At 57.5% G+C, this 56,830-nt stretch carries 56 protein-coding genes (2 of these 56 only partly in view); 30 read left to right on the top strand and 26 right to left on the bottom strand.

Features of this window, described 5'->3' with window-relative positions; genetic code table 11:
• Positions 1-1,217, top strand: partial view of a bifunctional phosphoribosylaminoimidazolecarboxamide formyltransferase/IMP cyclohydrolase gene (gene purH, locus FHS21_RS10210; RefSeq protein ID WP_112532156.1) — the 3' portion only. The gene continues 400 nt to the left of window position 1, outside the view; the window shows 1,217 of its 1,617 coding nt (coding positions 401-1,617); its start codon lies beyond the left edge, outside the window; the stop codon is at positions 1,215-1,217.
• Here the strand turns inward: purH and FHS21_RS10205 are convergent.
• The 5 genes from FHS21_RS10205 to FHS21_RS10185 all read right to left on the bottom strand — a co-directional run bounded on the left by FHS21_RS10205 (position 1,207) and on the right by FHS21_RS10185 (position 9,612).
• Positions 1,207-2,565: an MFS transporter gene (locus FHS21_RS10205; RefSeq protein ID WP_183661836.1), complete on the bottom strand. Its 1,359-nt coding sequence runs from the start codon at positions 2,563-2,565 to the stop codon at positions 1,207-1,209. The two genes, purH and FHS21_RS10205, sit on opposite strands and share 11 nt — an antisense overlap.
• A 32-nt stretch (positions 2,566-2,597) precedes the next feature.
• The gene (locus FHS21_RS10200; protein WP_183661834.1) at positions 2,598-7,385 is read right to left on the bottom strand and encodes an NAD-glutamate dehydrogenase; all 4,788 of its coding nucleotides are present in this window, start codon (positions 7,383-7,385) and stop codon (positions 2,598-2,600) included.
• Positions 7,386-7,494: 109 nt separating this feature from the next.
• The gene (locus tag FHS21_RS10195) at positions 7,495-8,133 is read right to left on the bottom strand and encodes a TPM domain-containing protein (RefSeq protein WP_183661832.1); all 639 of its coding nucleotides are present in this window, start codon (positions 8,131-8,133) and stop codon (positions 7,495-7,497) included.
• 3 nt (positions 8,134-8,136) lie between these two features.
• Positions 8,137-8,988 carry a TPM domain-containing protein gene (locus tag FHS21_RS10190; protein ID WP_183661830.1) on the bottom strand — a complete coding sequence of 284 codons (852 nt, stop codon included), beginning with the start codon at positions 8,986-8,988 and terminating at the stop codon, positions 8,137-8,139.
• 9 nt (positions 8,989-8,997) lie between these two features.
• Positions 8,998-9,612 carry a LemA family protein gene (locus tag FHS21_RS10185; protein ID WP_183661828.1) on the bottom strand — a complete coding sequence of 205 codons (615 nt, stop codon included), beginning with the start codon at positions 9,610-9,612 and terminating at the stop codon, positions 8,998-9,000.
• Positions 9,613-9,739: 127 nt separating this feature from the next.
• On the opposite strand from FHS21_RS10185, the gene FHS21_RS10180 reads away from it, so the two are divergent.
• Genes FHS21_RS10180 through FHS21_RS10165 form a run of 4 tightly spaced genes read left to right on the top strand, consistent with a single transcriptional unit; the run spans position 9,740 to position 12,058 of the window.
• Positions 9,740-9,988: a hypothetical protein gene (locus FHS21_RS10180; protein WP_183661826.1), complete on the top strand. Its 249-nt coding sequence runs from the start codon at positions 9,740-9,742 to the stop codon at positions 9,986-9,988.
• 40 nt (positions 9,989-10,028) lie between these two features.
• The gene (pdxY, locus tag FHS21_RS10175; RefSeq protein WP_183661824.1) at positions 10,029-10,913 is read left to right on the top strand and encodes a pyridoxal kinase PdxY; all 885 of its coding nucleotides are present in this window, start codon (positions 10,029-10,031) and stop codon (positions 10,911-10,913) included.
• Between the two features lie 48 nt (positions 10,914-10,961).
• On the top strand, positions 10,962-11,633 hold the full coding sequence (locus tag FHS21_RS10170) for a carbonic anhydrase (protein ID WP_112525178.1): 672 nt from the start codon (positions 10,962-10,964) through the stop codon (positions 11,631-11,633).
• A gap of 14 nt (positions 11,634-11,647) precedes the next feature.
• A complete protein-coding gene (locus FHS21_RS10165; protein WP_112525176.1) occupies positions 11,648-12,058 on the top strand; it encodes a DUF4440 domain-containing protein in 411 nt (136 codons plus the stop codon).
• A 54-nt stretch (positions 12,059-12,112) separates the two neighbouring features.
• Here the strand turns inward: FHS21_RS10165 and FHS21_RS10160 are convergent, their stop codons facing one another.
• The gene (locus FHS21_RS10160) at positions 12,113-12,934 is read right to left on the bottom strand and encodes a lytic murein transglycosylase (RefSeq protein WP_112525174.1); all 822 of its coding nucleotides are present in this window, start codon (positions 12,932-12,934) and stop codon (positions 12,113-12,115) included.
• Between the two features lie 343 nt (positions 12,935-13,277).
• Here FHS21_RS10160 and FHS21_RS10155 point away from each other — a divergent pair, with 343 nt between their 5' ends.
• From FHS21_RS10155 to FHS21_RS10130, 6 genes are all read left to right on the top strand, one after another.
• A complete protein-coding gene (locus FHS21_RS10155) occupies positions 13,278-13,553 on the top strand; it encodes a BrnT family toxin (RefSeq protein WP_112525172.1) in 276 nt (91 codons plus the stop codon).
• On the top strand, positions 13,546-13,881 hold the full coding sequence (locus FHS21_RS10150) for a BrnA antitoxin family protein (protein WP_112525170.1): 336 nt from the start codon (positions 13,546-13,548) through the stop codon (positions 13,879-13,881). Before FHS21_RS10155 ends, FHS21_RS10150 begins: the two co-directional genes overlap by 8 nt.
• Before the next feature lie 237 nt (positions 13,882-14,118).
• Positions 14,119-15,699: a signal recognition particle protein gene (gene ffh, locus FHS21_RS10145; RefSeq protein ID WP_183661822.1), complete on the top strand. Its 1,581-nt coding sequence runs from the start codon at positions 14,119-14,121 to the stop codon at positions 15,697-15,699.
• A gap of 2 nt (positions 15,700-15,701) precedes the next feature.
• Positions 15,702-16,007: a chorismate mutase gene (locus FHS21_RS10140; RefSeq protein WP_112525166.1), complete on the top strand. Its 306-nt coding sequence runs from the start codon at positions 15,702-15,704 to the stop codon at positions 16,005-16,007.
• 23 nt (positions 16,008-16,030) lie between these two features.
• Positions 16,031-16,492, top strand: a complete 462-nt coding sequence (rpsP, locus tag FHS21_RS10135; RefSeq protein ID WP_112525164.1) for a 30S ribosomal protein S16 — start codon at positions 16,031-16,033, stop codon at positions 16,490-16,492.
• Positions 16,493-16,692: 200 nt separating this feature from the next.
• Positions 16,693-18,270 carry an alkaline phosphatase D family protein gene (locus FHS21_RS10130; protein ID WP_183661820.1) on the top strand — a complete coding sequence of 526 codons (1,578 nt, stop codon included), beginning with the start codon at positions 16,693-16,695 and terminating at the stop codon, positions 18,268-18,270.
• A gap of 54 nt (positions 18,271-18,324) precedes the next feature.
• Here FHS21_RS10130 and FHS21_RS10125 read toward each other — a convergent pair whose 3' ends face one another.
• A complete protein-coding gene (locus FHS21_RS10125; protein WP_183661818.1) occupies positions 18,325-18,930 on the bottom strand; it encodes a TetR/AcrR family transcriptional regulator in 606 nt (201 codons plus the stop codon).
• Between the two features lie 100 nt (positions 18,931-19,030).
• On the opposite strand from FHS21_RS10125, the gene FHS21_RS10120 reads away from it, so the two are divergent.
• The gene (locus FHS21_RS10120) at positions 19,031-19,771 is read left to right on the top strand and encodes an SDR family oxidoreductase (RefSeq protein WP_183661881.1); all 741 of its coding nucleotides are present in this window, start codon (positions 19,031-19,033) and stop codon (positions 19,769-19,771) included.
• Between the two features lie 24 nt (positions 19,772-19,795).
• Here the strand turns inward: FHS21_RS10120 and FHS21_RS10115 are convergent, their stop codons facing one another.
• A complete protein-coding gene (locus tag FHS21_RS10115) occupies positions 19,796-20,185 on the bottom strand; it encodes a DUF983 domain-containing protein (RefSeq protein ID WP_183661816.1) in 390 nt (129 codons plus the stop codon).
• Positions 20,186-20,382: 197 nt separating this feature from the next.
• Between FHS21_RS10115 and FHS21_RS10110 the strand changes: the two genes are divergently transcribed.
• Positions 20,383-21,759: an aminotransferase-like domain-containing protein gene (locus tag FHS21_RS10110; protein ID WP_183661813.1), complete on the top strand. Its 1,377-nt coding sequence runs from the start codon at positions 20,383-20,385 to the stop codon at positions 21,757-21,759.
• A gap of 59 nt (positions 21,760-21,818) precedes the next feature.
• Here FHS21_RS10110 and FHS21_RS31170 read toward each other — a convergent pair whose 3' ends face one another.
• Positions 21,819-22,385: a methylated-DNA--[protein]-cysteine S-methyltransferase gene (locus tag FHS21_RS31170; protein WP_112525152.1), complete on the bottom strand. Its 567-nt coding sequence runs from the start codon at positions 22,383-22,385 to the stop codon at positions 21,819-21,821.
• A gap of 59 nt (positions 22,386-22,444) precedes the next feature.
• Entirely contained in the window at positions 22,445-23,212 is a 768-nt protein-coding gene (locus FHS21_RS10100; RefSeq protein WP_112525150.1) for a DeoR/GlpR family DNA-binding transcription regulator, read from the bottom strand.
• Positions 23,213-23,534: 322 nt separating this feature from the next.
• Here FHS21_RS10100 and FHS21_RS10095 point away from each other — a divergent pair, with 322 nt between their 5' ends.
• The 6 genes from FHS21_RS10095 (at position 23,535) to ppa (ending at position 32,224) form a co-directional block, all read left to right on the top strand.
• Entirely contained in the window at positions 23,535-24,437 is a 903-nt protein-coding gene (locus FHS21_RS10095; RefSeq protein WP_112525148.1) for a choline/ethanolamine kinase family protein, read from the top strand.
• Positions 24,438-24,689: 252 nt separating this feature from the next.
• The gene (locus tag FHS21_RS10090) at positions 24,690-27,134 is read left to right on the top strand and encodes a GcvT family protein (protein WP_183661811.1); all 2,445 of its coding nucleotides are present in this window, start codon (positions 24,690-24,692) and stop codon (positions 27,132-27,134) included.
• Between the two features lie 403 nt (positions 27,135-27,537).
• On the top strand, positions 27,538-28,923 hold the full coding sequence (gene mgtE, locus FHS21_RS10085) for a magnesium transporter (RefSeq protein ID WP_183661809.1): 1,386 nt from the start codon (positions 27,538-27,540) through the stop codon (positions 28,921-28,923).
• Positions 28,924-29,061: 138 nt separating this feature from the next.
• Positions 29,062-30,891, top strand: coding sequence for a translational GTPase TypA (gene typA / locus FHS21_RS10080; RefSeq protein WP_112525232.1), 1,830 nt, complete (start codon positions 29,062-29,064; stop codon positions 30,889-30,891).
• 120 nt (positions 30,892-31,011) lie between these two features.
• On the top strand, positions 31,012-31,518 hold the full coding sequence (locus tag FHS21_RS10075) for a GNAT family N-acetyltransferase (protein ID WP_112525140.1): 507 nt from the start codon (positions 31,012-31,014) through the stop codon (positions 31,516-31,518).
• A 169-nt stretch (positions 31,519-31,687) separates the two neighbouring features.
• On the top strand, positions 31,688-32,224 hold the full coding sequence (ppa, locus tag FHS21_RS10070) for an inorganic diphosphatase (RefSeq protein WP_112525138.1): 537 nt from the start codon (positions 31,688-31,690) through the stop codon (positions 32,222-32,224).
• A 4-nt stretch (positions 32,225-32,228) separates the two neighbouring features.
• On the opposite strand, the gene FHS21_RS10065 is transcribed toward ppa, so the two are convergent.
• Together FHS21_RS10065 and FHS21_RS10060 are read right to left on the bottom strand one after the other, a co-directional pair.
• Positions 32,229-32,558, bottom strand: coding sequence for a DUF167 family protein (locus tag FHS21_RS10065; protein ID WP_112525136.1), 330 nt, complete (start codon positions 32,556-32,558; stop codon positions 32,229-32,231).
• Positions 32,555-32,845, bottom strand: coding sequence for a YggT family protein (locus FHS21_RS10060; RefSeq protein ID WP_112525134.1), 291 nt, complete (start codon positions 32,843-32,845; stop codon positions 32,555-32,557). The genes FHS21_RS10065 and FHS21_RS10060 overlap by 4 nt, the downstream gene beginning before the upstream one ends.
• Before the next feature lie 258 nt (positions 32,846-33,103).
• On the opposite strand from FHS21_RS10060, the gene aqpZ reads away from it, so the two are divergent.
• Both aqpZ and FHS21_RS10050 read left to right on the top strand, forming a co-directional pair.
• Positions 33,104-33,826 (top strand): aquaporin Z, encoded by a 723-nt coding sequence (gene aqpZ, locus FHS21_RS10055; RefSeq protein WP_112525230.1) that lies wholly within the window; start codon positions 33,104-33,106, stop codon positions 33,824-33,826.
• Positions 33,827-33,954: 128 nt separating this feature from the next.
• Positions 33,955-35,196, top strand: a complete 1,242-nt coding sequence (locus FHS21_RS10050; RefSeq protein ID WP_112525132.1) for an MFS transporter — start codon at positions 33,955-33,957, stop codon at positions 35,194-35,196.
• Positions 35,197-35,201: 5 nt separating this feature from the next.
• Here FHS21_RS10050 and FHS21_RS10045 read toward each other — a convergent pair whose 3' ends face one another.
• The 6 genes from FHS21_RS10045 to hemC form a co-directional block, all read right to left on the bottom strand.
• Positions 35,202-35,936 carry a glutamine amidotransferase gene (locus FHS21_RS10045; RefSeq protein ID WP_183661807.1) on the bottom strand — a complete coding sequence of 245 codons (735 nt, stop codon included), beginning with the start codon at positions 35,934-35,936 and terminating at the stop codon, positions 35,202-35,204.
• A gap of 9 nt (positions 35,937-35,945) precedes the next feature.
• Complete coding sequence (locus FHS21_RS10040) at positions 35,946-36,422, bottom strand: tellurite resistance TerB family protein (RefSeq protein WP_112525128.1); 477 nt, start codon at positions 36,420-36,422, stop codon at positions 35,946-35,948.
• A 117-nt stretch (positions 36,423-36,539) separates the two neighbouring features.
• Positions 36,540-38,219: a heme biosynthesis protein HemY gene (locus FHS21_RS10035; protein WP_183661805.1), complete on the bottom strand. Its 1,680-nt coding sequence runs from the start codon at positions 38,217-38,219 to the stop codon at positions 36,540-36,542.
• Between the two features lie 10 nt (positions 38,220-38,229).
• On the bottom strand, positions 38,230-39,534 hold the full coding sequence (locus tag FHS21_RS10030) for a COG4223 family protein (RefSeq protein ID WP_183661803.1): 1,305 nt from the start codon (positions 39,532-39,534) through the stop codon (positions 38,230-38,232).
• A gap of 110 nt (positions 39,535-39,644) precedes the next feature.
• Positions 39,645-40,382, bottom strand: coding sequence for a uroporphyrinogen-III synthase (locus FHS21_RS10025; protein WP_183661801.1), 738 nt, complete (start codon positions 40,380-40,382; stop codon positions 39,645-39,647).
• Entirely contained in the window at positions 40,382-41,311 is a 930-nt protein-coding gene (gene hemC / locus FHS21_RS10020) for a hydroxymethylbilane synthase (protein WP_183661799.1), read from the bottom strand. Before hemC ends, FHS21_RS10025 begins: the two co-directional genes overlap by 1 nt.
• Before the next feature lie 94 nt (positions 41,312-41,405).
• Here hemC and tsaD point away from each other — a divergent pair, with 94 nt between their 5' ends.
• Genes tsaD through FHS21_RS09995 form a run of 5 tightly spaced genes read left to right on the top strand, consistent with a single transcriptional unit; the run spans position 41,406 to position 44,889 of the window.
• Complete coding sequence (tsaD, locus tag FHS21_RS10015) at positions 41,406-42,485, top strand: tRNA (adenosine(37)-N6)-threonylcarbamoyltransferase complex transferase subunit TsaD (protein WP_112525118.1); 1,080 nt, start codon at positions 41,406-41,408, stop codon at positions 42,483-42,485.
• Positions 42,482-43,465, top strand: a complete 984-nt coding sequence (locus FHS21_RS10010) for an NAD(P)H-dependent glycerol-3-phosphate dehydrogenase (RefSeq protein WP_183661797.1) — start codon at positions 42,482-42,484, stop codon at positions 43,463-43,465. Before tsaD ends, FHS21_RS10010 begins: the two co-directional genes overlap by 4 nt.
• Before the next feature lie 15 nt (positions 43,466-43,480).
• Positions 43,481-43,771, top strand: coding sequence for a YciI-like protein (locus FHS21_RS10005; protein ID WP_112525114.1), 291 nt, complete (start codon positions 43,481-43,483; stop codon positions 43,769-43,771).
• A gap of 8 nt (positions 43,772-43,779) precedes the next feature.
• Positions 43,780-44,208, top strand: coding sequence for an EVE domain-containing protein (locus FHS21_RS10000; protein WP_112525112.1), 429 nt, complete (start codon positions 43,780-43,782; stop codon positions 44,206-44,208).
• Positions 44,209-44,217: 9 nt separating this feature from the next.
• Positions 44,218-44,889, top strand: coding sequence for a class I SAM-dependent methyltransferase (locus tag FHS21_RS09995; RefSeq protein ID WP_112525110.1), 672 nt, complete (start codon positions 44,218-44,220; stop codon positions 44,887-44,889).
• On the opposite strand, the gene FHS21_RS09990 is transcribed toward FHS21_RS09995, so the two are convergent.
• Positions 44,886-45,419 (bottom strand): L,D-transpeptidase family protein, encoded by a 534-nt coding sequence (locus FHS21_RS09990; protein ID WP_112525108.1) that lies wholly within the window; start codon positions 45,417-45,419, stop codon positions 44,886-44,888. The genes FHS21_RS09995 and FHS21_RS09990 overlap by 4 nt on opposite strands.
• 129 nt (positions 45,420-45,548) lie before the next feature.
• Here FHS21_RS09990 and FHS21_RS09985 point away from each other — a divergent pair, with 129 nt between their 5' ends.
• Positions 45,549-46,232, top strand: coding sequence for a response regulator transcription factor (locus FHS21_RS09985; RefSeq protein ID WP_112525106.1), 684 nt, complete (start codon positions 45,549-45,551; stop codon positions 46,230-46,232).
• A gap of 130 nt (positions 46,233-46,362) precedes the next feature.
• Complete coding sequence (locus FHS21_RS09980; RefSeq protein ID WP_112525104.1) at positions 46,363-46,821, top strand: cyclic nucleotide-binding domain-containing protein; 459 nt, start codon at positions 46,363-46,365, stop codon at positions 46,819-46,821.
• Positions 46,822-46,953: 132 nt separating this feature from the next.
• On the opposite strand, the gene FHS21_RS09975 is transcribed toward FHS21_RS09980, so the two are convergent.
• The 4 genes from FHS21_RS09975 to FHS21_RS09960 form a co-directional block, all read right to left on the bottom strand.
• Complete coding sequence (locus FHS21_RS09975) at positions 46,954-47,760, bottom strand: exodeoxyribonuclease III (RefSeq protein WP_112525102.1); 807 nt, start codon at positions 47,758-47,760, stop codon at positions 46,954-46,956.
• Between the two features lie 100 nt (positions 47,761-47,860).
• Complete coding sequence (locus tag FHS21_RS09970) at positions 47,861-48,535, bottom strand: outer membrane lipoprotein carrier protein LolA (RefSeq protein WP_183661795.1); 675 nt, start codon at positions 48,533-48,535, stop codon at positions 47,861-47,863.
• Between the two features lie 359 nt (positions 48,536-48,894).
• A complete protein-coding gene (locus FHS21_RS09965) occupies positions 48,895-51,516 on the bottom strand; it encodes a DNA translocase FtsK (RefSeq protein ID WP_112525098.1) in 2,622 nt (873 codons plus the stop codon).
• A gap of 758 nt (positions 51,517-52,274) precedes the next feature.
• Positions 52,275-52,817 carry a TetR/AcrR family transcriptional regulator gene (locus FHS21_RS09960; RefSeq protein ID WP_112525094.1) on the bottom strand — a complete coding sequence of 181 codons (543 nt, stop codon included), beginning with the start codon at positions 52,815-52,817 and terminating at the stop codon, positions 52,275-52,277.
• Positions 52,818-52,922: 105 nt separating this feature from the next.
• On the opposite strand from FHS21_RS09960, the gene FHS21_RS09955 reads away from it, so the two are divergent.
• Positions 52,923-53,723: an SDR family NAD(P)-dependent oxidoreductase gene (locus FHS21_RS09955; protein ID WP_112525092.1), complete on the top strand. Its 801-nt coding sequence runs from the start codon at positions 52,923-52,925 to the stop codon at positions 53,721-53,723.
• Positions 53,724-53,802: 79 nt separating this feature from the next.
• On the opposite strand, the gene FHS21_RS09950 is transcribed toward FHS21_RS09955, so the two are convergent.
• The 3 genes from FHS21_RS09950 to tesB form a co-directional block, all read right to left on the bottom strand.
• Positions 53,803-55,227 (bottom strand): ammonium transporter, encoded by a 1,425-nt coding sequence (locus tag FHS21_RS09950; RefSeq protein WP_112525090.1) that lies wholly within the window; start codon positions 55,225-55,227, stop codon positions 53,803-53,805.
• 26 nt (positions 55,228-55,253) lie between these two features.
• Positions 55,254-55,592, bottom strand: a complete 339-nt coding sequence (locus tag FHS21_RS09945) for a P-II family nitrogen regulator (protein WP_100000921.1) — start codon at positions 55,590-55,592, stop codon at positions 55,254-55,256.
• Between the two features lie 256 nt (positions 55,593-55,848).
• Positions 55,849-56,718 (bottom strand): acyl-CoA thioesterase II, encoded by an 870-nt coding sequence (gene tesB / locus FHS21_RS09940; protein ID WP_112525088.1) that lies wholly within the window; start codon positions 56,716-56,718, stop codon positions 55,849-55,851.
• A gap of 90 nt (positions 56,719-56,808) precedes the next feature.
• Between tesB and FHS21_RS09935 the strand changes: the two genes are divergently transcribed.
• On the top strand, positions 56,809-56,830 hold the start of the coding sequence (locus FHS21_RS09935; protein WP_112525086.1) for a ubiquinone biosynthesis hydroxylase. It continues 1,208 nt past the right edge of the window; 22 of the gene's 1,230 nt are visible here — the first part of the coding sequence; the start codon lies at positions 56,809-56,811; its stop codon lies off the right edge, out of view.

Here is a 56,830-nt window from a genome sequence, read left to right as displayed (position 1 = left end):
AGAATATCGACATTGGCGGTCCGGCCATGATCCGCGCAGCAGCCAAGAACCACGCATATGTCGGTGTTGTTACCGAGACGGGCGACTACGACATGGTCATTGCCATGCTCGACAAACATGAAGGCTCATTGCCCTATTCGTTCCGCCAGAGCCTTGCCGCAAAGGCCTATGCCCGCACGGCCACCTATGACGCGGCGATTTCCGGCTGGTTCGCCGAAGCCTTGATGACCGAGACGCCATCGCGCCGCGCTATCGGCGGTCATCTGCATTCGGTCATGCGCTATGGGGAAAATCCGCACCAGTCGGCCGGGTTCTACCTTACCGGTGAGAAGCGTCCAGGCGTCGCCACGGCTACGCAGCTGCAGGGCAAGCAGCTCTCCTACAACAACATCAACGACACGGACGCCGCCTTCGAGCTCGTTGCCGAATTCGACCCGGCGCGTACATCCGCTGTCGCCATCATCAAGCACGCCAATCCTTGCGGCGTCGCCGAAGGCACTACCTTGAAGGAAGCCTATCTGAAGGCGCTCGCCTGCGACCCGGTTTCGGCTTTTGGCGGCATCGTCGCACTCAACAAGACGCTCGACGCCGAAGCCGCGGCGGAAATCGTCAAGACCTTTACAGAAGTCATCATTGCGCCCGACGCGACACCGGAAGCGCAGGCAATCGTTGCCGCAAAGAAGAACCTGCGGCTGCTGGTCACCGGCGGCCTACCCGATCCGCGCGCCGGCGGCATCAGCGCCAAGACCGTTGCCGGGGGAATCCTCGTCCAGTCGCGCGACAGCGGCGTTGTCGACGATCTCGAATTGGAGGTCGTCACAAAGCGCGCTCCAACCGAAGCGGAAATGTCCGATCTCAAGCTGGCTTTCCGCATCGCCAAGCACGTGAAGTCCAATGCCATCGTCTACGTCAAGGACGGCGCAGCTGTTGGCATCGGTGCCGGGCAGATGAGCCGGGTCGACAGCGCTCGCATTGCGGCGCGCAAGGCCGAGGATGCCGCCGAAGCAGCAGGAAGTGCGACACCGTTGACCAAGGGCTCCGTCGTCGCCTCCGACGCATTCTTCCCCTTCGCCGATGGCCTGCTGTCAGCTGTCGCCGCTGGCGCCACCGCCGTGATCCAGCCGGGCGGGTCGATGCGCGATGACGAAGTGATTGCCGCCGCCGACGAGCATGGCATCGCCATGGTCTTTACCGGCATGCGCCATTTCAGGCACTGATTTTTGCAGCCGGATAGGGCGTCCTCATGAGGATAGCCAGTCCGGCCAGCAAGAAGAATATGATCATCGCCATGCCGAGGCGCGGCGATCCGCTCAACGCTGTCACCGTTGCCACCAGGAAAGGCGCAAGGAAGCTCGTCGCGCGTCCGGACAGCGCATAGATGCCGAAATAGCGCCCGGCCTCATCGGCCGAAATGCTACGCGCCATGTAGGAACGCGACGAAGCCTGCACCGGTCCAAACGCAATGCCGATGAGCAGTCCGAAGCCGATGTAGGCTTTTTCCGCGGGCGTTCCGAACAGGCCGCCGCTGTCGGCACCCGGCAATTGCACGACACCGAACAAGGTGAAACCTGGACCGGTCGAGACGATGCCAATCGTCGCGATGGTCAGCAAGACCAGCGAGATCACCACCACGACCTTTGACCCGAGCATCGTGTCGAGCTTGCTGGCAGCAAGACAGCCAAAGATGGCGACCACGTTCAGTATGATGCCGAAAATCCCGATCTCCGCCGTGGCCCAGCCGAACATCGTTGCCGCGAAGGCTCCACCCAGCGCAATCAACGCATTCACGCCGTCCTGATAAATCATACGGCCGACGAGAAAGCGGAAAAGCCCCGGCCGCTGCCGCACCTCGCTCAAGGTAGACTTGAGTTCCGCAAGCCCGACCCGCACTGCCTTGCCGGCGGCGAGGCCCCTCGCGCCATCCGGCGTGAAAAAGAACATCGGCAGGATGAAGACGAGATACCACAGCGCCGACAATGGCGCCGTTGCGCGATCACCCTCGCCCGTCGCCGGATCGAGCCCGAAGATCGGCGCAAGGCCGAGCATGGTCTTGCCGGTCTGCGGCGACGCGGCCATAAATGCCACGACGAAGATCAACACGATCATGCCGCCAAGGTAACCGAGGCCCCAGGCCATGTTGGATATGCGGCCGATATCCTTTGGTGCCACCAGCCGCGGCATCATCGAATCGTTGAAGACGATGGAAAACTCCGCCGCTATCGACGCCAGCGAAAAGAACATCAACGGGACAATCAGGCCTGAGCCAGGCGCCGCAAACCACAGCATGATCAGCGAGAATATCTTGATGATGGCAAAGAAACCGATCCACGGTTTGCGCCGTCCCGTCTGGTCGGCGATCGATCCGAGCACCGGTGAAAGCACGGCGATGAAGAGCCCCGAAACGGCAATGCCATAACCCCACGCCGCCTGGCCGATGGCCGGATCGCTCGCCATGCGCGAAACGAAATACGGTCCGAAGATAAACGTCGTGACAACCGTGAAGAATGGCTGCGCCGCCCAGTCGAAGAGCATCCACCCCCAGATGCCCCTTCTCGATGCAGCCATTACGCTATCCCTTGCCCATCAAGCCCAACTGTCTATGACAGATCGGAAAGCAATCCGGCGGCCACCGCAAGCCGGGAGACGGTCAAATCGCCCGTTTCCACAATATTCGCCATGCGCTGGCGCACCTCGTCGACGCGTGCACCCCGGCTTACCAGCCAGTCCTTTGCCGGATCGGCCTGCTTGCCATATTTGCTCAGTGCCGCCACGGCGATACCGCGCCGCGCCTGACTGATCAGGTCGGTAGCACGGGCAAGCGCCAGTCCGTCATAATAATCGGCGATGGAAACACCGCGCGCCGCATCCTCGATACGCCCGATGCGGAAGGCTTCGGATATGTCGAAATAGGCTCGTGCTGCGCTGGCAATGTCGATATTGGCCTGCTGGGCCACGGCGGCGATATCCGGAATGATCGGCGCTATCTCCAGCCGCGCCAACTGCGCGGCAAGTGCCGGAGGCGCACCGAGAGCAGCATTGCTGGCGGTATCTTCGCGGATCAGCCCGATCATCGATGCAGGCAGCAGCTTGTCGAGGCGTGGCTGCAGCGCATCGCGCGCCGTTTTGATCTCCGCGATTGCAGCGCCGAGGCCAACGGCGCCGGTGTGGTTACGCAGCACCCAGGCTGTCGTCCAGTTCAGCATCTGGGCGACGTTGGCATAGAAACCGTTTTGGGTTCCACCTGGTACTGCATTGTCCAGCGCGTCGATCCCCGCGAACACCTCGTCCAGTTCAAAGCCGTCTCGCACGATCACATAGGCGCGAACGATCTCCGGGCCGGATTGGCCGGTAAGGTCCGCCAGCCGGCTCACGAAAGTCGGCCCGCCACGATTGATGACATCGTTGGCAAGCTGCGTCGCGATGATTTCCCGGCGCAGGCGATGCGTGCGGATCTCGTCGCCGAAGCCCTCCTTCATCTGACTCGGGAAATAGTCCATCAATTCGCGTTCAAGATAGGGATCGTCAGGCAAATCGCTGGCCAGAAGCTGGTCCAAAAGGACAATCTTGGAATAGGCAAGGAGCACGCCGAGCTCGGCCCGCGTCAATGGAATGCCTTCGACTTGCCGCTCTGCCATCGCCTTGTCATCAGGCAGCGTCTCCACCTTGCGGTTAAGGAGTTTCCTTGTCTCGAGATCATTGATGAAGCGTGCCTGATAGGCGAGGTCGGCAAGGCCGCGCCGCTGTGCCAGCGATAACGCCAGTGTCTGCAGATAATTGTTGCGCAGCACCAGATCACCGACTTCCTCGGTCATCGATTCAAGCAGCGTGTTGCGCTTGTCACGCTGCAATTTGCCAGCGCGCATGGCCTGTGCCAGGGCGATCTTGATATTGACCTCGACGTCGGACGTGTTGACGCCGGCCGAATTGTCGATCGCATCGGAATTGCAGCGTCCGCCGAGCAGGCCGAACTCTATGCGCGCCTTCTGTGTGACGCCAAGATTGGCGCCTTCGCCGATGACTTTCGCCCGCACATCGCTGCCGGTGATGCGGATGGCATCATTGGCGCGGTCACCCGCCTCCGCGTCGCTCTCCAGCGACGAACGGACGTAGGTGCCGATGCCGCCGAACCACAGGAGGTCGACCGGCGCTTTCAGGATCGCTGTCATGATCTCGTACGGTGTTGCCGTAGTCTTGGCGAGGCCGATAGCTCTTGCAGCTTCCTTCGACAGGGTGATCGACTTCTGCGAGCGCGAGAACACGCCGCCACCTGCCGAAATCTTGCTCTTGTCGAAATCCTGCCAGCTGGAGCGCGGCAGGTTGAACAGCCGCTGGCGTTCCTTCAACGTCGCTTTCACATCCGGTTCAGGATCGATGAAAATATCGCGGTGGTCGAAGGCTGCGATCAGCTTCGTTTGCGGCGACAGCAACATGCCATTACCGAAGACGTCGCCCGACATATCGCCGACGCCGACGACGGTGAATGGCATTTTCTGGATATCTGTGCCGATTTCGCGGAAATGGCGCTTCACCGCTTCCCATGCGCCGCGCGCGGTAATACCCATTTTCTTGTGATCGTAGCCCGCCGAACCGCCCGAAGCGAAGGCATCGTCCAGCCAGAAATCATGTGCCTGGCTGATCGCATTGGCTGTGTCGGAAAACGTCGCCGTGCCCTTGTCCGCGGCGACAACGAAATAAGGATCGTCGCCATCGAGGCGGATCACATTTTGAGGTGGAACAACCGTCTCGCCTTCCAGATTGTCGGTCACCGAAAGCAGCGTCGCGATGAAGGTGATATAGGCTGCGCGGCCCGCCTCGAAGATGGCGTTGCGATCCGTGCCGGTCGGAAGGTGTTTCGGGAAGAAACCGCCCTTGGCGCCAACGGGAACGATGACCGCGTTCTTCACCTGCTGCGCTTTCACCAGACCCAGCACTTCCGTACGGTAGTCCTGCGCACGGTCCGACCAGCGCAAGCCGCCACGGGCGACTGGACCAAAGCGCAGATGCACACCCTCGACCTCCGGCCCATAGACGAAAATTTCGCGGTAAGGCCGTGGCTCCGGCAGCTCATCCAGCGATCGTGGATCGAGCTTGAAGGCCAGCGTCACGCGTTCGCCGACGCCTTCTTCCGGCGCAAAGGCGTTGGTGCGCAGGGTCGACTCGATGAGATTGAGAAAACGGCGCAGGATGCGGTCATCGTCGAGGCTCGGAACGTCCTGCAGCGCTTCCTCGATTTGGGAGCGCAGCGTCGACTGCTTGCGTTCCGATTGCGCACCGGTTTTCGCAGGATTGAGCCGCTGATCGAACAGATCGAATATCTGTCTGGCGATCGCCGGATAACGATTCAGCGTCGCCGCGATGAAATCCTGCGAATAGGGAATGCCTGCCTGCTGAAGATAACGGCCGTAAGCGCGCAGGATAATGATTTGCCGTGCGGTCAGCTGCCCGGTAAGGGCAAGCGCATTGTAGCCATCATTGTCCGACGCACCATTCCAGATGGAGCGGAAGACGTGTTCGAAAAGAGCGCCATCATCGGCGAGGTCGATCCCCGAATCCGAGGCGCTTGTAAGCTCCATGTCATGCACAAAAAGCGGGCTGCCGTCGGCGGCAGGCAGCTGGAATGTCTGTTCGCTTATGACACGAAAGCCCATGTTCTCCAGCAAGGGAACACGCTGTGAAAGGGCCACCGCCGAGCCGTAGTGATAGATCTTCAACGAAGCGGCATTGGGACCGTCGGTGCGATGCCGATAGAAATCGACATAGAGCGGATTGTTGCGTGAAAGACCGGCAATGCGACTGGCATCGACCAGCGCCTCGTCGGGAGAAAAGTTTTCGCGATAGGAATCCGGAAAGACAGCAGCAAGAGCAGTGAATTCGGCGGTTCCACGACGATCTCCGACCTCGGCAACAGCATCTTCCCAGGTCCGGACGATGGAACGGACGGTTTCTTCCAGCGCCTCACGTTTGACCTTGGGAAATTGGTCCTCGGCATGGCCGATGATAAAATGCACGCGGGCAAGCCCGCCCTCGGGAAATGCCGGATAGTAAGCCGACACATGCCCCTCATACACTTTGGCAAGGTGCGAGCCGATTTTCTCGCGCACGATTGAGTCATAGCGCTCGCGCGGCACGAAGACGATAATCGAAGCGAAACGGCCGAAGGGATCGATCCGCGGCAGGACACGCACACGCGGCCGCTCGCCGAGCGCCAATATGATCTCGGCATACCGGGTCAGCGTCTTGACGTCGATCTGGAAAAGATCATCGCGCGGGTAACCCTCGAGTACCTTGATGAGTTGCTTTCCGGAATGATCTTCGAGATTGAATCCAAGCCGGTGGATCACAGCCTCGGTTTTCGAGCGCAGATAGGGGATTTTAAGCACAGAACGCGTATAGGCACCGGACGTGAACAACCCGACGAAACGCAACTCGCCCGTAACCCTGCCCTCTGGATCGAACGTCTTCACACCGATGTAATCCATATAGCCGCGACGGTGCACCAGCGATTTTGTATTGGCCTTGGTGACGATCAGAGGCTCGGGACCAGTGAGAAAGGCGATGATCTGGGGGGTTGTCGTCACACCCTGGTTGCCGCGTTTCAACACGCGCACATCGGGATCGCTCAATATGCCAAGACCGCGCTTGCCGGAGCGCTCCAGCTCACCTTGACTGTTGTCGCCCTGATAGTCGTACTCACGAACGCCGAGAAAGGTGAAATTATTGTCGCGCAACCATTCGAGAAACTCTGCAGCTTCTTCTGCCGCAGCTTTTTTCATCGGCGTTTTGCCGGTCTTGTAGGCTTCGATCGCCTCGCCCAGACGTGCGACCATGGCTCCGCGATCACTAACGGCTTCGCGTACCTGCTTCAGCACAAGCTCTAGTGCCGCGGTCATGATCTCACGCGATGGCTCATCGAGTGCGGGTACATGAATTTGCATAACACTGACCCGCGCCACGTCTTTGCCCGGCTTGTCCGGACCCGCTGTACCGAGAACGCTGTTCGTGTTTCTGTCGATATCCATGACCGGATGCAACACGAGATAAACCGACGTAACGCGCTCACTGATTTCGCCAAGCACCGAGTCGAGCAGGAAGGGCATGTTGTCGTTGATCAGTGTAATCACCGTCACCGGACGGCCATCGCGGGAGACGATGTGGCCTTCGCTGACATCGATGACGGGCCGTCCCGACTTGAATTGCGCCAGCGCATTTTCCGCAAGCTTCGCCGAGGCGGTCAGCGCACCCGCATCGTAGTCGGCAAGGTCTTCTTCCGGTGCCCGCGCAAACAAAAGATCTTCAAACAGCCCTGCTTGTGGCTTCTCTTTCGGGGCTTTCGGTGGTTTTGACTTCGTGGCGACTTTTACGTCCGCTTTATTTTTGGAAGCCATCAAATATTTCCCCCTGGATTATGTATTTGGCGCGATCATAGCCTTTCAAAAGGCTTTTTCGAGCCTAAACTGCACGGTCGCGGTGAAAATCGTGTGACACGCAAGAATGTTACAATTCGACCAAATGATCGTCGAGCTCATTGACGTCATCGACCCCTCTGGGGAAATGTTCTTCCAGCAATTGGCCCGCTTTTCCAATGGCTTTTAGAAAACCGTCGGCCAATTCATCTCTGTCCGCATGTTCGGTCAGAATCGCGACGATTCCGTTCCACTCGTCCTGATGGACCTTTGCATTGATGCCCGCATCCGCAACCACCTCTGCGTATCGCTCCGCTAGCGATACGAAAAGGAGGACACCGGTACGTTGCGTCGTGAGATGGACATTTCGTGCCAGAAACTGCTGGATCGCATTGAGATGCGCACGCTTGTAGCGGATGCGTCGTGGCACAAGCCACATGGTCATGCCGGGCAAGAGCCACAGGACTAGCACTGCGGCAAGAAAAGCGGCAAGGATAGCGAGACCGAAGACCGGCAGGGGCAAGGTGAACCAGTACCAGTGCGCCGCCACCGCAACCACGACGGCAGCGAAAAGTATGCCGCAAGCCGCGGTAAATCCTGCCACGGAGAAATAGCTGTCGCTGCGCCGCGCGAGCACCGCATAGATTTCGCCGCTTGTGCGGCTTTCGGCTGCACGTATCGCCTCGGCAATGCGTGCGTGATCGGTTTCATTCATGGACCCTGAACTCATGGCCTACCAACTCCCCGATGCGCCGCCGCCGCCAGACGAACCACCACCGCCGGAAAAGCCCCCGCCCCCGCCACCCGAAGACCAGCCACCCCCACCGGAGGACCAACCGCCACCGCCCGAGGACCATCCGCCACCGCCGCCACCGCCTCTCGAGCCAATGTCAAAGATCATGCCCAGCCACTCATAGCGGCCAGGAGCGATCTTGCGCCCGAAGGAGGTAACGACGGCTGGAAGTATGATCCCGCTGAAGAACATGAACAGAAAGATCATGACGAAGATGAGCATTACCCAATCGACGTCGGAGGTCGGCTCCTGAACATTGCGTTTGGCGCGCGCCTCGAGTTCGGCGGCATCACCGGAAAGGACAGCAAGAATGCCATCGACACCTTTCGAGATTCCACCCGAATAATCCCCCGAGCGAAACCCTGGTATGACGGCATTTTCGATTATGAGCTTGGACAGAAGGTCGGTCAGCGTGCCTTCGAGGCCATAGCCGACCTCGATGCGCACCTTGCGGTCGTTTGGTGCGACGACGAGAAGAACGCCATTATTTTCCTGTTTTTGTCCGAGCGCCCAGGAGCGGTAGAGCCGGTTGGAATAGGGCTCGATCTCCTCGCCATCGAGGCTCGGCACCGTCACCACAACCACCTGATCGGAGGATTTTGCTTCGAACGCCGCCAATTTCTGGGTTATCTGCTCGCGCGTTGCCGCATCGATGACGTTTGCGTCATCGACCACACGACCTGTCAGAGCAGGGAGTTCTGCGGCAAATGCGCTGACTGACAGCAATGCCAGCAGCGCAATAGCCAATAGTAGGCGATTCAACCCAACCGCATTCTGGCGCAATGCGCTCATGTCTGGAGCCTAGAACTTGACCTGAGGCGTTTGCTTGGCTGAGTCTTCAATGTTGAAGGTTTGGTAGGGTTCATTTCCCGTGTACCAGATCCACTTCCAGATCATGGTCGGCATCGTTCTCAGCGAGGTGTTATAGACCCGCACCGACTCGATATAATCCCGGCGTGACACGGCGATACGGTTTTCCGTGCCTTCGAGCTGCGATTGCAGTGCGAGGAAGTTCTGGTTGGATTTCAGGTCAGGGTAGTTTTCGACGACAGCCATCAGCCGCGACAGTGCCCCGGTCAACTGTGCCTGGTTCTCCTGGAACACCTTCATTGCATTGGGATCGGTAAGGGTTTCCGGCGTCACCTGAATGGAGGTCGCCTTGGCCCGCGCCTCAACCACCGATGTCAGCACATCCTTTTCCTGTGCGGCATAACCTTTGACGGTCTCGACGAGGTTGGGAATGAGATCCGCCCGTCGCTGATACTGGTTCAACACCTCGCTCCATGCGGCCTTGGCCTTTTCCTCATTGGTCGGAATCGTGTTGAAGCCGCAGGCTGAAAGCAGCGGTACGAGAAGAAACAGGGCAATGATAGAAAGGGCGCGGCGCGGCGCCGGCAAGCAAGTCGCATGTTGCATTGGAATCCTCTCCCCGGGTACAGATTCACCGCTCCAGACCGAAGCAGCACAAACCTAGCCATTTTTTTCTGCAAAAGGAACAGCCAAAGCGCTATGCTAAACCATTGAACCCAAACAAGGTGTCTTCATGCCTGAACACGATGGAAAGCATCAGCCCGATGCGGAATCTAGGCGGATAATCGAACGGATCGATCGCGAATCCGCTTCGGGAGGCATATCTATCGTCGAACGGACCAAGGGCCACTTTTCGGCCGGCGATACGGATCCCACCGACCCCATAGAAGTCTGGGGCACACGCATCGGCAGGTTTCTGGGATTGCTTGTCTTGATCGCCATGATTATCTGGGTGATCAGTTCTATAGTCGGCAAGGGTTGAGTCGCGCTCGCTCGCCCGAACTCTCGCATGAGTATTTCCAATGACCAGTTCCGTTGCTCCTTCATCCAATGCTGTCATCGTCATTTCCAGCCATGTCGTGCGTGGTTCGGTCGGCAATCGTGCCGCCGTATTCGCGCTTGAAACGCTCGGCCATCCGGTCTGGGCCGTGCCAACCGTCATCTTGCCCTGGCATCCCGGTCATGGACCGGCCAAGCGCATCGTGCCGGAACCGCAGCAATTCGACGACCTGATCGCCGATCTGGAGCGCGCTCCCTGGCTTGGCGAGGTCCGCGGCATTATGAGTGGTTACCTCGGCAATGCTGCGCAGGCCGCCAGCGTCGCCCGTCTGGTAGAAACCGCAAAAACCCGCAACAAGGGCGTGCTTTATCTCTGCGATCCTGTCATCGGCGATGAAAAAGGGCTTTACGTTCCGGAGGCGACTGCAAATGCCATACGCGACGAATTGATGCCGCTCGCCGACGTTTCAACGCCCAATCGCTTCGAGCTTGCATGGCTGACCGGCGCAGAATTGCCGGACAACAAGGCGGTCATGCAGGCCGCGTTGCACGCAGGGCCGGGTACGATGCTTGTGACCTCCGCGCACCCGATGATTGCTGGCGGCACCGGCAATCTGCTGGTGACGCACTCTCTGGCGCTGCTCGCCGAACACCGGCTCGTCGTCGGCCCGACCAATGGCCTTGGTGACCTTACGTCCGCATTGTTCCTTGCACGCATGCTTGCCGGTCTTGATCTCGAACAGGCGCTGCAACGCACCACAGCCTCGGTTTTCGAGATCATGGCCCGCTCTGCCAAGCGCGGCGCCGATGAACTGATGCTCGAAGCCGACGCATCCAGCCTTTCCACCCCTATGGCGATGACTCAGATGCGGCGGCTGGTTCATCCAAGCAAGGGCATCAGAGCATAGCACATTAGACCAATTGATCTTGTCCCGGTTCAGGATTAGAGGAAAAGAATGACCTTGCTTCCCGAGAAACTTCTCACCGGCTATCGCAACTTCATGGCGCATCGTTATGCCAACGAAACGATGCGCTACAAGCAGCTTGCGGACCAGGGGCAGACGCCCGAAACACTGGTCATCGCCTGCTGCGACTCCCGTTCCGCGCCCGAGATCATCTTCGATACGGCACCCGGCGAGATCTTTGTTCTGCGCAACGTCGCCAACCTCGTACCGCCCTACGCGCCGGACGGCGAATATCATTCCACCTCCGCAGCCCTCGAATTTGCGGTGCAGAGCCTGAAAGTCAAGAATATCGTCGTCCTCGGTCACGGCCGCTGCGGCGGCATAAAGGCGGCGCTCGACACTACGAGTGAGCCGTTGTCCCCTGGCGACTTCATCGGCAAGTGGATGAGCCTCGTCGGCCCCGCAGCGGAAGCGGTTTCCGCCAACGAACTGATGACCCCATTTGAGCGCCAGACTGCGCTGGAGCGCATATCCATTCGCTATTCGCTGAAAAACCTGCGCAGCTTTCCCTGTGTCGATATCCTTGAAAAGAAAGGCCGCCTCACCCTGCATGGCGCCTGGTTCGACATTTCGACCGGTGAACTATGGATCATGAATCCGGAAACTGGTGACTTCCTTCGCCCCGACCCCGAAGAGGTCGGCGAAGCCACCGCGCTGGAATAGAGGGATACAAGAGAATGGCGCGATTGATATCCATGATCGCCGTCATTCTCCTAGCGATGTGTCCTGCCACGGCGGACGATGCGCACAACGCCACCATCGAAAGCTGGTATTCCGCGCTCGGTACCGCCGACCGCGCGGTTTTCGACAAAATCCTCGCCGACGACGCAACGGTCATTCTCGAAGACATCGATACGATCCAGACCAAGGATGAATTTCTGGCCAGCCTCGATGAATGGAAGAGCGCTGTGCGTGGCGCCAAAGTGCGCCATCGTATCGGTGGCGTCGAAGGCGATACAACGACCGTTTTCGTCTGCTATCAATTCCCGGCGAACACTACCTATACGCGCGAAATCTTCAATTTTCGCAGCGGCAGGATCATAGAGAGCGCCCAGAGTTCACTGGGTGAGGCCTGCGAGGGTTTTTGAAATGGAAAGGCCGGCGCGAGCGCCGGCCAGGAAACATCGTCATCGACGAACCGATTATTCGCCGTCAATCTTCGCGCCGATAATGGCAATCGCCTGCTGATAGACGGTGGCAGCGTTCCAGCCGGCAATGGCGCCGTAGTTGGCTTGTCCCGGTTGATAGCCTCCACCTGCGCGCCAGCCATGTCCGACCAGAAAATTCGCTGTCGATGCCAGCGCGTCGGCCTTGGAGCGGACCATGTCGATGCGGCCATTGCCATCGCCGTCCGCGCCATAGCGAAGGACATTGAGCGGAAGGAACTGCGTCTGACCGATCTCACCGTGCATGGCGCCCACAGCATTGGGAGCAAGCGTGCCGTTGTCGACAAGCTTCAATGCAGCATTGAGTTGTTCGCGGAAATACTCCGTACGACGGCAGTCATAGGCAAGGGTCGCGACCGCCGAAAGCGTATGCTGATTGCCCATATAACTGCCGAAACCGGTCTCCATGCCCCAGATGGCGATCAATGGCCCAGCGGGAACGCCGTAACGCTGCTCGATCCGGTTAAAGAGTGCTGCATTCTGCGCTTTTTGCGCGCGTCCCCGCGCAATGATCGTCTGGGCGCCGCGAACCTGCATGAACTTGTCGAGTGAATATTTGAAACTCTTCTGGTTGCGGTCGGCATTGATCGTCTTGGTAGCATATTTGACGTTGCCCAGTGCGTTGATGCCTCTGCTGCCAATACCTTGCGCGCCGGCTTGCTGCTGGTAGGCCTGAACCCATGACTCGAATCCGGCGGAATTATTGCCGCATTGAGTGGCAGCCTGCGCCATGCCTGCTGTCATAAGAAGCGCTGTCGCTACAGCCGCAAAAAATCTGCCTTTGGCAACGAATGCCATGAAAATCTCCTCAAAGGTTGAATCGTCGTGCTCCTATCTGCCATTTTTCTGTCGTGCTGTCATCTGCAAGAATCGGGCTATATGGGGTGAAACAGCACCCATTCTCGGCCTTTCACGCTTGCTACGAGCCTGACCAGGCGGCAAATCGTATGTGTGACCAGCCAATTTCACGACCGGCACCAATACAATCTAGGGTTGTTACTCACCAATTGCGCCACCACACTTGCCCTTGAACTAATTGATGAGACGTTTTGATAGGATTCCGCTGGAGGCCTTTCACAGTTTCAGCTACGCTCGCATATATTTTTTGTATATACAATAATTATTGACCAAAGCAGTTTTCATGAGTAGATTTGAGTGGGACCTGGAAAGCGCAAAAGCGAATTTGCGCAAGCATGGCGTCGATTTTGGCGCGGCTGAGAAGTTTGAATTCAACACTGCTCTAGAGCAACTGGACGACAGGCATAATTATGAAGAGGAAAGGATTGTGGCTATAGGGTTTATCGGGCCTTCACTCTTCACTCTTGTTTACACGGAACGGCGCGATAAAATCAGGGTCATCTCTTTGCGAAAATCAAAAACGATTGAGATCAGAAAATATGCGAAATACTATGAATGATCAGCAGCTCTTGGCTCATCGGGCACGGATCAGGGCGGCGCTCGACAGCATCACCCCCGCGGAAGATGCCGCAATTTCAAAAGCAGTATTAGACGACCCGGACACCGTCCTCGTTACCGAATTGACAAAGCGCCGCCCCGGTCGTCCGGTTGCCGATACGCCAAAAATCCCGGTCTCCATCCGCCTTAGCCCGGATGTCCTCGATCATTATCGCTCAAGCGGGCGTGGCTGGCAGGGTCGCATCGACGAGGCATTGCGCAAGCTCATGCTACTTGAAACCCAGGATGAACGGCCTGCCGCGGCGACAAGCCGGAAAAAGCGCGCCTGACCCCGCACGTCTTGACTCCGCGCGGCATTTCCTGTTTAAGCCGCCCATCAATCCGCGACGAGCTTTGAAACTCCGAGCAGCCAACCGGGGCCCCGCAAGGGTCTAGACGATCCCGGAGGTCAACACCCGACAGCGCGATGCGCCCTCGGGTGTCATTTTGCTTTGAGCTCTTTGCCCTGGCGCGGTTGGTACTTATCTTTTGGGGAGCGGGTCTCTGAAGGAATAAAGGAAAACTGGATGTTCGAGAGCTTACAGGAACGACTTGGTGCGATTTTGAACGGCCTCACAGGCCGTGGCGCGCTGTCGGATGCCGATGTCGCGGCGGCCTTGCGCGAAGTGCGCCGCGCCCTGATTGAAGCTGACGTCGCGCTCGATGTCGTCCGTTCGTTTACCGACAAGGTTCGTGCCAAGGCAGTTGGCGCTGATATCGTCAAGAGCATCAAGCCCGGCCAGATGGTCGTCAAGATCGTCCATGACGAGCTGATCGACATGCTCGGCGCCGAGGGTGTCACGATAGATCTGAACGCGCCGGCGCCGGTCGTCATCATGATGGTCGGCCTGCAGGGTTCCGGCAAAACGACCACCACCGGCAAGATTGGCAAGCGCCTCACCGAGCGGTCGAGGAAGAAGGTGCTTCTCGCCTCTCTCGATACACGCCGTCCGGCCGCGCAGGAACAGTTGCGCCAGCTCGGCGTTCAGACCGGCGTCGACACGCTGCCAATCATTGCTGGCCAGACACCCGTCGAGATCGCCGCACGCGCCGTTCAGGCGGCCAAGCTCGGTGGCCATGATGTTGTCATTCTCGACACAGCGGGCCGTACCCATATCGACGAGCCATTGATGATCGAAATGGCCGACATCAAGAAAAAGGCCAATCCGCATGAAATCCTGCTGGTTGCCGATGCGCTGACCGGCCAGGACGCCGTCAATCTTGCGCGGTCCTTCGATGAGCGCGTTGGCATCACCGGTCTCGTTCTTACCCGGATGGATGGCGACGGCCGCGGCGGCGCCGCCCTTTCCATGCGCGCTGTCACCGGCAAGCCGATCAAGTTGATCGCCACCGGCGAAAAGATGGATGCGCTGGAGGAGTTCTACCCCCGCCGTATCGCCGATCGCATTCTCGGCATGGGCGACATCGTTTCGCTGGTCGAAAAGGCCGCTGAAAACATCGACGCGGAAAAAGCCGCGGCGATGGCCAAGAAGATGCAGTCCGGCAAGTTCGATCTCAACGATCTCGCTGACCAGATCGGACAGATGCAGAAGATGGGCGGCATGGGCGGCATCATGGGCATGATGCCCGGCATGGGCAAGATGAAGGATCAGATGGCTGCGGCCGGTCTTGACGATTCGATCTTCAAGCGCCAGCTCGCGATTATCTCTTCGATGACCAAGGCCGAGCGTGGCAATCCCGATTTGCTCAAGCATTCGCGCAAGCAGCGTATCGCCAAGGGTTCCGGCACCAATGCCGCCGACATCAACAAGCTTCTCAAGATGCACCGCCAGATGGCGGACATGATGAAGGCGATGGGCGGCAAGGGTAAAGGCGGCATGATGAAACAGATGATGGGCGGCCTTGGCGCGAAAATGGGTCTCGGTGGGCTAGGCGGCATGGGGGGCATGCCTGACCTGTCCAAAATGGACCCGAAGCAACTTGAAGCCTTGCAGAAGCAGGCGGAAGCCGCTGGTTTCGGCAAGGGTGGCGGCTTGCCTGGTGGGCTTGGTGGTCTTCCGGGCGGTTTAGGTGGCCTGGGCGGCGGCATGCCGCGTCTGCCCGGCCTTGGTGGCGGTCTTCCAGGGCTGCCGAAAAAGAAAGGGTGAATATGTCGTCCTCCTCGCTCCCCAAGGAACTACTTCAATTGCGCGCTTCCATCGACAACATCGATGCAGCGTTGATCCACATGCTCGCCGAACGTTTCCGCTGCACCAAGGCAGTGGGCGTTTTGAAGGCGAAGAATGGCCTCGCACCCGCTGACCCGGGCCGTGAAAAACTACAGGTCGAACGTCTGCGCTCACTCGCGCTGGATTCAGATCTGGACCCCGATTTTGCCGAGAAGTTCCTGAACTTCATCGTCAAGGAAGTGATCAGGCATCACGAAACAACAGCCGCCAAGGAAAACGGCGCCTAACCCAACTACCAAGGAGAATACCAATGTCACTGAAAATCCGTCTGGCCCGTGCAGGGTCGAAGAAGCGCCCTTATTACCACGTCGTCATTGCTGACGTGCGTTCGCCGCGCGATGGCCGTTTCATCGAAAACGTCGGTTCGTGGAATCCGATGCTTCCCAAGGATGGCGAGCGCGTCAAGCTCGATGCCGACCGCATCAATTACTGGATCGGTCACGGCGCACAGCCAACGGACCGCGTTCTTCGCTTCCTCGATCAGGCCGGTATCGCCAAGCGCGACACCCGCAGCAATCCTGAAAAGGCATTGCCGGGCAAGAAGGCACAGGAACGCGTTGCCATGGCCAAGCAGGCTGAAGAAGATGCAAAGGCCAAGGTCATTGCTGATGCGGAAGCTGCTGCCGCCGCCGCTGAGGCTGAAAAGGCTGCCGCCGCTGAAGCAGCTGCTGCCCCTGCCGAAGAAGCTGCGGCCGAAGAAACTGCAAGCTGATCATCAGCTTCTGCTGTTGACGACGAAACGGGTGGCTTTTGCCGCCCGTTTTTGTTTTTGAGCAAACTTCACAGAACTGCAAAAAAACTGAAACGTTCTCCGCGCAAAGAAGACGCAGCCAGCCACTTTGAATTGGCGCATAATCCTCCCGGACCCTTTGCGGTTTGGGGTCATGCGTCAGCCAGCCCGGAGAGACCACTATGAGCAGATCGGCTTCGTTCACGCGCCGCAACTTCCTCGCTTCATCGGGAGCCGTTGCACTGACCGCAGCGGCAGGTCTTGCCCTCCCATCCTATTCACGCGCGAATGCGCGACCCGTTTTCACGCATGGCGTTCAGTCGGGTGACGTCGACGCGACGACGGGCATGATCTGGACGCGAACCGACAGGCCAGCGCGGGTCAATATCGAAGTTTCCACCACGGAGAGCTTTGCCAACGCCTATTCGTTACCGCCGCTCAATGCCTTCCCGGACAGCGACCTTGCAGTAAAGCAGTTGCTCACCGATCTCGTCTCGGATCAGGATATTTTTTACCGCCTGACTGCAGTTGATCTCAGCGACCTCAATGCTGTTTCAGAACCGATTGTCGGCCATTTCAAAACCGCCCCGACGGCAAAGCGCAATATCCGTTTTGCCTGGTCGGGCGATACGGTGGGTCAAGGCTGGGGTATCGACGAGACCGGCATGAAGACCTACGCGACTATCGCCAGCCACACCCCCGATTTCTTCCTGCACTCGGGCGATACGATCTATGCTGACGGTCCTCTGGTGGAAGAAACGACGTTGAAGGACGGGAGCAAGTGGAAAAACCGCATCATCACCGATGAAAAGCGCAAGGTGGCAGAGACGCTGGACGAATATCGCGGCCAGTGGAAATACAACATGCTCGACGATCACGTCCGCGCCCTGAATGCAATCTGCCCGACTTTCCTCCAGTGGGACGACCACGAAGTGCTCAACAACTGGTCTTCCTCCAAGGACCTCACCGCCGACGATCGCTACACAGAAAAGTCCATCGCGCTCCTGTCGGCCCGGGCCGCGCGGGCCTTTCACGAAATGACCCCGATCCGCTACACGCCTGCTGAACCTGGACGCGTTTATCGCAAGATCGCCTATGGCCCGCTGCTTGATGTCTTCTTCCTCGACTTGCGTTCCTATCGCGGTCCGAATGGTCCGGATATGGAAGATACGATCACGCCGGAATCGTCCATTCTTGGCGCGAACCAGGTGCGCTGGCTGAAGCGCGAACTGTTGAATTCCCGCGCGACCTGGAAGGTCATTGCTGCGGACATGCCGCTCGGTCTGGTGGTGTGGGACAATGCGACCGCAAAGAAGGGCGCGGAAGCTGTTGCCAATGGCGACAACGGCCCAGCGAAGGGCCGGGAGCTCGAGATTGCCGATCTGCTGCGCTTCATCAAATCCGCCGGTATCCGGAATACCGTCTGGTTCACAGCAGATGTGCATTACACGGCAGCGCACTATTACAATCCGGACAAGGCGCAGTTCCAGGATTTCGAGCCGTTTTGGGAATTCGTTTCGGGCCCCATTCATGCCGGCACCTTCGGCCCCAATGATCTCGATCAGACCTTCGGGCCGGAACTCAAGTTCATCAAGGCGCCAACGCCCGAGCAAGGTCAGAACCTGCCACCCTCGGCCGGCCTGCAATTCTTCGGTCTCGTCGATATCGATGCGGCAAGCGAACAGATGACCGTAAGGCTGATGGATCGCGACGATGCCGAACTTTACAAGGTAACGCTCGATCCTGTTCGTTCGATCTGATGCGGTGATCGGCGAGTGTGCATGTAAATTTCAGCCTGATGAGGCAGATGCCCATCAGGGTGAAGTCAACCCGCCCCAGGCCGCCATGGCAGCATCGGCGGTCTTCTTCAATTGCTCGAGTGTGGCGCCATCGCGCGCTGTGATCGACATGCCGTGTTGTACAGTCGCGTAGAATTCCGCCACCTGCTGGATATCGACAGTCTCTGAAAGTTCTCCTTCTCGCACGGCGCGCGCCAGCCGTTGGCGTAACTGTGTCACGTTGTCGAGGCGGCGCTCCTTCAGCAGCGATGACGGCGTACCGGGACCCTCATCGCCATGCAGCGCGCCCATCACCACCATGCAACCATGCGGCTGGCCTGGATCAGTATGGGAGATGGCCGTCTGCATGAGAAAATCCGCGACGCCCTCCTTTGCAGTCGTTGCTGTCGGCAATGAATGTTTGATGCGCTGGCCAATCTTGTTCGTATAGAGTTCAACCGCCTCCCTGAACAACTCCGCCTTGCTGCCAAATGCGGCGTAGAGGCTGGGCGCATTGATGTGCATCGCTTGCGTCAGATCCGCCATGGACGCAGTGTCATAGCCTTTCTGCCAAAAGACCCGCATGGCGCGTTCAAGCGCTGCATCGCGGTCGAATGCACGGGGACGACCCTTCGGAGACATCACGAATTCCTTTCTGTATCGATTAATACATAAATCACTTGACGCCGGTTCGCAAGCGTGACATTGCGTTATGTATCGATCACTACAAAAAGGAAATATGATGTCACGTCTTGAAAATAGAGTTGCCTTCATCACCGGCGGAAGCCGCGGCATGGGCGCAGCGATTGCACTGAAATTGGCCGAGGATGGCGCTGATATCGCCATTACCTATACGAGTGCCGCTTTGAAGGCTGGGGACACCGTCAAGGCAATCGAGAAGCTGGGCCGTCGCGCCATCGCGTTTCAGGCCGACAATCTCGATGCAGCTGCCATCGAAGCGGCAGTCAGCGAGACCCACGCCAGGTTTGGCAGGCTGGATATTCTCGTCAACAACGCCGGCGTCTACTCGATGGATACTGTCGATACATTGGCGCTCGAGGAGTTCGACCGCGTCATGTCCATCCACGTCCGCGCGAGTTTCGTCGCCGCGAAGGCAGCAGCGGCGCTGATGGGCGCGGGCGGGCGTATCATCAACATCGGCAGCAATCTCGCCGAGATCGTGCCGTTCCCCGGCCTCATCGCCTATTCAACCAGCAAGGCCGCCCTGATAGGGCTGACCAAGGCGCTGGCACGTGATCTAGGCCCGAGCGAAATCACAGCCAACATCGTCCACCCCGGCTCGACCGATACGGACATGAATCCCGCCAATGGCGATCATGCTGATGGCCAGCGCGCCCGTATGGCGATTCCGAAGTTCGGAGAGGCGAGCGATATCGCCGGTCTGGTAGCGTTCCTTGCGGGCGACGAAGGCCGCTTTATCACAGGCGCATCGCTCACCATCGATGGCGGCGCCAACGCCTGATCGAGATTGCGCAGGGGCAATCCCTCAGATATCGCCCTTGCGCACAAGCTTGCCTTCTTCGGCCTTGTGGAAATATTGCGAGCAGACCAGCCAGCCCTTCAGAGGCCGCAGAAGCAGCAGACTACCCACAAGCGTCAACGGCAGCGTCGTGATGAGATGCACCCAGATCGGCACTTCATACGTCGTCTGCAGCCACAGTGCGAATACCAGAGCTGGGACAGCAACGATCGTCATGGCGAAGAAAGCCGGCCCGTCCGCCGGATCGGCAAAGGAATAGTCCAGCTCGCAAACCTCGCAGGATGGCGCCAGTTTAAGAAAGCCATTGAACAGGTGCCCCTGCTGGCATCGCGGACAGCGTCCCAGAATCCCGGTTTTCATCGGGTTTTCAGTAGGATGATAGTGAACATGTGCCATGATCTTGCCTTTCGACCCGATTGCAACTGTATGGCCTTTGAAACCAACATCCATACAACCGGAAATTTTACGCCAAATACATACTCCTTGTAGGGAAACAATAAAAGAGAATTCGTCCTACCAGCGACAATTCGGCTTGCTATCGCTCGATTACGCCTGTAATTGTATGGATCAATGCCCATACAATGAGTCGCCCCATGACCCTCTGGAAGCCCCGCATCGCTGCCACGTCGAGATACAAGCATCAAGGTATCGTCGATGCCTTGAATGCCGATATCGCCGCTCGCCTGCTGACCTCAGGCGATGCGCTGCCGCCGCAACGGGAGATCGCGCGCCAGCTTGGCGTCGATCTTACCACAGTTACGCGTGCGCTGAACGAGGCGCGTCGTCTCGATCTGATCGAGGCCAGAACCGGTTTGGGTACATTCGTGAAGCAACAAGCTGTAGTGAGAGCGGCCCCCCCGGCAGCCGAACTCGACCTCAGCATGAATATCCCGCCGCAACCGGCCGAGGCCCGTTTGCCGGAGCGGATCGCCGAAGGTATCAGCGCGTTGCTGGCCGGACCCTCCAGCCGGTTTCTTTCCTATCAGGAGATTACCGGGACCGAAGCCGCGCGGCATGCCGCCGCGCAATGGCTGACGTTGCGTTTTGGCCATGCGCTTTCACCCGACAGCGTCCTCGTTGCTGGCGGTGCGCAAAGTGCGCTCTTCGCCATTTGCAGTCTCGTGGCCGCCAATGGTGCCATTTGCGCCGGCGCCCACACCTATCCGGGTCTCAAATCCATCGCCGCGACTCTCGGGATCGCACTTTATCCGCTTGCCATGGATCAGTTCGGCATATTGCCTCAGGCGTTCGAACAATGCTGCCGGGACCATGCACCCAAGGCGCTTTACATCGTTCCATCCATCGACAATCCGACCACGGCCACCATGCCGCTGAAACGCCGGCAGGAGATCGCCGAAATCGCCCGCCGATACAGAGTCGCAATTATCGAAGACGATCCCTATGCGGAACTTCTGGACGAGCCGCTGCCGGCTCTTGCGTCCTTGGCGCCGGAGATTACCTGGCACATCGCAACTCTGTCGAAATGCGCAACGCCGGCCCTGCGTGTCGCCTTTGTGGCCTGTCCCTCAGCGCTGGATGTGTTGAAGCTCACATCTTCCCTGCGCGCCAGCAATCCCGGTGCGTCGCCGCTATTGGCGGCCCTGACGACAAGCTGGATCGAAAACGGCACGCTGCGGCAGATCGCATCCGCCATACGGGAAGAAAGCCGCGCGCGGCAATCACTTGCTGCAGTCATTCTCAAGGATTGGAAATACGCCGCCGAGCCGGCAGGCCATCATCTTTGGCTGACCCTTCCCAAGCACTGGAATGCCCCCGGATTCGCCGCACTTGCCCGCCGTTCCGGACTTGGCATCGTGGCGGCACCCGCCTTCAGCGTTGGAACCTCGTCCGACGAGGCGGTTCGCGTCTCACTTGGCGCCGCGCCGGATCGTCCGCGTCTCGAACAGGGATTGCTGCTGCTGGACAGGCTTTTGCATGAACCGCAGTTCAGCACAGGGTTGATTGTTTAGAGCAATTCCAGGAAAAGTGTGAAGCGGTTTTCCGTCCGGAATTGTGCAAAAACGAAGAGCTAGAGAAAGCTTCCCTGCGCGGTGACCGGATGGAACACCGGCCGCCCGGCCATGCCGGCGAATATCCGGTGTTCAAGGTCGAGCAGGAAGCGCTTGCGCCGCTGCCCGCCGCCATAACCGGTCAGCGAGCCATCCGCGCCAATGACGCGGTGGCACGGTACGACGATTGCAACCCTGTTTTGCCCATTGGCTGCACCCACGGCACGGCTCGAACCCGGCTTGCCGAGATCCCGGGCTATGCCGCCATATGTGCGTGTTTCCCCATAAGGGATAGCATGGAGGGTCGACCATATCTGCCGCTGAAATGCCATCCCCGGCAGCACGAGCGGTGTTTCGAACCCGGTGAGCTTGCCGGCAAAATAATCAGCGAGCTCGGCCTCGATCTGCTCAAGCACGGCATTGTGGCCAGGTTCTATGGAATAGCCATAGCGTTTTTCGAGCTCCTCGACCTCCACCGGCAAGGCTGGCCGATCGTGAAACTCCAGCAATGACAACCCGTCGTCGCCCGCCATCGCAATCATGGGTCCAAGAGGCGTCTGAATGGACTTTCGTACCAAGGTCTTCATCACATCAATCTCCGGTTCGCGCGTGATTCTAGCATCTCAGCGTGCGACGCCCACCCGATTCATGCGTTCCTGCCGGCAATATTCACAACCGTACCCGCCGCATGCAGCGCCTGCATGATGTCGGCCGGCGGTTCGTGGTCGGTCACCAGTTCACCGAACCCGCCAAAACCACAGACCTGAACCAGGCCACGCTTGCCGAATTTCGCCGCGTCTGTGATGGCGATCGAACGTGTACCGCGCGACAATACCGTACGGGCAAATTCCGCCTCTTCCAGGTCGTAGTCGGTAAGGCCGCCAATCGCATCCATCGCACCAACGGAAATAACAGAATGGGCGACACTGAAGCGATTGACATATTCGATGGCCGAGACGCCGAAGGCCGCTCCGCTATCCCGGCGCAACTCACCGCCCGCCATGAAAACCCTGTTGCCATTCACGGTTGCCAACGTTCGGGCAATATCGGATGAATTGGTTATAACCGTCAGGTTCCGGTGCTGCAGCAACTCGCGGGCGAGAAAACTCGTGGTCGTACCAGTGTCCAGCATGATGGATTCGCCGTCCTGGATCGTCCGCGCCACCCATTGCGCAATCATGCGCTTGGCTGGAGCGTTTTCGCGCATGCGTATCTCGAAAGGCGCCTCACCCAGATGCTGCGGCAGCCCAATGGCACCATGGATTTTGACGATTATACCCTCATCGGTCATGGGCTTTACGTCGCGCCGGATCGTTTCCAGGGATACGCCAAGTTTTTGCGCCAGATCGGCGATTGAAATGGTTCCCTCGTCCTGCAGCAGCCGTTTTATTTCGCCGTGTCGTTTGGAATTCATGCCCGAAACCCTAGCCAAGAGTAAATTATCCGCAAGATTACCACACGATTCCCACAAATTTGTCATCAAAGCCACAAATCACCACAAAAACGTGTTGACATAGGTGAAATAAAGGTGGAAAGTCACATTATTAGATAAATACGTGGTTCGACAGGCTCATCATGAGGGGTAGTATCCCTGCAAATAATCAAAAAGCAGTTATGGGGGTGCGAAACAGAAGTCTTTGCCACAGACGGATTCCTGTTCTTGGAGAGCCCACAACCCTCCTTCAGCAGACCAACTCCGTCATGGTGAGTCTGTCGAACCACGTATTTGTCAGCCGATGACAGCAACTTCTGCAATCTCTTCCGCAGTCAAAGAACGCATTGCCGCTCTGCCACTCTGGCAGGGCGATATTCATATTGCTCTTTTGAAGGGCGGCATTAGCAACGAGAGCTATGTCGTCGAGGATGACAGTCGCAAATATGTCGTTCGCTTCGGCAGGGACTATCCATTTCACCATGTGTTTCGCGACCGCGAGGCGATGACCGCCGAGGCGGCCCATCGCGCCGGTTTTGCTCCCGAACTGTTCCACGCGGGCGACGGCGTCATGGTCACCGCGTTCCTCGGAGCGCACACCTACTCCGCAAGCGATGTTCGCGCCAATATTTCACGCGTCGCGCATATGATCCGGCAATTCCACACGACGATGCCCGAACATATTCTCGGGCCCGGTTTCATGTTCTGGGTGTTCCATGTCATCCGCGATTATGCCCGCACGCTGAAGGCGGGCAACAGCCGCATGGTACCGCACCTTGCCACCTATCTTGCCATCGCGGTGGAAATGGAAGCCGCGCAACGGCCGTTGCCAATCATCTTCAGCCACAACGATCTCTTGCCCGCCAATATACTCGATGATGGCAACCGCCTCTGGCTGATCGATTTCGAATATGCGGGATTTTCGACTTCGATGTTCGATCTTGCGGGCCTTGCCTCCAATGCGGGATTAAGCGAAGACGAATCCGAAGCCCTGCTTGCCGCCTATTTTCAAGGTGCCCCTGACCGCGAACTCAAGCGCGCCCATGCCGCCATGCAATGTGCCTCACTGCTACGCGAAGCCATGTGGAGCATGGTTTCCGAGCTCTACCTCGACGCACCGGGCGTTGACTACGTCGCTTATACTACCGAGAATTTATCGAAGCTTGATCAGGCGCTCGATCAATATAGGTCAAGCTATGGAAAATAGGGCAAGTTTATCCGCTCGTGCAGAAGGCACCGCCTCCTACCCTCCCCCTTGTGGGGAGGGTAGGAGCAAAGCGACGGGGAGGGGTTCTTTCTTGACTAACAAAACCTTATTCGCGGCACGCACAGGCTCGGATCAAAAAGCCCCTCCCTGCTGCTGCGCAGCCTCCCTCCCCACAAGGGGGAGGGTAGGAGGCGGTGCCTTCTGCCAACAAGTGTCAGGAAAAACTGCCTTTCATAGAGAGACGATATTATTATGACCCTCCCCTCCCATGCCCAGATCGTCGTCATTGGCGGCGGGATCATCGGCTGCTCGACGGCCTATCATCTGGCCAAGGATCACAAGGCCGACGTGGTATTGCTGGAGATGGGGCAATTGACCTCCGGCTCGACATGGCACGCGGCGGGGCTGGTCGGGCAATTGCGTTCCTCCGCGTCGATTACCCGCATCCTCAAATATTCCGTCGATCTCTACAAACGTCTCGATGAGGAAACCGGCCTTGCGACGGGCTGGAAAATGACCGGCTGTCTGCGCCTTGCCACCAATCAGGACCGCTGGACCGAGTTCCGCCGCCTCGCAACCACTGCGGGAAGTTTCGGCATGGAAATGCAGCTCCTCTCCCCGCAGGAGGTCAAGGCCATGTTCCCGCTGATGCGTGTCGATGATCTCGTTGGCGCGAGCTGGTTGCCAACCGACGGGCAGGCCAGCCCTTCTGACATCACCCAATCACTGGCGCGCGGCGCCCGCATGCATGGCGCAAAACTGATCGAGAACGTACGCGTCACCGGCTTCGAGATGAATGGCGACCGGATCGTCAAGGTCAAGACCGATCAGGGCGACATTGCCTGCGAAAAAGTCGTCAATTGCGCCGGCCAATGGGCGCGGCAGGTGGGTGAGATGGCGGGCATCAATGTGCCGCTGCAGCCGGTGAAGCATCAATACATCATCACCGAAAAGATCGACGGGCTTTCATCCAATGCGCCGACGATCCGCGATCCGGACCGCCGCACTTACTTTAAGGAAGAAGTCGGCGGGCTGGTCATGGGCGGCTACGAGCCCAATCCACAGAGTTGGATGACTGGCGATGTGCCGAATGACTGGCAATTCCGCCTGTTCGATGATGATTTTGATCATTTCGAGCAGCATATGCTCGCTGCGATCGAACGTGTCCCCGCGCTGGAAACCGTTGGCGTCAAGCAGATGATCAATGGCCCGGAGAGCTTTACGCCCGACGGCAATTTCATCCTCGGCGTCGCGCCGGAATGTTCCAACATGTTCGTTGGAGCCGGCTTCAACGCGTTTGGCATCGCCTCCGGCGGCGGCGCGGGCTGGGTATTGGCACAATGGGCCATCGATGGAGAAGCACCGCTCGACCTCTGGACCGTCGATATCAGGCGCTTCTCCAATCTCCACCGCAATCGGGATTGGGTGCGTGACAGGACCCTCGAGGCCTATGGCAAGCACTACACGGTCGGCTTTCCGCACGAGGAATATCTGTCCGGGCGCCCCGCCATCGTCTCGCCGCTCTATGAGCGCTTGAAGCAACATCGCGCCATGTTCGGCTCCAAGCTTGGATGGGAGCGGCCGAACTGGTTTGCACCCGAAGGGATGCCCGCGGAAGACGTCTATTCCATGGGCCGCCAGAACTGGTTCAATGCGGTTGGGGAAGAACACCGGCACGTGCGCGACAAGGTCGGCATCTTCGATCAATCTTCCTTCGCCAAGTTCGAACTGACCGGCAGGGACGCCGCAACGGCGCTCGACGCCATCTGCGCCAATGATGTGTCAAAACCATCAGGCCGCCTGACCTATACGCAGCTCCTGAATACGCGCGGAGGCATTGAGTGCGACCTGACCGTTGCGCGGCTGTCCGACGACCGCTTCTACATTGTCACCGGCACCGGCTTTCGCACCCATGACTTCGCCTGGATCCGGGATCACATCGGCAAAGACCTCGATGTGAAACTCACCGACGTAACCGAGGACTTCGGTACCCTTTCGCTGATGGGGCCGAAGGCACGCGACGTGCTAGCCGAGGTCACCAACGCCGACGTCAGCAACAACACCTTCCCTTTTGGCCATGTTCGCGAGATCGAGATCGCAGGGACAACCGTTCGCGCCCTGCGTATCACCTATGTCGGCGAACTCGGCTGGGAGTTGCATGTACCGATTGCCGCAACCGGCGAGGCCTTTGATGCCCTGATGCTAGCCGGCAAAGAATTTGGCATCAGGCCGGTCGGCTATCGGGCACTCGAATCCCTGCGTCTGGAGAAGGGCTACCGCGCCTGGGGTTCCGACATCACCCCGAATGACTCACCTTTCGAGGCTGGGCTCGGCTGGGCGGTGAAACTGCGCAAAGACACCCAATTCGTCGGACGGCAGGCGAGCGAGGCCATCCATGCCGCTTCGCTCAAAAAGCGCCTCGTAACGTTCACAGTCGTGGACAAGGATGTCGTGCTGCTCGGCCGTGAAACCATCCTGCGCAATGGCGAGCCGGTCGGCTATCTCACCAGCGGCGGCTATGGCTACACGGTCGATAGTCCGATCGGTCTGGGCTATGTGCGCAACGCCGATGATCTCAGCGATGCTTTCCTCACCGAGGGCAAATACGAGCTCATCGTCGCCAATGAACGTTACGCTGCTGAAGTCCATCTGGAGCCACTGTATGACCCGGAAAATGCGCGGGTGAAGGAGCTGTAACCGGAATGATGCCCTTCATCGTGAGACTTTGAACCCACGATCGCGATACCGCTGCGCTTTTGGCGCAAGATGAGTCGAATCTTGCATAAGAGTTAGCAAAACCCACACAACAATCGCCGATTCCGGCGCATGTTTATCAATCGGAGCGCGAAATTTAGTTGCACGAAGTTGTGTTTTTTGCAGCAAATCAAAAGACTTGACTTTGGCCTTCGACAGGACCAAATGCAGATCGTGCGGACCTGTGTCCACAAGTCTGTATATCTTCAACCGGAGTTAAATCTCTCATGCCCAGCGACGACAGTAGTAGTCGATTGTTTGCGCCGTCAACGGCGATCGTGGCCTGATCTGAGATCAGCTCGCCTCGATCCCCTGTGACGGCGGATCGACAGAAAGGCGAGCTAAAATGAACGATCTTCGCTTTCCCACAGGTGCGGACAATGCCGAGCTGGCACCCGTGCTGACCCTCGCAGAACAGCTTGCAACCATGCATGCTGCGGATGCGATCGAGCTTCTTAATGAGCTCGAACTATCTGAATCTATTGAGATTCTTGCCGACATGCCGCACGAGCACGCCGTCCTGATCCTGGATCAGCCGGAGTTGCATGACGCGGCCGGTATCATAAAGGGATTGCCGGCCGAGACCGCACGGCAACTCCTTGACGCAATGTCCATCGACCGTGTCACCGACATCTTTCATGAGTTCGATACGGAGAGCCGGGCCCGACTTGTTGTCGGCCTCGGGCCCGAAACGACGGCCGCATTGCGCAAGCTCCTGCGCTATCCGCCGCATACGGCGGGCAGCCTGATGACGACCGAATTCGTCAGCGTTCCGTCTAACTGGACCGCCGCGCAAACGCTGCAGCATATTCGCGAAGTGGAGCGGTCCAGGGAGACCATTTATGCCATCTATGTTACTGATCCCGCAGCAAAAAATCTGTTGCGGGTCGTAACCCTGCGCCGCCTGATCACCAGCGAACCGGACGCTTCGATCATGAGTGTTGGTCGCGACGTCGCCCCCGTGACCGTTGCCCCGCTAACCGATCAGGAAGACGTGGCACGGCTCTTTCGCAAGCATGATCTCCTTGCGGTCCCGGTGGTAAATGACGGCGACCAGATCATCGGTATTGTCACCGTCGATGACGTGATCGACGCCATGACCCAGGAGATGACCGAGGATACGCTGAAGTTCGGCGGCATGGAGGCTTTGAACAAGCCCTACATGCAAATCGGTTTCGTTCAGATGCTGCGCAAACGCGCCGGTTGGCTCGGCGTGCTGTTCTTGAGCGAAATGCTGACCGCCAGCGCCATGCAGCATTTTGAAGGGGAATTGGAGAAAGCAGTCGTTTTGACCCTTTTTATCCCGCTTATCATGAGTTCCGGCGGCAATTCCGGCTCTCAAGCCACGTCTTTGCTGATCCGCGCCCTGGCGTTGCAGGAATTGCGGTTGAAGGATTGGTGGCGGGTTGCGTTGCGCGAAATTCCGACGGGCCTCGTGCTCGGCTCGTTCCTCGGGCTGATCGGGGTGGTTCGGATTGCGACGTGGCAAATGTTGGGTCTCTATGATTATGGTCCGCACTGGCCGCTTGTCGCTGCAACCGTCGGCACGGCGTTGATCGGAATTGTGACATTCGGCTCGCTGGCCGGATCCATGCTGCCGTTCGCCATGCAAAAGCTCGGCTTCGATCCCGCGAGCGCCTCGGCGCCGTTCGTGGCAACGCTCGTCGATGTTACCGGATTGGTGATTTACTTCAGTATCGCCTTGATAATCCTGTCGGGAACATTGCTTTAAAACTTTTGGCCTGCATGGCAGCCATGCAGGCCAAAACGCTTTGCCCCCTTTCGCATTTGCGAAAAAACATGTATGGAGCGCGCAAATGTAAAGCGGCGCAGCTCAGATGGCGTCCACAATCCTCCAAAAGAGAACCTTATGAAACTGCGCAACATCGCGATCATCGCACACGTTGACCATGGCAAAACCACGCTCGTTGACGAACTTTTGAAACAGTCGGGCAATTTCCGCGACAATCAGCGGGTCGGCGAAAGGATGATGGATTCCAATGACATAGAGCGCGAGCGCGGGATCACCATCCTTGCCAAAGCGACCTCAGTCATCTGGAAAGATACACGTATCAATATTGTCGATACCCCAGGCCACGCTGATTTCGGCGGCGAAGTCGAACGTATTCTGTCGATGGTGGACGGCGCTATCGTTCTCGTCGATGCTGCCGAAGGCCCCATGCCGCAGACGAAGTTCGTCGTTGGTAAAGCTTTGAAAGTTGGCCTTCGTCCAATCGTAGCGATCAACAAGATCGATCGTCCCGACGCCCGCCACGAAGAAGTCGTGAACGAAGTTTTCGACCTCTTCGCCGCTCTTGACGCTACGGACGAACAGCTTGATTTTCCAATTCTTTACGGCTCCGGCCGTAACGGCTGGATGGCGACGAGCCCGGAAGGTCCGAAGGATCAGGGCCTGGCAGCGCTGTTTGACATGGTTCTTGATCACGTCCCAGCGCCCACCGTCGGTGAAGGTCCATTCAAGATGATCGGCACCATCCTTGAAGCCGATCCATTCCTTGGCCGCATCATCACCGGCCGCATTCATTCTGGTACCGTCAAGTCGAACCAGCAGGTCAAAGTCTTGCATGGCGATGGCACCCAGCTTGAGACGGGCCGTATCTCGAAGATCCTGGCGTTCCGCGGTCTTGAGCGACAGCCGATCGAAGAAGCACACGCCGGTGACATCGTCGCTATCGCAGGCCTGCAGAAAGGCACCGTCGCCGACACATTCTGCGCGCTCGAAGTGACCGAAGCCCTGCATGCACAGCCGATCGACCCTCCGACTGTTACCATGTCCTTCATTGTCAACGACAGTCCGCTGGCTGGCACTGAGGGCGACAAGGTTACAAGTCGCGTCATTCGCGACCGCCTGATGAAGGAAGCTGAAGGCAATGTTGCGCTGAAGGTCGAGGAATCCGACGACAAGGATTCGTTCTTCGTTTCGGGTCGCGGCGAATTACAACTCGCGGTTCTCATTGAAAACATGCGCCGTGAGGGTTTTGAACTTAGCATATCGCGCCCTCGCGTCGTTTTGAAAAGAGACGACTCCGGCACTTTGCTCGAGCCCATCGAAGAAGTGCTGATTGACGTCGACGAGGAATATTCCGGCACCGTTGTCCAGAAGATGTCCGAACGTAAGGCTGAAATGGTCGAGCTTCGTCCATCCGGTGGTAATCGCGTTCGCATGGTATTCTATGCGCCGACACGCGGACTTATCGGCTACCAGTCGGAGCTTTTGACCGATACGCGCGGCACCGCGATCATGAATCGCCTTTTCCGTGCCTACGAGCCTTTCAAGGGTGAAATCGCCGGCCGTACCAATGGCGTTTTGATCTCCAACGATCAGGGAGAGTCCGTAGCTTTCGCCATGTGGAACCTTGAAGATCGCGGCGCAATGATTATCGAGGCTGGCATAAAGGTCTATGCCGGCATGATCATCGGCATCCATTCGCGCGACAACGATCTTGAAGTGAACATCCTCAAAGGTAAAAAGCTGACCAACATTCGTGCTGCAGGCAAGGATGAAGCTGTCAAGTTGACCCCGCCGATCCGGATGACACTGGAACGTGCTCTTGCCTGGATTCAGGACGACGAGCTGATGGAAGTAACTCCGAAATCAATTCGTCTGCGCAAGCTTTACCTCGATCCAAACGAACGCAAACGTTTCGAAAAGAGCAGCAAGACTGCAGGCGCTGCCTAACCATCGATGTTCTGCGTGAGACAAAAGCGGCGATCTTCGCCGCTTTTGTTTTCATGCATGCCCAAAACGCTTTTTTGGATGTTGCGAACTCGCGCGTTGCGGGTCTATGGTTAAAGGACCATGAACACCCATGTGATCGAGATAAGACGGGCGCATATGGCCGATGCAGTGGCGATTTCAGCCATTCATCTGGCTGCCTGGAAAGGCGCATATGCAGGTATCATACCCCACCGCGCGCTCAACAACATGTTGGAGCGACGCGGCGCCAATTGGTGGGCAAAGGCAATCCAGCGCTCGACACAGATCCTTGTAGCCGATGTTGGCGGCATCGTTGCCGGTTACGCGACGCTTGGGCCAAACCGCGCCCGCCAGTTACAGCAAAGGGGTGAAATTTACGAACTCTACGTCAGGCCGGAATATCAGGGCTTCGGTCTGGGTACTCGCCTCCTGGGCGCCGCTCGCCGCAGTCTCGCCGATCAAGGCCTGAAGGGTATGGTGATCTGGGCGCTCGAGGACAATGATCTCGCGATTTCATTCTACCAGAGCGCCGGCGGCCGCGATGTCGCCGAGGGTGTCGAGTGTTTCGATGGCAAGACCCTCAAGAAGGTTGCTTTTGTCTGGAATTGATCCTGGTCTAGACCAGGATATTCCTTCGCGGCTCAAATGCAGAGTTGTGTTTTGCCATTCGCGCTCAATAAGCCTATCAATCGTTTTCCTTACGTAAGGGCGACGGCATTGTTGCGCCGCGGTATAAAAATCAGTACAGGATTTCCATACTCATAAGGACTCTGAAAATATGCGCATCGATGCCATTGCCGTCGGCAACAATCCCCCTGAAGATGTAAACGTTATCATCGAGGTCCCGGTCGGCGGTCAACCGATCAAATACGAGCTTGATAAGGATTCGGGCGCGTTGTTCGTCGATCGCTTCCTGCACACGCCCATGACCTATCCGGGCAATTACGGTTTCGTGCCGCATACGTTGTCGGATGATGGCGACCCCATCGATGTATTGATCTGCAATACGCGCGCATTGATGCCTACAAGTGTGATCAATGTCCGTCCGATCGGTGTCCTCGTCATGGAAGACAATAAGGGACAGGACGAAAAGATCATTGCCGTTCCCTCGCCTCACCTGACGCTACGGTACGAGAAGGTGCACAACTACACCGATCTTCCCGACATCACGCTCAAACAGATCCAGCATTTCTTCGAGCACTACAAGGATCTGGAACCCGGCAAATGGGTGAAGATAGGAGATTGGGGCGATGAAGATGCCGCCCGCCAGCTCATCACCGAAGCAATCGAACGCCATAACGCCAAGAAGGCCTGATCGATCAATATTTGGGCGGTTCGAGAACGGCAAGCTTCAAAGCCAGTTCGTCAGGATCGCCCGAAATTCTTACCTGCTTCAGCCGCGACGTTGCTCCTGCAGCAATCGTTACATCTCGCGCTGCAAGACCCAACTGCTTTGCCAGCAAGTTTACCAGCGCTGCATTGGCCTTTCCGTCTTCAGGAACCGCGCGCACCCGTGCTTTCAGGTGGAAGCGCCCGTCATCAGTCTCTTCCACACCTTCAATCGCGTCCCTTGCCGATTTCGGCGTCAGCCGCACAAAGAGAGTGACGCCGTTACGCTCCGTACGGAAATGCGATGGCTTTCTGGTCAAACCAGAATCGGTGCGATCGTGGTCCAGAGAAACTGGCGAATGAAGAATATGATCAACAAAAGTACGATCGGGGAAATATCGATGCCGCCGAGGTCAGGAAGAAAGCGGCGAATGGGTCGCAGCGCAGGCTCGGTGACGCGATAGAGAAAATCTCCTATCGAGGCGACGAACCGGTTACTCGAATTGATTACGTTGAAGGCATAGAGCCATGAGAAGATCGCACTGGCAATGAGAATCCACGTGTAAATGTCGAGAGCCAGATCGATGGTGCGGATAAGGGCGAGCATACAGGTCTCCTAAGATTTCCACGACATGTAGCGATTGGCTGGCCCGCGAGCAAGAGGTTGCGATGGAGCAGACACAGGACAGCCCCTCTCCAAATATTATTGTGACAGTATTCATGGCCCGACTATTCAAGGCGTCGCATGCACCTAAGGTATTACGATGGCTTGATCTTGACCGATATTGTTGAATTTAAAAAACCGGAATAAATTTGCGTCGTGATTCGGGCTATCCCGGCCCGCTTTTCATCCAAGGGGGTTTCCATGCTCAATAAACTGTCGGCCGAGTTCTTCGGCACATTCTGGCTTGTCCTCGGCGGTTGCGGCAGTGCCGTTATTGCCGCTGCATTTCCCGATGTCGGTATTGGTTTGCTTGGTGTTGCCTTTGCGTTTGGTCTTACGGTTCTAACCATGGCCTATGCGGTCGGCGGAATTTCCGGCGGCCATTTCAATCCCGCTGTTTCGCTCGGTCTCGCCGTTGCGGGACGTTTCGACTTCAAGGATCTCATTCCCTACTGGATCGCGCAAGTTGTTGGTGCGATTGTTGCAGCTGCCGTCCTTTATCTGATTGCATCCGGCAAGGCCGACTTCACCGCCGGCGGCTTCGCTTCCAACGGTTATGGTGATCTTTCGCCCGGCAAGTATGGCTTGGTCGCCGCACTTGTCACAGAAATCGTGTTCACTGCCTTCTTCATCATGATCATTCTTGGTGCAACCTCGGCTTCCGTTCCGGCTGGGTTTGCACCAATCCCCATTGGTCTCGGCCTGACGCTGATCCATCTAGTTTCGATTCCGGTGACAAATACCTCCGTCAATCCGGCTCGTTCCACCGGCGTCGCCCTTTTCGCAGAAACCGCCGCGCTTGGCCAACTCTGGCTGTTCTGGGTCGCCCCGCTCATTGGCGCGGTACTCGGCGCAATCATCTGGAAATCCTTGCTCAGCAAAGATTCAGACGCTTCTGTTACTGCAGCTGTAAACGCGGCTTAAACCAAAATGGGCCGGTTCGGGCCGGCCCATTTGCTTTCCCTCTCTCATAATATTTCTGATTTTCCTTATCCCCATTCACCCTAAACTGGTCTAGAAGAAAGCTCCCGATTCCGGAGCCTTTCAACGAAATGACCATCTCCGAAACGAATGCTGCGCATGATCGTTATGCCGCGTTTCGCCATTCGTCCTTTACCCGCTATTGGCTGGCACGCTTCTTTGGCTCATTTGCCATCCAGATCATCAGCGTATCCGTCGGCTGGCAGATCTATGATCTGACACGCGACCCCTTTTATCTGGGCATCGTTGGGCTTGTGCAATTCGCGCCATCGCTGCTGCTCGTGCTCATTACCGGCGCAGCTTCCGACCGGTTCGGGCGACGATTGATTATGGGGCTTTCGTTGTGCGTCGAGGTAATCTGCGCGGCTCTGCTGCTGCTGTTGACGATAACCCACCTGTTTACGCCGGCATTGGTGTTCATCATCCTCGCGGGATTTGGTGTTGGCAGAGCCTTCCTCGGACCTGCTTCCTCATCGCTGGTCGTTAATCTTGTGCCGGCGGAGACGTTTTCCAACGCTGTGTCCTGGAACTCCTCGGCATGGCAAATTGCAACGATCGTCGGACCGGTCGCCGGGGGTCTGCTCTATGGTCTTTCTCCTGTCGCGGCCTACGGCGTCGCCTCCGCGATGCTTGTCATCGCGACCCTGAGCACTTTCTCCATCGCAAAACCCGCCCAGCATACCCTGCACGAAACAAGATCGCTTCAAACTTTACTGGCCGGCTTCCACTACATCTGGAAAGAGAAGGTGGTTCTTGGCGCGATTTCGCTTGATCTGTTTGCTGTGCTGCTCGGCGGAGCCGTGGCGCTTCTGCCGGTTTATGCGCGCGACATCTTGCAGCTCGGCCCGTGGGGCCTTGGCATGCTGAGGGCTGCACCGGGTATCGGTGCCATTGTGACGGCGGTCTGGTTGACCGGGCATCCCATTCGCGATCATGCTGGAATGATCATGTTCGCATTCGTCGCGCTCTTCGGATTGCTTACGGTCATGTTTGGCATTTCCGACATTGCATGGTTGTCGATCGTAGTGCTTGCCTTGATGGGTGCGGCTGACATGATCAGCGTCTATATCCGCGAGACGCTGTTGCAATTGTGGACGCCGGATCATGTGCGAGGCAGGGTCAATGCCGTCAACATGGTTTTTGTCGGCGCATCCAATGAACTGGGCGAATTCCGAGCTGGCGTCATGGCTTCGCTGATTGGTACGGTGCCCGCCGTTGTCTTTGGTGGCCTTGGAACAGTGGCCGTTGCCGGCCTTTGGGCCTATTGGTTCCCGCAATTGCGCAAAGCGCGGAATTTGCAGGGCAGGACCTAATTAGCTCAAGCCGATACAGGTGCCCCAAAAATCGTCGCAAGGAAGCGGTGCAACCAGGCCCTGAGCACTGCATCATAGATCATCCGCCCATCGAGGTGATCGCGGCCCTGCTGGGCGCCACATAAGGTGAAGCGTTCCGCACCTCGTACAACCCAACGATGCATCATCGCCCGTGTCAGCTCCGCATGGAACTGGACGCCCCAGGCATTCTTGCCATACCGGAACGCCTGGTTGGGGTAGGAGCTGCCCGTCGCCAGTAAGGTTGCAGTCTGCGGCAATTCAAAACCTTCGCGATGGAAATGATAAACCATTGACGGCCAGTCCATCAAAGCGCGACCGGCTTCCGTCGGCTCAAGCGGATACCAGCCGATTTCGACAAGGCCGTCCGGATGGGGCGCGACACGACCGCCCAAATGGTTGGCAAGCATCTGCGCGCCCAGGCAAATGCCGAGAAAGGGCTTGTCTTCTGCGAGTGGTATAGCCAGCCAATCGGTTTCTGCACGTACAAAGTCTTCCGAATCATTGGCGCTCATCGGGCCGCCAAAAATGACGGCTCCTGCATGGTCTTCCAGCGTTTCGGGCAATGTATCTCCAAGGGGCGGCCGGCGAATGTCGAGAGCAAACCCGGCTTCGAGCAGTAGATGGCCGACCCGGCCGGGACTGGAACGCTCCTGGTGCAGCACCGTCAGGATCTTGGGACGATGCGACTGTCCGCTTTCCATCCATCCAGTTTGGTACATTCGCTCGGCCTATTCCTCTTGTACCGTCTGTTTTGCGCGAACCGCCGCCTGTCGTTTCATGGTCACCCGGTCGCGTGTCGATACGCCGATCAGTTCCGCGACACGCCAGACGACATTATCTTCCAGCTCATGCGCGCTACCATCGGCAAAAACGACATCCCACATCAGCTCAATGAATCTGATGCGCGCCTCTTCGTCAAGATTGCGCTTGATGATGCTGGTGAAACTGTAAAGGTCAACTGCCTCCTGATCCGCCTGTTCGCCCTCGTCAAGCAAGCGCTTCAGCGCCTCGCCTTTCAAGCCATAGGCCTCGGAAATCAGCTGTGAAACGCGCTTGCGTTCCACCTTGCCGCGGTCACCGTCTGCATCCATCACATGGAACAGCAAGGCGGCTGCCGCAAGACGCGGATCTTTTTTTGAAAAATGCTCCTTGCTGTTGTCACCCGACGGCAAGGATTTGAAAAACGTCACAAGACTATCGAGCATAAAGGGAGATCTTTCGCGTCTATCAAGATGGTACTCATCCACCCATATCGCTGTTCATACACCTAAACCACTGTACATCTTGCCGCAAAGACGGCCGCAGCCATCACGTTTCGATGATTAGAAAAGCCTGAACTTCTTGTTTCGCTCCGCTCCATCTTCAGGCCGCACGCCTGGGTCATCCGGCACAGGAAAAACGAATTCCTCATCCTTTTCCTTGGATTTCAGTGACTTTTCCGGAAATGCAGGCAAAACGGAAGCTATTCTCTCCGGATTGACCGTTTCTGTGAGCTTTGAGACCGGCCGTTCCGTAGGCTTTTCCGGTGGCTCAAGTTGCACGATTTCAGCATCCACAACATCCGCTTGGCCGCGATCTTCCTTCAAAACTGGCTGCTCCGCTTCCAGAACGACCGGCCTGACCGGTATGAGCGGCTTCACTTCGTCGCGTGGTCGCACTGGTTCTGTTGCCAACGCCCTGTCGAAATCATCGCCGGAATCGATCACCGGGCCAAGTTGTTCAACAGGAACCTTCCATTCGAAGACGTCGAGCCTGCCAGTCACGGGAGATGCCGGCGCCCAGCGTTCCGAAACGTAGCCATCGGCTGTCCAGGCGGGATCGCGCGGCGCCTTGACAGCACGCGACAGCCACTGCCGGACGCGGCCTTGATCGCCGGTTTGCGCTTCTTCGATGTCGGCAAGCAGTAGATATGCGCTCTCGCGCGGTGCGCTGCGGAGCACCGCTTCCGCTGCTTCTCTCGCCTCCCTTAATTCGCCTGCAGCCAGCGCGGCCTGGGCGATGGCGAGGCTCGACTCAGGGTGATGCGGATAGAGCGACGCCAGATGACGGGCGCGCTTGAGGCGATCCAACACCGAATCGCCAAGCCGCGCGTGCACATAGGTTTCAGCAACTTCCGGATGAGGTTGCTTCTTCCAGCTATATTCCAAAACTTTCGATCCTTTGCGCAAGTCGCCTTGGCTGAACAACGTTTTTGCGGCGATGATCGCAGCTGGTATGAGATCAGGCGCCAACTTGTTCGCCTCTATGGCGGTCGATTTGGCGCTTGCCGGGTCACTTTCGAAGGTTTCGATTGCCTTCGCTGTCAAGAGCACCGCGCGCTCGCGCTTGGCCTTCTCCTTGTCGACCCGCTTGGTCGCTTTTTGCTTTTCGAGCAGCAGGAGCGCTCCGTCCCAGTCGCCATGGGTGGTTTTCTGGCCAAGAGCCGCCGACGCTGCCCATTCGACATTAGGGGCCAGCAAAGCGGCTTCTTCCGCGTAGTGCCTTGAAGCATCGCGTGCGCCAAGGCGCTGCGCTTCAAGGTAAAGCCCCCGCAACCCGAGGAGCTTCGTTTCTGGATCTTCGAGCATGGCTTCGAATTTTGCCCGCGCATCCTCGGCGCGCCCTTCGAGCATGGCGGACTGGGCATCAAGCAGTTTGATCAGCGGCTCCTGATCGACGTTCAGCAGCTTTTCTGCCTGTTTGATCATCCTGCGTGCGGTCTCGCCATCACCAGCACCTGCTGCGATCAGTCCGGTCGACAGCGACTGGTAGCCCCGATCGCGTTTGCGCGCACGGAAATGACGGCGCAGCGCGTATGGCGACGTAACGAGGCTTTTGACAATCCACCAGGTCAGCATGACTGCGGCGACGATCGCGACGATCGCAGAAGCTGCCACCATCAGCGTGACTTTGTACTGCATGCCGGCAAGGGTAACGACCAGATCGCCGGGCCGATCTGCAAGCCACGCGAAACCGACACCGAGCAATAGAACGACAAGAAGGAAGAACAGAATACGAATCATGATCTTGCTCCTAGTTAGCCGCTGCTGGTGACTTGATGCCGGTCAAGGCATCGGACAAGGCCTTCGACACGACGTCCCCGGCCTTTTGCCGGGCCTTCATCGCATTGGCGAAATCCATGGAAACAGCCTTGGCATTCTCCGGCAGTTTCTCCCATTCGGCAATGGCGGCACCAAGGTCGCCTGCATTCAAATGCGCTTCGATCCGTGCCGTGATTGCATCGACGCCCTCGCCCTCCACCATCCCGACCGGACGCGCCTGCACCAAGCTGCTCGCGCTTGCCCACAAGCGATCGACCACCCCGGCATTGGGATCGACCGTATGAGCGCTTGCAATGATTTTGGGAGCGACGTCCGCGAATTGGCTGACCAGCGCGTTGAGCGTCGGAATGCCTTTCGCAGCAAACTCGCGGAGGCTCTCGACCTCTCCCGCTGCAGGCGCAACCGCGACGTAAGTATCCAATTCGGCCGCGAACGGTTCGCCGCGATCGATAGCGGCTTTCATCCCCGTTGCTGCCATGGCAAGCGCCATATTGGCCTGCCCCGTGGGGTCGTTGACTTTCGCCTCCAAAGCATTCAACCGTTCTGTAGCGCCCGCAGCGGCCCCACCAGCCTGCTCCACCTGCTGCTGGCTGTTACTCAGCCGGGTCTCCAGAGCAGCAAGACGCGTGTCAATGCCACTCGTATCGACGACTGAGCCGGAGCCAGCATTTTTCTGAATATCCGCAATACTTTGCTTGATTGCGACAAGCTCCGCGGAAAGACCAGAGACCTGGCTTGCAGCCTGTTTGGCGTTCTCTACCGCGCCGTTAAGCGCCACCTGCGCACCTTCATCCAGCGTCTGAGCCGCTGGTCGCGCATTTCGTAATTCAGGTACTTGCTGCTCGATCGCCGAAGTATCCGCCTTTGGCGATGGCAGGACACCTGCCCATTGCAGGGTCGCAGCACCGACAAGAGCGACAATGCCCCCAATGATTCCTGCTACAAAGCGGCCCAATGGGTCATTTGGCTTTGATCGGGAGGACGACACCGTTGGTCGCGAAGCGGTCGATTGAGAATTCGTTCGCCCAAATGACTGCCCGGTGTCCGAAAAGCCCGAACTCGGTGGCGCATATCCGCGCGGCTCAACGCCCGGCGTTTCCTTTGACTTTTCCGCCGCATTTACCTTCGCGTTAGCGGTTGGGTCGAAGCCGACCGGTTCGGGCTGCGGTACGCCACCTGCGCTGGACGCAGTCTTGTTGACTGCCAATGGTGCCAGTTCGATTGTCACAGGTTTGCGAGCAGACTTCGAATGACGCGGAACGGATGATTTGGCCATGGGCAGACTTTCCTGAACTTAGAGCGAGATTCGATCATATTGAATCTCGCTCTCAGACTTCTCGTGACCCGAAGTTAGCAAGGAAGTTGCGGTTGCGAAACCACACGTATTCATTGCGGTAAGCGGGGAGAATCCTGTGCCTGCTGCAGAAGGTCGAAGAGAGCATCCTCATCCGGCCTGTTTGCTACATGGATTAATGCCTTGTTCACTGCAGCCAGAGCGTTCGCAACACGAGGGGAGAGGCAGAAAATCGATGTGTTATCAAAATGATGGGCGATTTCCATCTGGCTTATCAGACGCAAGAACTCTTCAGCGCCCCAACGAGAATACAGGAGGCAATAATCGATCTTACCCTTGCCGAAAAATTCTAGCAGAAACTCAGTCGTATAACTGACTAAAACAGTATCGTAGGTCATCACTGGCTTAAAATGCATACCTAATGTACGGAGAGCATGCTCAAAATCCGACGCGCGAACGCGCCCTGTCACATAAAGAACGCGGGCGCCGGCACATAACTCCTCACCTATGGTTTGAGCAAGCGACGCACCATCCCTGTCTCCCGTTGTCACCGTTTCAAACCCGCGGGCGCGCGCCGCAGCTGCGGTCGCTTCTCCTACAACAAAACAGGGCAATAAAAGGAACGGTTGCAACATCTTGTCCGGTGCCTGCCGCAACGCATTCGCACTTGTCACCGCGACCGCGTCGAATTTTCCCCTGGGCGTTTTTACCGGAAGCTGAACAATCTTGGTCAGGGGCAAAACCAAAGGCAGGAAGCCATTGCCAAGCAAACGCTCGGCAGTTTTGGTCGCGCCCGGCCGAGGCCGTGTGACCAAAACGGTTTTCATCATCAGAACCAGTCCGTGAAGAAGTGTGGTCCGGCGAGTTTACGCACCCGCAGCGCCGCATCCTGGCCGATCTCGACAGCGTCAGAGAGTGCGCCGTCACCTGTAACCTCGTGTACCTCGCTGCCATCTGGCAAGAGTATCATGCCATGGAACTGAAGCCTCCCTTCCGATACGATCGCCAGACCGGCGATTGGCGTACGGCAGGAACCATCGAGCGAACCAAGGAACGCACGCTCGCATGCCAGCGCCGTCGAGGTCGGCAAGTGGTTGAGCGGTGCTAATAGCGCATCGACGCGATTATCACCAATGCGGCTCTCTATCGTGATTGCGCCTTGTCCAGGGGCTGGTGGAAAAGCTTTTGCATCCATAAGCTCGGTAACAACATGTCCAAGGCCGAGACGTTTCAAACCAGCATAAGCAAGGAATGTTGCATCCACCTCGCCGTCAGCAAGCTTGCGCAGCCGCGTCTCGACGTTCCCGCGAAAATTGATGACCTTGAGATCGGGGCGTGCACGATGTATCAGCGCCCGCCGCCGCAACGATGCGGAGCCGACTACAGCCCCTTTCGGCAGATCCAGGAGGGACTTTACCTCACGACCAATAAAGGCGTCACGAGGATCTTCGCGTTCGAGGAAGACCGACAGATGCAGCCCTTGTGGCAGAACGGTTGGCATATCCTTTGATGAATGCACGGCAAGATCGAGGCGCCCGTCGGCAAGCTGTTCCTCGATTTCCAGTGTGAACAAGCCTTTTCCGCCAACTTCAGCCAAGGGTCGATCCTGTATCCGGTCACCACTGGTGGAAATGGCCACGATTTCTATGTCTTCATCGCGAAGTCCGTGGGCCTTTATCAGAAGGTCACGCGTCTCATGGGCTTGTGCGAGCGCCAGTGCACTCCCACGTGTACCAATCTTGAGCGTTTTTGTTTGCATTGGCGGCTGTCCGTGTTACGCGAATTCGAGTTGAGCGTTCTACTAACGACCTTTTCGCAGGTCGACAATGCGGCGAAGGATATCAGGTTTACCGATGCGGGTACTAGGTATTGAGACAAGCTGTGACGAAACGGCGGCGGCGGTAGTCGAGCGCGACGACCAAGGCCACGGGCACATCCTTTCGAACGTCGTCCTGAGCCAGATCGACGAACACGCGCCCTATGGCGGCGTGGTGCCTGAAATTGCTGCGCGCGCCCATGTCGAAGTACTCGATCGGTTGATTGGCCAGGCATTGCACGAAGCGCAGATAACTCTGGACGATGTCGATGCTGTGGCTGCCACCGCCGGTCCGGGCTTGATCGGCGGATTGATTGTCGGTTTGATGACCGGAAAGGCGATAGCGATGGCCAGTCAGAAGCCTTTTTACGCCATCAATCATCTCGAGGGCCATGCGCTGACCCCGCGCCTGACCGATCGCATTGATTTTCCTTATCTGCTGCTGCTCGTCTCCGGCGGCCACACGCAGATGGTTCTGGTCAAAGGTCTTGGCGATTATGAGCGGTTGGGCACGACCATAGACGATGCCCTCGGCGAAGCATTCGACAAGACCGCCAAACTACTCGGCCTGCCCTATCCGGGAGGGCCTGAAGTGGAGAAGGCAGCTCTGCTCGGCGATCCCAGCCGATTCACCCTACCGCGTCCGCTGAAAGGCGAGGAGAGACTGGATTTCTCCTTTTCAGGTTTAAAAACGGCGGTGCGGCAACTGGCGACAGCGTTGGAACCGTTATCGCAAATCGACGTCAATGACATTTGCGCCGCTTTTCAAACCGCCGTCGCCGACACACTCGACGACCGGGTTTCGCGCTCACTGCAGCGGTTTCGCGCGAGTTTCCCGGATGTCAAGAAGCCGGCATTGGTTGTTGCCGGTGGTGTTGCCGCAAACAAGGTTCTGCGTGACGGTCTGCAGCGTCTATGCTCGGATAATGGCTTCCGCTTCATTGCACCACCCATGGCCCTTTGCACAGACAATGCCGCAATGATTGCGTGGGCGGGTGCCGAACGGGCTGGTCTCACACCTGCCGATTCGCTCGATGTTGCCCCGCGCTCGCGCTGGCCACTGGACATGCATTCAACACCTTTGATCGGCGCAGGCCGGCGCGGAGCCAAGGCATGAGCCAGCCTTCGATTGCCATAGTTGGAGGAGGTGCCTGGGGTACTGCGCTTGGTACCATGGCCGCCCGTAACGGCAATGCAGTCCGACTGTATGCACGCAGCGCCACAACCGTCGATTCCGTCAACCAGGCGCATCGTAACGAGACTTATCTGCCCGGAATTGACTTGCATCCAGCACTCACGGCAAGTATCGACGCCCGGGAAGTTCTCGCCGGAGTTGACCTGATCCTTTGCGTCATTCCAGCGCAAGCGCTTTCCAGTGCCCTACAGGAACTGAAAGACCTCATTCCGGTCACCGCACCGCTAGTGATTTGCGCCAAGGGCATAGAGCGTCACAGTGGCCAGCTGATGTCCGAACTGGTCGCCGGGATTATGCCCGACCAGACCCTTGGGGCCCTTTCGGGGCCAAGTTTTGCAACCGATGTGGCGAGGGGATTGCCGACTGCCGTAACAGTCGCCGCTCGTAGTCAGGCGCTTGCCGACCGCATTGCCCTGATGCTGTCCGGCCCGACTTTCCGCTGTTATTCAACGGATGATTTGATCGGTGTGGAAATTGGCGGCGCACTCAAGAATGTGCTCGCCATTGCCGCCGGGGCCGCCATAGGCCGCGGTTTTGGCGCCAGCGCCCAAGCGGCGCTTGTCACCCGCGGGTTTGTCGAATTGCGGCGGATTGGCGAGGCTATGGGCGCAAGGCCGGAGACGATCATGGGTCTTTCGGGACTTGGCGATCTCATGCTTACTTGCTCTACGCCGCAATCGCGTAATTACTCGTACGGGCTTGCGCTCGGGCGTGGGGAAGACTTGACTGGCCGACCATTGGCCGAAGGCGTGGCCACGGCTGCAATCGCTGCCGAACTTGCTGCCCGCAACAATATCGAAGCGCCGATCATTGCGACTGTAGCGCAAATACTCGACCGCTACATCACCATCGACGAGGCCATGGAGGCGCTACTGGCGCGGCCGCTAAAGAACGAGAGTTAAACCGGGAGACAATGAATGCTCTATGCCCTTCTGTGCAACGACAAGCCTGATCATCTGCAACTGCGCCTCGACACACGCGCCTCTCATCTCGATTATTTGAACAGCCTAGGTGATCGCCTGAAATTTGCTGGGCCGTTCCTTGGCGATGACGCCAAGCCAAACGGCAGCCTGGTGGTTGTCGAGGCGCCTGACCTTGCTGCAGCAAAGAAGATTGCAGCGAATGACCCCTATGCCAAGGCTGGGCTTTTCGCCTCGGTCGACATCCGCCCGTGGAACTGGGCAATCAAGAATCCTGACAACAAATAGGTGCTATCATGGCATTTTGGCTATTCAAATCAGAACCTGATTCATGGTCGTGGGACAATCAAAAAGCCGCCGGGGCCAAAGGTACAGAGTGGACCGGCGTGCGCAACTATCAGGCACGCAACAATATGCGTGCCATGAAAATCGGTGATAAAGGCTTCTTCTACCATTCCAATGAAGGGCTGGACGTCGTCGGTATCGTCGAGGTTTGTGCGCTTGCGCATCATGATTCGAGCACCGAAGATCCCCGCTGGGAATGCGTTGATATCCGCGCGGTCAAGGATGTGCCAAATTCTGTGACCTTGAAAGATGTCAAAGCCAATCCGAAACTGGAAAAGATGGCGCTGGTTACGTCCATGCGGCTATCGGTGCAGCCAGTGCAACCGGACGAATGGAAAGAGGTTTGCCGCATGGGCGGACTGGTTCCGGCACCGGAATGAATTCATCCCGTGGTTGAGCCTGCTCTCGATCCTGAAAGCGATCACTATCGCCGGTTCGTTCTAGCGAATACCAATCTCCAATCGCCCCCGCATGTACCGGAGACTAAGCTCTATCTTGCCGATGACGCGCATGACCTCTGGCACCGTACAGAAGACGAACTGACAACAATCGGCCTGCCGCCACCTTTCTGGGCATTTGCCTGGGCGGGCGGGCAAGGAGTTGCGCGCTACGTGCTCGATCATCCCGCAACGGTTGCAAACGCCGTTGTCCTCGATTTCGCCTCGGGCTCCGGTCTCGTCGGTATTGCTGCTGCTCAAGCCGGAGCGAAGCATGTTATCTCTTGCGACATCGACCCGTTCGCGCGCCCAGCGATCGCTCTGAACGCTGAAGCAAATCATGCGACAGTCGAGATTCGAGTCGATGATCTGATTGGCAGCGACGACGGTTGGGATGTCGTTCTGGCCGGTGACGTTTTTTATGACAAGCCATTGGCCGACAGACTTGTACCTTGGTTCACCGGACTGGCTGCCCGCGGTGCGGACATCATCGTTGGCGATCCCGGCCGCTCCTATTTTCCCAAGAACCTGCTGGATCCATTGGCAGTTTACTCGGTACCGGTGACAAGAATTCTCGAAGACGCCGACGTGAAGCAGACGACAGTTTGGCGTTTCAAGCGCTAACGCAGCACGCGAACGACGGTCTGGTTCGAAAGATAAGGTAAAAGCCGGTTCATATCGGCCCTACTCAAGGCAATGCAGCCTTCCGTTGGTGTATAGCCCGGTCTTGCCAGATGAAAGAAGATCGCACTTCCCTTGGCACGATGTCGCGGTCTGATGTTCCAGTCCATGACGATGCAGACATCGTATAGATCATCCTTGCGCCACATGGTTTCGTGGCTGGCACCATAGGGAATGCGCACCTTCCGGTTGTAATTGCGATCATTACTAACCTCGCACCAGCCATCGTCGCGGCGGAGTACCTTGAGCAACAGGGCCCGCGTTCCCCTCACTTTCTTGTCAGGACGCTTGAAGCCGTAGAGCAACCGCATGCGCGTGAGCGGCGTTCCACCGTCACCTTCGCGCTTGAAGGCCGTGATTCCGCCTTTGCCCAGCGCACAGCGCAGGATCATATTGCCCGCGATCAACTGCCCTTGGCTCGTATGGCCAGGTCTCGGACGAACATCGATCAATTTCAAGGACCTGCGACTCATGCTTGCCTCATAAAAAGCATTTTTTTGTCAGACTGATGCGCCGCATAACCAATATCAAGTCGATCCCCTTTCTTTCCTGTACTATTCGACTTAAATTCCAATGACTTCTTTCCATCTGCGGGAGATCCGATGACAGCGCGTACCATTCTTATCGTCGATGACGATGCAGACTTGCGAGCCATCCTGGTTGAACAACTGAGCCTCTATGAAGAATTCCAGATCATCGAGGAAGATAATGCGACCAAAGCCGTTCAGACGGCGAGAAACGGCGTTGTCGATCTCCTGATCATGGATGTCGGGCTGCCGGACATGGATGGGCGCGAGGCGATCAAGCTTTTGCGCAAGGGCGGCTTCAAAGCCCCGGTCATCATGCTGACGGGGCACGATACCGATTCGGATACCATTCTTGGCCTCGAATCGGGCGCAAACGACTATGTGACCAAGCCTTTTCGCTTTGCGGTCCTGCTGGCGCGCATTCGGGCACAACTCCGCCAGCATGAACAGAGCGAGGACGCGACTTTCATTGTCGGGCCCTATACGTTCAAGCCCGGGCAAAAGATGCTGATCGACGCCAAAGGCAGCAAGATACGGCTGACCGAGAAGGAAGTCGCAATAATCAAATATCTTTACCGTGCGGGCGGCAAGGTCATCACAAGGGATATCTTGCTTGAAGAGGTGTGGGGATACAACTCTGGGGTGACGACACACACGCTGGAGACGCATGTGTACCGGTTGCGGCAGAAAATAGAACATGATCCATCCAATTCGACCATACTTGTCACCGAAAGCGGGGGATACAAACTCATTCCTTGATGCCGATTGCTACGCCATACCTCTTTTTTGAGGCATAAAGGACGCAGCACACGAATGATTTGCGCGTAATCCTGAAGATGATTTTTTGGGGTTATGCGCGGCGCCAATCTAGGTATATGTCTGTTATTGCATGGCAATTGAAGATGATATTCGCATTCTGGAGACGGTGGGGCTGTTCGAGACGTTTACGCGCGACCAGTTGCGCCTGCTCGCCTTCGGCACCGAACGTCTTGTTTTGCGCGAAGGCCGCGAACTCTACCGCGAGGGTCAAGCGGCAGATTGTGCCTATGTCATTGATCGCGGTGACATTTCCCTGTTCCGAGAAGGGCCGACAGGTCGCATAATCCTGAAAACGGTGGGTCCTGGTGCTGTCCTCGGCGAGATGGCGATCATCGCCCAGACCAAGCGCCTGACCAGCGCTATGGCCGAATCCGAAACTGAGGTCATCCGGCTCAATCGCTCGCTTTTCCGGCGGATTCTCGAGGAATATCCCGAAATCGCCGCAGCTTTGCATGACCAGATATCGGCCGACCTCAGCGAAATGATCGAGGCCATTACCAGGTACGAACACCTGTTCAATGAGCGCTGACTAAACCGGCCACAACCAAATTTCCCGCGCAGATTGAAATTCTTGCAGCAGAATCGAGGATTCTTGCATCAGATTCGAGAAAGTTCGAACAGGATTCGACTATTCTTGTACAATTCTTGTTTCGGATCAAACTCAGTCCAGATTAAAACGTGCAATGACCGGAACATGGTCCGACGGGCGCTCCCATCCGCGTGCCTCGCGAAGGATCGTGATGTCGGTCAGATCGGTTTCCAGGTCCGGCGACCCCCATATGTGATCCAGCCGCCGTCCGCGATCGGCGGCCGCCCAATCAGCGGCGCGATAGCTCCACCAGGTATAGATCTTCTCGCTCGGCGGGATATGATGACGCATCAGATCGCTCCACCCGCCATCCTTCCGCAGATTTTCGAGGCCTTCTGTTTCGACCGGCGTATGGCTGACGACTTTCAAAAGTTGTTTGTGCGACCAGACATCGGTTTCAAGCGGGGCAATGTTGAGATCGCCAACCAGCAGAGACGCATGACCATCGCCGTGAACAGCATTCATCGCGCGCATCTCGTCTAGGAACCCGAGCTTATGCTTGAATTTTGGATTGATTTCCGGATCCGGCTCATCGCCTCCGGCTGGAACGTAGAAATTGTGGATACGCAGCCGCTTCGACCCGGCATTGACGATCGTGCTCAAATGCCGGCAATCGGCGATATCGCAAAACCCGACACGCGCCGGTTCGGTCAGAGGGCGTCGCGACAGGGTGGCGACGCCATGATAACCCTTCTGACCGCTGATCTCGATATGCTCATACCCGGCCATGTGAAATGCCTCGCGCGGGAAAAGATCATCCGGGCATTTGGTTTCCTGCAGGCACAGCACGTCGGGTTGATAGTCGCGCAGGAATTGCAGGACCAGCGGCAAGCGCAGGCGCACCGAATTGATGTTCCAGGTGGCAACGGCAAAGGGCATGAAGACTCGCAAGATGGATGGGCGGCACTCTCTGTAGTGCGTGGTTCATCCGGTCATGCCAAAAGATTTGGCAAACCGCAAGGCCAAGGTCATGACCTGGCTACCGCTTCATCGCGATGCGGGTGTAGTCGATCTTGAACATATCATCGGCAAAGCGCACGCCGGTCCGCACATCGGTGATCATCACCGTTGTATCGAGACCTTGGGCATCGGTGATGGTCCACTGGCGCAGGTCGGATGTTTTCGGATCGAACATCATCGAAATGGTCGAGTTGCCGAAGATCGACTTGTCGCCAAGCACGATCGTCGTCATGTCCGGCTCCTGCTTCACCGATTTGACCGACCTTGCGGACAGATCGATCTGATCGCTCAGGAGCAGCTTCAGCGGCGTTTTCGACAGCGGATAGAGATCCCAGGTGTCGAGCTTGCGATTGTTGATCACCACGGACTTGCCGTCGGAGATAACGCGAATGGGCGACGGCTTGTTGTAGTTGAAGCGGATTTTACCGGGACGTTCGATATAGAACGTGCCCCCGGTCTGATCTCCACGCGGGCCGAACTGGACAAAACTGCCCGTCAGCGTTTTGACGCTGGAGAACTTGTTGGCTATGTCCTGCGCTGCGTTAATGCCGGCGGGTGCGGCTTGTGCCAAGGCCGGGGTCGGCAGCACTATATTCGCAGCGCCAAACAGGAGACCCATGCCGACGATGGAAGCAACCGCAGAGCTCTTTGCCACTGAGCCAAGGGCGCGAAACGGTGCTTTTGTCAGTATCATGATCATATCTCCTGTCGTCTCTCTTCGTACGAAGCCAGTTGGGCTGCACTATGGCCAATAAACGGCAGGATATCGTTTCTTGTTCCCTTGCGCCGTTACGTAACCTGAGCTTGAATCGTTATGTAATGCGCCGCTGCCTATTGTTCCATAACGGCCTACAAAATCCTTACGTTACTCGTTCAAGTACCGACGTTTCCGCTTCTTACCCTCCCCCTTGTGGGGAGGGAGGCTGCGCAGCAGCAGGGAGGGGTTTTCGATTCATCTCGCCTGCATCGTCAGTACACATTTTGGGCCATAAAGACCCCTCCCCGTCGCTTCGCTCCGTCCCTCCCCACAAGGGGTAGGGTAAGAACTCGCGCCTAGAACTCATCGTCCTCTGTCGGCACGAGAATCTCGCGTTTGCCTGCGTGATTGGCAGGGCCGACAAGCCCTTCCTGTTCCATGCGCTCGATGATCGAAGCAGCGCGGTTGTAACCAATGCCGAGCCGGCGCTGGATATAGCTCGTTGATGCCTTCTTGTCGCGAAGCACGACGGCAACTGCCTGATCATAGGGATCGTCCGAATCTTCGAGATTGGACGTTCCCGCTGGGCCGCCACCTTCGTCTTCGTCGTCTTCCTCTGTAATCGAATCGAGATATTCCGGAACGCCTTGCAGTTTCAGATGCTGGACGATCTTCTCCACTTCATCGTCCCCGACAAATGGTCCATGCACGCGCTGGATGCGTCCGCCGCCGGCCATATAGAGCATGTCGCCCATGCCGAGCAGCTGCTCGCCGCCCTGCTCGCCAAGGATCGTTCGCGAATCGATCTTCGATGTAACCTGGAACGAAATACGTGTCGGGAAATTCGCCTTGATTGTGCCGGTGATGACATCGACCGACGGACGCTGCGTCGCCATGATCACATGTATACCGGCGGCGCGCGCCATCTGCGCCAGCCGCTGCACCGCACCTTCAATATCCTTGCCGGCGACCATCATCAGGTCGGCCATTTCGTCGATGATGACGACGATATAGGGCATCGGCTTCAGGTCGAGCTCTTCAGTCTCATAGACGGCCTCGCCCGTCGCGCGATCAAAGCCGGTCTGTACCGTCCGGGCAATACGCTCGCCCTTCTTGTGGGCCTGCTCGACCCGCTGATTGAAACCGTCAATATTGCGCACGCCGACTTTCGACATCTTGCGGTAGCGGTCTTCCATCTCCTTGACCGTCCACTTCAGCGCGACGACGGCCTTTTTCGGATCGGTGACGACGGGCGTCAACAGATGCGGAATGCCATCATAGATCGACAGTTCCAGCATCTTCGGGTCGATCATGATCAGGCGGCACTGCTCCGGCGTCATCCGGTAGAGCAAGGAGAGGATCATCGTATTGATCGCAACGGACTTACCCGAGCCCGTCGTTCCGGCGACCAAGAGATGGGGCATTTTCGCAAGGTCGGCGATAACGGCCTCGCCGTTGATGGTCTTACCGAGCGCGAGCGCCAACTTGGTCTTTGTCTGTTCAAAGTCACGGCTTGCCAGAAGTTCACGCAGATAGACCATCTCGCGGGTCTGGTTCGGAAGCTCGATACCGATGGCATTGCGACCGGGCACCACGGCGACACGCGCGGCAATCGCGCTCATGGAGCGGGCGATATCGTCGGCGAGGGTGATGACCCGCGACGATTTGATACCCGGCGCCGGTTCCAGTTCGTAGAGCGTCACCACCGGGCCCGGACGCACATGGATGATTTCACCGCGCACCCCAAAATCCTCGAGCACGCCTTCCAGCAGCCGCGCGTTCTGTTCCAAAGCCTCCTTGGAAAGGCCCGGATTGCGCACGACGTTCTTCGGTTCGCTCAGGAAATGCAGCGACGGCATCTCGTACTCGTCAGACGCAATCAACGATGCCTGTGCCTCGCGCTGAACGCGCGCGCCGGCCCGCGGCGCAGGCGCCGGTGTATCAATGCGCGCGGCAACTGGCCTGTTCGGAATCGCCGTCGGTCTTGCCGGAGCTGATTGCAGTGCCCAATCGTCAACGTCCTCTTCATCGCTGAAGGCGACCGGATCGAAGCGGCCGTCGAACTCATCATTGCCGATATCTATAGCAGGCGCCTCAATTTGTGGTGCTTCGTCGTAGAAGCCGGGCTCGCGCCGTCCACCGGTCTGGCCGTTTTTCTGACGCGAAACCGCAATGTCAGGGAAATCGCCGTCATGACGCGTGCCGATACTGCGTGCACTGTTGTAGAGCCCGGCGCTACGACCTGAAACCCGGCGGAACAGGGCTTTCGTGCTCAGGAACCAATGGGTCAAGGCGCCGAGAGCGAGCAGGCCGCCACCTTCGCGATCATCATCATCCTCGTCGTCGTAATCATCATCTTCGGCCACGTGGCGCGTGGACTTCTTGGTGACCACCGGCTCGCTGTCGCGATAGGTGATGCCACTGGCAAAGCCAAAGATCCAAAGGGTCGGGATGGCAAGAATGGCAACCATGATCATGGCCAAACCGCCACGGGGGAAAGTGCCGATAAAGATGCCGGGTATCTTGAGGACCATATCACCAAAGACACCGCCGAGACCGATAGGCATCGGCCAGCTTTCAGGTATAGCGAAGCAGCCGGCTATCGCCGCGGCCAGAAGCGAGGCGCAAAGCCAGGCAATGGCCCGGCGCGGCATACGGTCGACACCGCGGCCGGTGAGAAAGAGCCCGCCCCAGAAAAGAGCCGGCATCAGTGCCACAACCATGGAAAGACCAAAAAACTGCATGCCGAGATCGGCAAAGACCGCACCGGGATAACCGAGCGCGTTGCGAGTCGGATTCGACGTCGCATGACTGAAGCTTGGATCGAGCACGTTCCACGTGGCGAGGCTGCCGATGGCAAAGGCCACGAAGCCGATAAGTCCCAGCCCCCACAGGATATGAATCTGCCTGCGAAACAGGCTGGATAACCCGGTTCGCTGATCATCAATGGCATAGGAGGAAGGGTATCCTTGACGCATGAAATCCGGCCCCGCGTGAACGCATACAGAGCAGCTGCGAGCAGCCGCCAATCCAAGAGTTGATTCTGACGTTACGGTGCGGATGGTTAAGGGGCCATTAACCATGGAAGGGAAGCCGAGGTATTTACCGAAAACGAAATTGAAATGTTGTAGCGGCTGCGGTGACTTCGTGATCGTCAGGGATGTGCTTCTTGATCTACTTCTAACAGTCGCTTGGCGAGATTCTCAGCGAATTCGGCTCCAGAAGAAAATAGGATCCAGCTGACTGCCCCCACAATGTCGAACAAAGATATGACATACCTGTCGCCATAACTGACACCCGCCATGAGCCCGGGTGTGCGAGCGATGTGGCGATCGTATATCTTCCAAACTTTTCGAGCTGTTCTACTCTTCACAACAACGAGAAGTGCCTTTGCCGTTTTATGGTACCAAGCCAGTGGTTTTTGCCGAATTGCCAGCAATCCAACCAAGGCCTTAGCGGTTTTCGAAGCGTTGGGGACAGCTCGGAACAAATTTGAAACGCAAGTTTGTCTTGTTCTTCAGCGGTTAGCGTCATGTTACCTCTCCGGCGAAACAATACTCACTATCCATAAAGGAATGCTTGCATTGTTCGGGAGCTGAGGGTTCCCGCAAATCGCAGGCGTCGCTGTTGGCACAAGGTTGCCGCTGGTGAGCCATGTCCGAACAAAAAAGGGGCCCGGAAAACCGGGCCCTTCTGCTTCTTTTCAAGATTGTTCTATCAGCTGTGATACGCGGCTTCACTTCGGGCTAATCCACTCACGCGTCTGCGCCAGCAGTTCATCAGACAAATTCGGGTCATCGCTCATCCGGGCCAAGATGACTGCACCCACCATCGCCGCCCAGCTCCCAATAGCAGCCCGCCGTTTGTTTTCTGCGGTTGCCCCAGGAGCTGAGCGGCTCAAGCGCTCGATGTGCTCTCGCAAGCCTGCCGTCATAGCTGCGCGGGCCTCTGGCGATTGATGGATGGTTTGGCCGGCCAGCCCCGCCGTTGGACATCCGCCTGCGATATCATCTCGGTGACTTTCCGAAAGGTACGTCGTCGCGTACCGCGTCAGATCGAGGTCCTCCGGTATCCCGGCTGAAACAATGTGGGCCAGGGTTTGAACGATCAGGTCATCTTTCGAATTGAAATGCCCATAAAAAGCGCCGTGGGTGAGAGACGCCGCCTTCATGACATCCGCCACTGTCACCGCCTCGAACCCTTTGGCCCTGAAAAGCCTGCCAGCTGCCTCCAGGATCCTTCGCCGGTTTTCGGCCACTTGCTCGCGGCTGATTTTCATTTTTGTCCTCGATTTCGTCTCTTGACATTAATCATGATAGCGATCATGAATACGCTAAACATGATGATGATCATGATTAGTATTCGAAACGCAGGGAAAAATCAAATGAACGCCAAATCCACCGTCCTTATTACCGGAGCCTCCACGGGCATCGGTGCTGTTTATGCCGACCGTTTCGCAAAACGGGGGCACGATCTGGTATTGGTAGCTCGCGACCTGGCTCGATTGGAAACGCTGAGCGAGCGGCTACGCCGTGAAACCGGAGCCAATGTCGATATCCTTCAAGCCGATCTCACCGATGAGGTTGAGCTCGCCAGGGTGGAGTCGCGGGTGCGTGACGATACGCGCATTGGCATACTGATCAACAACGCCGGCGCCAGCGCAGCTGGCGGGTTCGCCGATCAAACGCCTGACGATGTGGCCAAGCTCATAAGCCTCAACACGACAGCGCTGACCCGGCTGGTCAGCGCTGTTACGCCACGTTTCGTCGAGGCTGGGGAAGGGTCGATCATCAATATCGCCTCGGTTGTTGGATTGGCTCCTGAATTTGGTCTGACCGTCTACGGAGCGACAAAAGCATTTGTGCTGTTCCTCAGCCAGGGGCTCCAGCTCGAACTTGGCCCAAAGGGAGTGTATGTCCAGGTGGTACTGCCAGCGGCAACGCGAACAGAAATCTGGGAGCGTTCGGGTCGGGATGTGAATACACTTCCGGCTGTGATGGAAGTAGACGAACTGGTCGACGCAGCGCTAGTGGGCTTCGATCGTCGCGAGTCCGTGACTATTCCGCCACTTCCGGATGCCGATCAATGGAAGGCTTTCGACGCAGCTCGACAGTTAATGATTCCGAATTACGCGCAGGTCCACGCTGCCGATCGTTATCAGCCTGAAAAAGCGCTCGCAAGTTAAGGCAGCGGCCAGGACGCCATGCTCAGAAAGAAAAGGGCCCGGAAACCGGGCCCTTCTGGTTCTTTTCAAGGTACTCCTATCAGCTGTGATAGGCAGCTTCCCCGTGCGAGGTGAGGTCAAGACCTTCACGCTCGGATTCGGGCGATGCACGCAGACCGACGATCAGATCGACGATCTTGTAAAGGATCGCGCTGCCGATACCTGACCAGAGCAGTGTCACGAGAACACCCTTGAACTGCGCCCAGACCTGAGTCGCGGTACCTGCATAGCTGGCGGCGAAATCGGCAGTCGAATAATCGACGATACCAGCGCCACCGAGTGCCGGATTGACGAGGATGCCGGTGCCAAGAGCACCGATGATGCCACCGACGCAATGGATGCCGAAGACATCGAGGCTGTCATCATAGTCGAACGTGTTCTTCACCACTGCGACGAAGAAGTAGCAGACGACGGTGACGACCGCACCGAGCACGATGGCTCCCATCGGACCGACGAAGCCGGCAGCCGGGGTAACGGCAACCAGGCCGGCGACGGCACCCGATACGGCACCGAGCATCGAAGCCTTACCACGCAGGAAGGATTCGAGGATGATCCACATCACCGCAGCAGCAGCTGTCGCGACGAAGGTGTTGATCATGGCAAGACCTGCATAGGCATTGGCTTCGAGGTTGGAACCGGCATTGAAGCCGAACCAGCCAACCCACAGCAATGACGCACCGATCATCGTCATCGTCATGGAGTGCGGTGCCATGATGTCTTTCTTGTAGCCGGTACGCTTGCCGATCATCAGAGCGCCGACGAGACCGGCAATACCCGCATTGATGTGAACGACGGTACCACCGGCAAAGTCGATTGCGCCGAAGCCGAAGATCAGGCCCGACGGATCGGAATAGGCACTTGGACCGCCCCAGAACCAGACCATGTGAGCGATCGGGAAGTAGACGAAGGTAACCCAGAGGATGACGAACAGGATAACCGCCGAGAACTTCACACGTTCAGCGAATGCACCGACGATAAGCGCCGGCGTAATGCAGGCAAAGGTCATCTGGAAGACGACATAGACCAGCTCGGGGATAGCGACGCCTTTGGTGAAGGTTTCGGACATCGTCGTCACGTCGACACCGTGCAAGAACGCCTTCGAAAGGCCGCCGACGAACGAATTGCCGGGTGTGAAGGCCAGGCTATAGCCGTAGAACACCCAGATCAGCATCACCACAGCGGTGATGGTGAAGACCTGCATGAGAACCGAGAGCATGTTCTTCGAGCGGACAAGGCCGCCATAGAAAAGCGCGAGGCCGGGGATGGTCATCAACAGCACAAGCACTGTCGAGATCATCATCCAGGTGGTGTCGCCCTTGTCGACCGTGAAGGCTGGCGCTGCGGCGGCGGGAGCTGCTGGCGCGGCCTCCTGAGCGAATGCGGCCAGCGTACCGATAGCGACCAGTGCCAGCGACCCGAGAAGGGTGCTGCGCGCCGCAGATGTCAGACTGGTTGGAATTTTCATTATTGTCTCCTTGAACCCCAAATAAATCACAGCGCGTCGGTGTCGGTTTCGCCCGTGCGGATACGGACGGCCTGCTCGATGCTGAGAACGAATATCTTTCCGTCACCGATCTGACCGGTCTTGGCAGCCGTGGTGATGGCTTCAACGGCGGTGTCGACGAGCTCGGATGCGACCGCGACTTCCACCTTCAGCTTCGGAAGGAAGCTGACGGCATATTCCGCCCCGCGATAAATTTCGGTGTGCCCTTTCTGGCGGCCATAACCTTTCACCTCGGTGACGGTCAGGCCCTGGATGCCGACAGCGGTGAGTGCTTCGCGCACTTCGTCCAGCTTGAACGGCTTGATGATGGCCATCACAATTTTCATTGAATATACCCCTGCGCTTGCGCGGCGCCTTTCAGGTGGAATTACTCGAAAGGCTTCACATCCGCGTTGAACCCATCGCCTAAAGCCGCTTGTGGCAATCGGTGACTGCTAAGGAGTATTCAAGTTCTGTGCCAGACTCGAAATATAACGCCAAGTTATTGATTACAAATGGATATTTTTAACGATTGATGGCATGCCTGCGTGACGCTAAGCAACATGCCTAAAATTTAGGCAAACTCAAAGGACTTTGAAAACGTCACGCTTCGGAATGCACACGAATTAGGCCTTCCTGTGCTGTCGAGGCAATCAATGCGCCATCACGGCTATAGATTGCACCACGATTAAAGCCACGCGCACCGGATGTACTGGGGCTATCTGCCGTATAAAGCAGCCAATCGTCGAAACGGCAGGGACGATGAAACCACATGGCGTGGTCGAGGCTGGCGACCTGCAAGTCGCGATCGAAAATCGATCTTCCATGCGCATAAAGCGAGGTATCGAGCAGCGTCATGTCCGACAGATAGGCGAGAACTGCCGCCTGCACGGCGCGATCATCCGGCACGGGACCTGTGGTCTTGATCCATACGTTCTGCTCGGGCGGCAGCTTCTCGCGCGAAAAATAGTGGGCAAGCGACAAGGGCTTCATCTCGATGGGCCTGTCTTGCTCCCAGTACTTGCGGATAGCGGCAGGCGCATTCTGCAGATATTGCTCTTTCAGGTCGCGGTCGCTGATGAGATTTTCCGGTTCGGTGACATCAAGCGGTTTAGGCTTTTGATGTTCGAGCCCCTCCTCCTCGATCTGGAAGGAGGCTTCGAGCGAAAAGATCGCGTGGCCATGCTGGATGCCGACGACCCGCCGGGTGGTGAAACTCGAACCGTCGCGAATACGATCGACCTCGTAGATAATCGGCACTTTCGGGTCGCCGGCGCGCATGAAATAGCCGTGCAGCGAGTGCACATGACGCAGAGGATCGACGGTGCGCTGCGCCGCAACCAGCGCCTGGCCGATCACCTGCCCGCCGAAGACGCGTTGCCAGCCGGACTGCGGGCTGCGACCTCGAAACAGGTTGTGTTCAAGCATCTCAAGGTCGAGTATGGACAAAAGCTCATTCATGGCGTCAGACATGATCGAAGTCTCCCGTTCGCGCGTCCAACGCTTGCAACAGGAACAGGAGCACAAGTCAAGCGCCGCATAATTGCAACCCGGAGGCAAATCATGGTTGAACGAAGCTCCCCGC

The organism is Phyllobacterium trifolii, from assembly GCF_014192095.1.
GTDB lineage: Bacteria > Pseudomonadota > Alphaproteobacteria > Rhizobiales > Rhizobiaceae > Phyllobacterium > Phyllobacterium trifolii.
This window is presented reverse-complemented; position numbering and strand designations above follow the sequence as displayed.

Bases quoted from the DNA above. Each gene is read 5' to 3' on its own strand.
- FHS21_RS10205 (WP_183661836.1), bottom strand. From the start codon at position 2,565: ATGGCTGCATCGAGAAGGGGCATCTGGGGGTGGATGCTCTTCGACTGG.
- FHS21_RS10200 (WP_183661834.1), bottom strand. From the start codon at position 7,385: ATGGCTTCCAAAAATAAAGCGGACGTAAAAGTCGCCACGAAGTCAAAA.
- FHS21_RS10195 (WP_183661832.1), bottom strand. From the start codon at position 8,133: ATGAGTTCAGGGTCCATGAATGAAACCGATCACGCACGCATTGCCGAG.
- FHS21_RS10190 (WP_183661830.1), bottom strand. From the start codon at position 8,988: ATGAGCGCATTGCGCCAGAATGCGGTTGGGTTGAATCGCCTACTATTG.
- FHS21_RS10185 (WP_183661828.1), bottom strand. From the start codon at position 9,612: ATGCAACATGCGACTTGCTTGCCGGCGCCGCGCCGCGCCCTTTCTATC.
- FHS21_RS10180 (WP_183661826.1), top strand. From the start codon at position 9,740: ATGCCTGAACACGATGGAAAGCATCAGCCCGATGCGGAATCTAGGCGG.
- pdxY (WP_183661824.1), top strand. From the start codon at position 10,029: ATGACCAGTTCCGTTGCTCCTTCATCCAATGCTGTCATCGTCATTTCC.
- FHS21_RS10170 (WP_112525178.1), top strand. From the start codon at position 10,962: ATGACCTTGCTTCCCGAGAAACTTCTCACCGGCTATCGCAACTTCATG.
- FHS21_RS10165 (WP_112525176.1), top strand. From the start codon at position 11,648: ATGGCGCGATTGATATCCATGATCGCCGTCATTCTCCTAGCGATGTGT.
- FHS21_RS10160 (WP_112525174.1), bottom strand. From the start codon at position 12,934: ATGGCATTCGTTGCCAAAGGCAGATTTTTTGCGGCTGTAGCGACAGCG.
- FHS21_RS10155 (WP_112525172.1), top strand. From the start codon at position 13,278: ATGAGTAGATTTGAGTGGGACCTGGAAAGCGCAAAAGCGAATTTGCGC.
- FHS21_RS10150 (WP_112525170.1), top strand. From the start codon at position 13,546: ATGAATGATCAGCAGCTCTTGGCTCATCGGGCACGGATCAGGGCGGCG.
- ffh (WP_183661822.1), top strand. From the start codon at position 14,119: ATGTTCGAGAGCTTACAGGAACGACTTGGTGCGATTTTGAACGGCCTC.
- FHS21_RS10140 (WP_112525166.1), top strand. From the start codon at position 15,702: ATGTCGTCCTCCTCGCTCCCCAAGGAACTACTTCAATTGCGCGCTTCC.
- rpsP (WP_112525164.1), top strand. From the start codon at position 16,031: ATGTCACTGAAAATCCGTCTGGCCCGTGCAGGGTCGAAGAAGCGCCCT.
- FHS21_RS10130 (WP_183661820.1), top strand. From the start codon at position 16,693: ATGAGCAGATCGGCTTCGTTCACGCGCCGCAACTTCCTCGCTTCATCG.
- FHS21_RS10125 (WP_183661818.1), bottom strand. From the start codon at position 18,930: ATGTCTCCGAAGGGTCGTCCCCGTGCATTCGACCGCGATGCAGCGCTT.
- FHS21_RS10120 (WP_183661881.1), top strand. From the start codon at position 19,031: ATGTCACGTCTTGAAAATAGAGTTGCCTTCATCACCGGCGGAAGCCGC.
- FHS21_RS10115 (WP_183661816.1), bottom strand. From the start codon at position 20,185: ATGGCACATGTTCACTATCATCCTACTGAAAACCCGATGAAAACCGGG.
- FHS21_RS10110 (WP_183661813.1), top strand. From the start codon at position 20,383: ATGACCCTCTGGAAGCCCCGCATCGCTGCCACGTCGAGATACAAGCAT.
- FHS21_RS31170 (WP_112525152.1), bottom strand. From the start codon at position 22,385: ATGAAGACCTTGGTACGAAAGTCCATTCAGACGCCTCTTGGACCCATG.
- FHS21_RS10100 (WP_112525150.1), bottom strand. From the start codon at position 23,212: ATGAATTCCAAACGACACGGCGAAATAAAACGGCTGCTGCAGGACGAG.
- FHS21_RS10095 (WP_112525148.1), top strand. From the start codon at position 23,535: ATGACAGCAACTTCTGCAATCTCTTCCGCAGTCAAAGAACGCATTGCC.
- FHS21_RS10090 (WP_183661811.1), top strand. From the start codon at position 24,690: ATGACCCTCCCCTCCCATGCCCAGATCGTCGTCATTGGCGGCGGGATC.
- mgtE (WP_183661809.1), top strand. From the start codon at position 27,538: ATGAACGATCTTCGCTTTCCCACAGGTGCGGACAATGCCGAGCTGGCA.
- typA (WP_112525232.1), top strand. From the start codon at position 29,062: ATGAAACTGCGCAACATCGCGATCATCGCACACGTTGACCATGGCAAA.
- FHS21_RS10075 (WP_112525140.1), top strand. From the start codon at position 31,012: ATGAACACCCATGTGATCGAGATAAGACGGGCGCATATGGCCGATGCA.
- ppa (WP_112525138.1), top strand. From the start codon at position 31,688: ATGCGCATCGATGCCATTGCCGTCGGCAACAATCCCCCTGAAGATGTA.
- FHS21_RS10060 (WP_112525134.1), bottom strand. From the start codon at position 32,845: ATGCTCGCCCTTATCCGCACCATCGATCTGGCTCTCGACATTTACACG.
- aqpZ (WP_112525230.1), top strand. From the start codon at position 33,104: ATGCTCAATAAACTGTCGGCCGAGTTCTTCGGCACATTCTGGCTTGTC.
- FHS21_RS10050 (WP_112525132.1), top strand. From the start codon at position 33,955: ATGACCATCTCCGAAACGAATGCTGCGCATGATCGTTATGCCGCGTTT.
- FHS21_RS10045 (WP_183661807.1), bottom strand. From the start codon at position 35,936: ATGTACCAAACTGGATGGATGGAAAGCGGACAGTCGCATCGTCCCAAG.
- FHS21_RS10040 (WP_112525128.1), bottom strand. From the start codon at position 36,422: ATGCTCGATAGTCTTGTGACGTTTTTCAAATCCTTGCCGTCGGGTGAC.
- FHS21_RS10035 (WP_183661805.1), bottom strand. From the start codon at position 38,219: ATGATTCGTATTCTGTTCTTCCTTCTTGTCGTTCTATTGCTCGGTGTC.
- FHS21_RS10030 (WP_183661803.1), bottom strand. From the start codon at position 39,534: ATGGCCAAATCATCCGTTCCGCGTCATTCGAAGTCTGCTCGCAAACCT.
- FHS21_RS10025 (WP_183661801.1), bottom strand. From the start codon at position 40,382: ATGATGAAAACCGTTTTGGTCACACGGCCTCGGCCGGGCGCGACCAAA.
- hemC (WP_183661799.1), bottom strand. From the start codon at position 41,311: ATGCAAACAAAAACGCTCAAGATTGGTACACGTGGGAGTGCACTGGCG.
- tsaD (WP_112525118.1), top strand. From the start codon at position 41,406: ATGCGGGTACTAGGTATTGAGACAAGCTGTGACGAAACGGCGGCGGCG.
- FHS21_RS10010 (WP_183661797.1), top strand. From the start codon at position 42,482: ATGAGCCAGCCTTCGATTGCCATAGTTGGAGGAGGTGCCTGGGGTACT.
- FHS21_RS10005 (WP_112525114.1), top strand. From the start codon at position 43,481: ATGCTCTATGCCCTTCTGTGCAACGACAAGCCTGATCATCTGCAACTG.
- FHS21_RS10000 (WP_112525112.1), top strand. From the start codon at position 43,780: ATGGCATTTTGGCTATTCAAATCAGAACCTGATTCATGGTCGTGGGAC.
- FHS21_RS09990 (WP_112525108.1), bottom strand. From the start codon at position 45,419: ATGAGTCGCAGGTCCTTGAAATTGATCGATGTTCGTCCGAGACCTGGC.
- FHS21_RS09985 (WP_112525106.1), top strand. From the start codon at position 45,549: ATGACAGCGCGTACCATTCTTATCGTCGATGACGATGCAGACTTGCGA.
- FHS21_RS09980 (WP_112525104.1), top strand. From the start codon at position 46,363: ATGGCAATTGAAGATGATATTCGCATTCTGGAGACGGTGGGGCTGTTC.
- FHS21_RS09975 (WP_112525102.1), bottom strand. From the start codon at position 47,760: ATGCCCTTTGCCGTTGCCACCTGGAACATCAATTCGGTGCGCCTGCGC.
- FHS21_RS09970 (WP_183661795.1), bottom strand. From the start codon at position 48,535: ATGATACTGACAAAAGCACCGTTTCGCGCCCTTGGCTCAGTGGCAAAG.
- FHS21_RS09965 (WP_112525098.1), bottom strand. From the start codon at position 51,516: ATGCGTCAAGGATACCCTTCCTCCTATGCCATTGATGATCAGCGAACC.
- FHS21_RS09960 (WP_112525094.1), bottom strand. From the start codon at position 52,817: ATGAAAATCAGCCGCGAGCAAGTGGCCGAAAACCGGCGAAGGATCCTG.
- FHS21_RS09955 (WP_112525092.1), top strand. From the start codon at position 52,923: ATGAACGCCAAATCCACCGTCCTTATTACCGGAGCCTCCACGGGCATC.
- FHS21_RS09950 (WP_112525090.1), bottom strand. From the start codon at position 55,227: ATGAAAATTCCAACCAGTCTGACATCTGCGGCGCGCAGCACCCTTCTC.
- FHS21_RS09945 (WP_100000921.1), bottom strand. From the start codon at position 55,592: ATGAAAATTGTGATGGCCATCATCAAGCCGTTCAAGCTGGACGAAGTG.
- tesB (WP_112525088.1), bottom strand. From the start codon at position 56,718: ATGTCTGACGCCATGAATGAGCTTTTGTCCATACTCGACCTTGAGATG.